Raw genomic sequence first — 49,256 nt, 5'->3', positions numbered from 1 at the left:
TTGCCGACATCGGAGCCCGTGCCCTGCAGCATGATCGCCTTGGCCATCAGTCCCTGCCCCACGTCGTCGTTCCGGTGATCGTCGACTTGGCCGCCAGCGGCCCGCCGCGCCAGATGTAGAGCGCCAGCAGCGGCTCCTTGCCGGTGCGCATGGCGTGGCTGACGTCGGAGGCATGGTGGATCACCTCACCCGCCTCGCGCCTGCGAAATTCGCCTCCGCCCATGCGCCATTCGGCGCCGCCGGTCAGCGGAATGTAGATCTCCTCGGCGACGTGATGATGGTCGGGGTAGACGATATCAGGCCCGAGGATCAGCAGGCCGGCCGCAACCTCGTCGTTGACGAAATGGCCGCGCGTGCCGAATACTTCCAGCCACCCGTAATTGTCGATGAACGTCTTGCCGAAATCCGCCTCGCCGTAGGTCTGCCCCCAGTGCAGCTCCCCGCGACGCTCGGCGACCAGCCGCACCAATGGCTGGGCGTTCGCTGCAGCGAGCTCGACGATTCGGTCGAGCTGGCGCAGGCAAGCGAGCGGATGCGGCTCGAGCGGACGCGCCGGCATGGCCCAGCCGATCCGAGCCACGGCATCGCGCACCAGCGCATTATCGAACGTCTCGAGATAGGCATGGAAACGTTTGAGCAGCTCATCGAAATTTGTCGTCACGCCTTGCTCCAGACACGCATTAGCGCACACCCGCTTCACAGATGGTCGGCTTGCGCGGCGGCATCATTGGTCTAGATTGAGCGGCGCGCAAAGCCAAAAACGACAGGCCAGCAGGCCGGAAACATCAGGGAGCACGCTATGGACGCCGCTGTCGATGCGAGCACCAGCCAGTTCGAGCTCAACGAGGACCAGCGCGCCATCCAGGAGATGGCCGAGGCCTTCGCCGCCGACCGGGTCGCGCCGAATGCGCTCGACTGGGACCGCAACAAGCATTTTCCGGCAGATGTGATCCGCGAGACGGGCCCGCTCGGCCTTGGCGGCATCTATATCAGCGACGATGTCGGCGGCTCGGCCCTCGGCCGGCTCGACGCCGTGCTGATCTTCGAGGCGCTCTCGCGCGCCGATCCGGCATTTTCGTCCTTCATCTCGATCCACAACATGGTGGCGTCGATGATCGACCGCTTCGGCAGCAACGAGCAGCGCCGGCGCTTCCTGCCGAAGCTGACCTCGATGGAATGGCTGGCCAGCTATTGCCTGACCGAGCCGGGCTCGGGGTCGGATGCCGCGGCGCTGAAGACGCGCGCGGTGAAGGGCGGCGGCGACTATGTGCTGAACGGCGTCAAGCAGTTCATCTCGGGCGCCGGCGACAGCGACATCTACATCGTCATGGCGCGCACCGGCGCCGACGGGCCGAAGGGCATTTCCACCTTCGTCGTGCCGAAGGATGCGCCCGGCCTCTCCTTCGGCGCCAACGAGCACAAGATGGGCTGGCACATGCAGTCGACCCGCCAGGTCATCTTCGAGGACTGCAAGGTGCCTGCGCAAAACCTGCTGTCAGTCGAAGGCGCCGGCTTCGGCATTGCCATGGCCGGGCTCGACGGCGGCCGGCTCAACATCGCCGCCTGTTCGCTGGGCGGCGCCCAATCGGCGCTCGACAAGGCGCTGGCCTACACCGCCGAGCGCAAGGCCTTCGGATCCAAGATCAACCAGTTCCAGGCGCTGCAATTCAAGCTCGCCGACATGGAGACCGAGCTGCAAGCAGCGCGCATCTTTCTCTACGCCGCCGCCTCGAAGCTCGACCGCAACGCGCCCGATGCCTCGAAATGGTCGGCGATGGCCAAGCGCTTCGTCACCGACATCGGCTTCAACGTCGCCAATGACGCCCTGCAACTGCATGGCGGTTATGGCTATTTGCACGATTATGGCATCGAGAAACTGGTCCGCGACCTGCGTGTCCACCAGATCCTCGAAGGCACCAACGAAATCATGCGCGTCATCATCGCGCGCGCCCTGATCGGCCGCTGAGCATTTTGCAGCCAAGTGGAATCACTTGGCGTCGCAGAAATGCGGCTAAACAAACAGATAGAGCGGGATATCTCTTCAATCCTGAACATCCCGCTCTGGCAAAACCGGGAGAAAAACGATGACCACCATCGCCTTTATCGGCCTCGGCAACATGGGCAATCCGATGGCCGCCAACCTCGTCAAGGCAGGACATACCGTGCACGGCTTCGATCTGATGCCGGAAAACCTCGTCATCGCCAGGGATCATGGCGTCGTCGTCATGGCCAATGCCATTGCCGCGGTGAAGGGCGCCGATGTGGTCATCACCATGCTGCCGGCCGGCAAGCACGTCCTGTCGGTCTACGAAGACATCGCGCCCAAGGCGAAAAAAGGCGCGCTGCTCATCGATTCCTCGACCATCGACGTCGAATCGGCGCGAAAGGCCCACGCGATCGCCGCAAGACATGAGCTTCTGTCGATCGACGCGCCGGTTTCCGGCGGCACCGGCGGCGCCACCGCCGGCACGCTGACCTTCATGGCCGGTGGCTCGAAGGACGCCTTCGCCAAAGCCGAGCCAGTCCTCAAGCCAATGGCCGGCCGTATCGTCCATTGCGGCGATGACGGCGCCGGACAGGCGGCAAAGATCTGCAACAACATGATGTTAGGCATTTCGATGATCGGCGTCGCCGAAGCCTTCGTTCTGGCGGAAAAGCTCGGTCTGTCGCATCAGGCGCTGTTCGACGTCGCCTCGACCTCCTCCGGCCAATGCTGGTCGCTGACCACCTACTGCCCGGTGCCTGGTCCGGTGCCGACATCGCCGGCCAACAATGGCTACAGGCCTGGGTTTGCCGCAGCATTGATGCTGAAGGACCTGAAATTGTCACAGGAAGCCGCGCAAAGCGTCGGCGCGGTGACGCCGCTGGGCGCCGAGGCCGCCCAGCTTTACGCGCTGTTCAACGCCCAGGGGCATGCCGGCGCCGATTTTTCCGGCATCATAAACTTTTTGCGCGGCACCCCGGAGTAAGCCTCGAACTCGACAGGGCTTTTTGATTTCCCGGCAAAAGAAACACCGCAAATTTAGATTTGCTTAAACTCTCGATAACCCCCCGGTAACGATGTGCCTGTAAAACGGAATGCGAGGCGGCATATCGCATCCGCCCGGCGCTCCGGATCAGGTCTCGCGTACCGGAGCCCGTACGTTTCGCAAGTGTTCCGTTAGCGAAGCGCCATGCGTATCTGGCAAAGCCGCGTTCCCGAGGGAGCGCGGTTTTTGCGTTTCGCATTCTTCAAGGACAGTGACACGATCGCCCCGGCGCGCCTCCAGATGATCGTCGGCCTGGTGGCGGCGATCCTGAGCTACGTCGACCCACAGGTGGAGCGCGAGGGTTCCGGTCGCTCGTCATGTTCGTTCCATGGCCTCGCGATCGAATCCCCCCGCCGCCGTGAGCACGATCTGAGATGACCTAGCTCCTGAAGCTCATTGGATCGAACATCATGAAACCTTCTCATTTTTAAGCCGTTATCGCCGGTATGTCCGAGGCTAAATTCAAGCCGAAATCGATCTCCAAATCGCGCGATGCCGAGAAGTCGCGCCAGGAGAAGCAATCGACTGTCGAAGTCGCGTCTGAGGTCGCCGGCGCGGCCCCGCCGCCGGACTTCATCGAACCCGATCCAGAGCTCACTCCTGAGGAGGCCGAGCAGGCACGCAAGAGATACTTGCTGAGGCGTTTCTGGATCAGCGCGCGCGGTTATTGGGGCCGCGGAGGCGATAGGCTCGCATGGCCGTTCACGATCGGGCTCTTGGTCCTGATCATCATCAATGTCGGCTTCCAGTATGGGATCAATGTCTGGAACCGCGCAATTTTCGACGCCCTTGAGCAACGCAATGCCCGCACCGTTTATATCCTGAGCGCCGTTTTCGTGCCGCTCGTGCTCGGAAGCGGCAGCCTTGTCGTTGCGCAAGTCTTCCTTCGCATGACGATTCAGCGCCGCTGGCGTTCCTGGCTCGCCACCGCGGTCATCGCGCGTTGGCTTGCAAGCGGCCGCTACTTTCAGTTGAACCTCGTCGGCGGCGATCACCAGAACCCCGAAGCCCGCATCACCGAGGATTTGCGGATTGCCACCGAATCTCCGGTCGATTTCATCGCCGGCGTCATCAACGCGTTTCTGTCGGCCTCGACCTTCATCGTGGTGCTCTGGACGATCGGTGGGGCCTTGACCCTGACGATCGCAGGTTCGACCGTGACCATTCCCGGCTTTCTCGTCATCACCGCGGTAACCTATGCCGCGATCACATCCACCTCGATGGCGGTCATTGGCCGCCACTTCGTCCGCCTCTCCGAGGAAAAAAATCAGGCGGAAGCCGAATTCCGCTACACGCTGACGCGGGTGCGGGAAAACGGCGAGAGTATAGCATTGCTCGGTGGCGAGGAGGAGGAGCGTAGGGGCATCGACAAGACGTTCGCCCATGTGCTCAAGCAATGGGCGCTTCTTACAGGCCAGCACATGCGCACAGCGCTGGTGTCGCAGGGGGCAAGTTTGTTTGCGCCTGTCGTGCCCGTTTTGCTTTGCGCTCCAAAGTTTCTCGAAGGCAGCATGACACTTGGACAGGTAATGCAGGCTGCCTCTGCCTTTGCCATCGTGCAGGGCGCGTTCGGATGGCTGGTCGACAACTACCCCCGTCTCGCCGATTGGAACGCCTGCGCACGGCGCATCGCCTCACTGATGATGTCACTCGACGGACTCGAGCGCGCGGAACAGAGCAACACACTGGGACGCATAAAGCGCGGCGAAACTGCAGGCGATGCGATGCTCAGCCTGAACAATCTGTCCGTGTCGCTCGACGACGGCACCGCCGTGGTCAAGGAAACTAGGGTCGTGATCGAACCAGGCGAGCGGGTGCTCGTTTCCGGCGAATCCGGCTCAGGCAAGAGTACGTTGGTGCGGGCCATCGCAGGTCTGTGGCCGTGGGGTGGCGGCAGCGTCAACATCCGCGCCGACAGACGGCTGTTCATGCTGCCGCAAAGGCCTTACGTACCTACCGGGACGCTTCGCCGCGCAGTCGCCTATCCAGGCGCCGCCGATCGCTGGACGCTGGGTAAGATCAAGGCTGCCCTCAACAAGGTCGGACTCGATTATCTGAACGACAAGATCGAGGACGACGCGCCATGGGACCAGACCTTGTCGGGTGGCGAAAAGCAGCGGCTCGCCTTCGCACGTCTTCTGCTGCACAGCCCCGATATCATCGTGCTGGATGAAGCAACGTCAGCACTCGATGAAAAGAGTCAGGACAAGATGATGGAGATGATCATTCACGAATTGCCGAAGGTCACCATCATAAGCGTAGCGCATCGCGCCGAGTTGGAAGCCTTCCATAGCCGCAAGATCACATTGGAGCGGCGCGAGGGCGGCGCAAAGCTTGTCAGCGACGTCGATCTTGTCCAGCGTAAGAGCAGACGGAACTTGCTTGTGCGATTTCTCGGGCGCCGGCGCGCCTACCGAAACGCAGCACGACATTGAGCAAAGCGGCGCTGCCCGAGACAAAAAGTGAAGTCCGCCGGGCGGGCCTGGGTCAAGGGCAGCAAGAAAGCAGCCCGCGCCGCGCGCACTGCGAACTAAGTCCGACGTCTGCTCGATGGCTTGGCGATGGCGGCTTGGCCGACAACTTCGGGCGCATCGCCGGCCCCGATGGCAGATGATCGTCGGCCTGGTGGCGGCGGTCCTGACCTACGTCGACGACCACCGCGTCAGCTGCACTATTTGCGTGCGAGCACGACGTGAGCCTCTTGGGGGAATGTCAGCTCCCCTCCAGTTGAATAGATTGCCAGCGAGGAACTTACATCCCCCATGATCGCTGCGATGACTACGTTCCGTTGTCCGGCATCCATTCCGCTGACCAGCCCAGCCTGCGGAGTCGCTGCCAGCTGTAGTCGCACATATTCCTTTGACGAGGGGAATCGGATGTTCTGTGTCGTCGTGTGGATGGTCACCTGACGAAATCCCGCCCCGGTCACCAATCGGTAAAGCTCGTCCGCGTCGGCGAGTGAATGCTCGGACCGTTTCGTCGCCGAAGCGCCTGGACCGAGATGCCGATCCAGGGCATCCGCCAGCGCCTTTGCCGCAGGAGTATGCTCAATAGCGCTGAAAACGCTTAAGGCCAGTCGGCCGTCAGCCACCAGAACCCGGAACATCCCACGCAGCGCACTCGATCGATCCGGAAAAAACTGCAGCCCGAGCTGGCAAAGAACCAGATCGAAGGTGGAGTCAGGGAACGGCATTTCGAGCGCGCTTCCCTCGTGCCAGTCAATACGCGGTCCAGCGCCGCTCGGGAGCGACCGAGCAACGGCAAGCATGCCCGTGTTGATGTCGAGGCCGACGACATGCCCACTTCCCATACGCTCGGCCGCCGAGCGTGCCACCACGCCGGTGCCGCAAGCTACGTCCAGAACCCGCTCACCAGATCGAGGCGCAGCACGATCCACCAGGTCGGCAGCCCACAGGGCTGTGATTGCCGGAACCAGGTAGCGCTCGTAGAGTTCCGCGGCGCTACCTTCCAGCTGCCATTGCTCCTGCCGGGCCATAGCGTCCCTCCCGCACAATGAGCCGCTCCGACAACGGGCCCGATCGGCGCTTCAAGCAGCCATCATAAAGCGCCTATCTGTCACAGAGCAACCGGGCGATAGAAACAAGGATACCGAGCAGATCGTTAGGACGGTCCGCACACATTGCGAGCGTCGCTTGCTGGAGCTGCGTTAGTCAGTCGGAGGCTAATGGCGTTTTTAACGGAACGCTAATATAAATGGACGTTCGAACGAGCAGCGCCTGCCAAATCCCTGAGGGAATGCCATGCGAAGGTTCATCTTCACGGCAATGTGTATCGCCGCCGCAACGGCCGCTAACGCCCATGATTGGTACGAAGACAAGATTGATCCACAGACGAAATTCAGGTGTTGCGGTGGTTCTGATTGCCGCGCCATACCTCGGTCTTCGGTGCGGTCCAGGATAGACGGTGGTTACACTTATTTGCCGCATAATTTCACCATCCCACGGGACCGTGTACAGGAATCCCCGGACGGCCAATACCATATCTGTGAGAATACCTACGTCGTAACCAATCAGCTGTATTGGCGTTGCTTTTTCGCGCCTCGTGTCGATGTCTCTCTACTTCTCGCACGTTAAGGTAAATACGGCGCGTCGCGGCCGGAATCCTCGTAGTGACCCTTGGTGAGCGGCTGCTCCGGCTGGTACTCCTAAGACAAGGTGTCAGCCTGGGCAGGACCGACACGGCGCGCATCAGATTGATGTTGCGGTCGATGACCCTTCGAATGTTTCTGCAAGCTGACCTTCTTGGGGTTGTATTTCAGGGCGTAGGAGACCTGATTGCCGACCTCACGGCCGATCCTCGCCTGGCGAGATCTTCGGCAGATTGCGGTATTCAAACGCCGGGCGTCTGGCTGCAGGACGCCCGGCGATCGTTTTACCCTACCGCTTGCGCAAATCCGCTTGGGCCAGATCAAGCGCCTTGGCGATGCGGCCGCAAGCCATGTCGATTGTCTCGCGCGTCCAGATCAGCGGCGGCGACAGGATCATCGTGTCGCCGGTGGCGCGCAGCATCATGCCTTGGGCAATTGCGTGATCGCGGACAAGCACGGCCGCACTCCCGGCCGGCAGGAAGCGCTCCTTGGTCGCCTTGTCCCTAACAATCTCGATCGCCCCCATCAGCCCGATCGAGCGCACCTCGCCGACCAGATCGTGACCGCCGATGTGCTCCTGCAGCGCCTTGGCGAAATAGGGTCCGGTGTCGTTCTTGACCCGATCGACCAAACCTTCCCGCTCCATGATCTCGAGGTTCTTCAGCGCCACGGCGCAGGCCACGGGGTGGCCGGCATAAGTATAGCCGTGATTGAACTCGCCGCCCTTCTCGACAAGCGTCGCGGCGATGCGGTCACCAACCAGCAGTGCCGACAGCGGCTGATAACCGGAGGTCAGCGCTTTGGCGGTGGTGATGGTATCGGGCTCGATGTCGAAGGTCTGAGCTGCGAACCACTCGCCGGTGCGGCCATAGCCGGTGATGACCTCGTCCAACATCAGGAGGACATCGTATTTGCGGCAGATGCGCTGCACTTCCGGCCAATAGCTCATCGGCGGTATCTTCACGCCGCCTGCCCCCATCACCGGCTCGCCGATGAAGGCGGCGACCTTGTCGGCACCGGCTTCGAGTATGGCGTCCTCGACGGCCTTGGCCGCGCGCAGGCCGAAATCATGGTCGCTTTCACCGGGCAGAGCCAGCTCGTAGGCATACGGCATCATCACATGGACGATGTTGGGAACCGCGCCGTTGAGCTGCTTGTGCATCGGCTCCATGCCGCCCAGCGAAGCGCCGGCGATGGTCGAGCCGTGATAGGCGGTCTTGCGCGAGATGATGCGGTTCTTCTCCGGCTTGCCTTCCAATGCCCAATAGTGGCGGACAAGGCGCAGCGCCGTGTCATTGGCCTCCGAACCGGACGAGCCGTAGATGACCTGGTTGACGTGCTTCGGCGCCAGTTCCGCCAGCTTCTTGGCCAGCAGCACTGGCGTCGGTGTCGAGCATTTGAAGAAGGAATTGTAGTAGGGCAATTCCTTCATCTGGGCGTAAGCCGCGTCGGCCAGTTCGTCGCGGCCGTAACCGATGTTGACGCACCACAGCCCGGCCATGCCGTCGAGGATTTCCGTGCCTTCGGAATCGTAGATGAACGGACCGTTGGCGTGAGTGATGATGCGTGAGCCGGCCTCGCGCATCTCCTTGTGATCGGTGAACGGATGAAGGTGATGCGCAGCATCGATCTGCTGAAGCTGCTTCAGCGAATAATTCTGATAAGTCATGTCTGATCTTTCCTCTTGAACCAATCCGGCGTTTTGCAGCCGGGGCGGATTCGTCAGAGGATGGCGGGCGGCGAATAGCCGATGCGGGCGCAAAGCCGCAAAAGCTCGGCGCGAAGCGTGCGCGGCGACGGCGTCACCGCCGCCCCGAATGCGCGACATGTCTTCATCCGAGCCATGCAGCACCTTATGCCGCCTGATGCGATCAGTTCAAGCCGTTCCGTTCAAGCGATGCTGGTCAGCGCACGTTGCAGGAAAACATACTTCATTGCGGCCTGTGCCGCTTGCGGCCGGCGATCACCGCGCCCGCCATGGCCGCCCTCGGTCTCCTCGAAGAACAGCGTCTTCGCATGGCCGGCAGCCTGCAGCCGCCCGGCCATCTTGCGCGCGTGGCCGGGGTGGACGCGGTCGTCGGCGGTCGACGTCGTCAGCAGCACCGGCGGATAGACCGCGTCGGTCTTCACATGCTGATAGGGTGAGTAAGCCGCCAGCCACGCGGCGTCTTCCGGCTTAGCCGGATCGCCATACTCGGCCATCCAGGATGCGCCAGGCGGCAGCTCGGTGTAGCGCAGCATGTCGAGCAGCGGCACGTCGATGATCACCGCACCGAAAAGCTCGGGATGCTGGGTCAGCGAAACGCCGGTCAGCAGGCCGCCATTCGAGCCGCCTTGGATGCCGAGCGTCGCCGGCGTGGCGATGCCGCGTTTCACGATGTCTTGCGCGACCGCGGCGAAGTCGTCGAAGGCCTTCTGGCGATTGGCCTTGAGCGCGGCCTGATGCCAGTTCGGGCCGAACTCGCCGCCGCCGCGGATATTGGCCTGAACATAGGCATTGCCCTTCTCCAGCCACAGCCTGCCGCGCACGCCGGCATAGCCGGGCAGCAGCGGCACTTCAAAGCCGCCATAGCCATAAAGCAATGTCGGCACCGGACCGTCCTGGTCGCGTTGCCTGACGACGAAGTAAGGGATCATGGTGCCGTCTTTCGAGCGGGCCTCGAACTGTTCCGACACAAGGGACGAAGCATCGAAACGCGCCGGCTGCGATTTCACTGTTGTCAGCGTCGCAGCATCGTCGTCCGACCAGATGATCGAGCTCGGCGTCAGGAAATCGGTGAAGGAGAAGGAGACGCTGGAGCCGAAATGTTCGGCATGGGCGATGCCGACATTGCCATTCTCCGGCAGCGCGACAGGCTTCATCGACCAGCGGCCGTCATCGCGCTCGCAGACGACGACCTTGCCGCGCACATTATCCATCAGGTTGATGAACAACCGGTCCTGCGTGCGGGCAATGCCCGCGATCGAAACCCGATGCGCGGGCTCGAGCACGGTATCGATGGGTCCCAACGCATCGGTTTCGATCCAGCGCGCGAAATCCAGCGAATAGAGGCCGTCAGGCTGGCACAGCGTGCCATCCGGCGCCGTCCACGGGCTGCGCACCCCGAAGACGAACTGATCCCGGAACAGCGCCGTGTCGGTGACGTCGTCCGGCAGCGGGAAGCGCCTGTTCTCGCCGAAAGGCAGACGCAGAAAACTGTGCGAGGCAAAGAAGTCGAGCGTCCGGGTCAGGAACAGATGCCGCTTGTCGCCGTCGAACTCGAGGGAACCGCCGGCGGCGAGATCCTGCTTCTGCGCCTCGAAGATCGGCGTCGCATCCTCCAGCCTGGTGCCGCGCTGCCAAAGCTTGACCACGCGTGGATAACCGGACTGGGTTTTTTCGTCCTCCTCGAAGGCAGCCGAGACGATGACGGTGTCCTTGTCCAGCCAGGTGAAGCCCGACTTCGAGGCGGGCGCGCGAAAGCCGCCCTCGACAAAGGACTTGGTGTCGATGTCGAATTCACGCATCTCACTGGCGTCGCCACCATCCGGCGACAGGCTGAGCAGGCAGCGGCTGAAGTCGGGGTAAAGCCGGCTGGCGCCGCTGAACACCCATTTCACGCCCTCTTTGGCGGACAGATTATCGAAGTCGATGATCGTCTCCCAATCCGGCTTCTCGGTCTTGTAGGAAGCGACCGTCGTGCGCCGCCAGAGGCCGAGCACATTGGTCTTGTCCTGCCAGAAATTGTAGACATGGCCGCTGAGTGCAGACCCGACCGCAATGTTGTCTTCGGCCGTCATCAGGTCGAGCGCGGTCTGGAACGCGTCCTGGTAGGACGGATCGCCCTGCAATTCACCTGTTGTAACCGCGTTCTGACGGTGGACCCAGTCGAGTGCTTCCTTGCCTGTCCTGTCCTCCAGCCAGAGAAAGGGATCCTCGGTCTCGCCAACTGGACCCTGCTGCTTCTGTGCGATCGACTTTGTCATGTGGTCTCCGAAAAATTCGTCAAGTTCGGTGCCACAAACATCGGCGTGGCGCTATCGAGATTCAATTCAAACACGTAAAATGAACGGCCTCCGTATAGCTAGGCCTTCTGCGTGGGGTGAAGGAAACTTCATGCAACGTCTCTACATTGCGAATGAGAAGTTTGATCCGGTCAACGGCACAGGGTGGAAGGAGTACATTCAGTGGTCGGGCCTTACCCAGTTGACCGAGGTTGTCACGCTCGACGGGATGCTCTGCGCATTCGCACTACCAGAGACGAAGGACAGCCACTGGCCCCACATTGTTAACGAAGACAACATGCTCAACTTCTTTGTGGACCTGGACTTCCTTCTTTCGGAGTTGGCCGATACGAGCAATCTCAACGTCCTTGGCGTGATCCGAAGGCCATCAACGGACGTGCGCCACCTTGATTGGAATGGATTCACGTTCCTCGGCTATGACTTGCTGGACCAGGACGTTTCAACAAGCGCACTAACCAATTGCGGCGGCTTTCCGGAAGCATTCGCGAACTCGGAACTCTCCAGCGTCGGACTGATCCCAGACTTTAATCGCGCTGTTGAAATTCAAGGAACGCTGCGAAGCAAATACTATCCACCTGAACACCACGCCGATTGTGACCTCTGGGCTATTTTCAGACAGCAAGGCAATTAAGGCTACTCCGATACGTAGCTCACACGATCCGCCGCCGCATGACGGTTGTAACCGCCAGCGCCAGGCAAATCGCGCCGAGCGTGATCGGCAGGCCGCCTGCACCGAGAATATCCATGGCGGCGCCCGCCAGCGGCGGTACAGCGATGCCGCCAACGCCCCACATCAGCGAGAAGGCGGCGTTGCCGGCGACCAGCTCCGAGCCGGTGAAGCGCTCGCCGAGCTCGATGATCGACATCGTATAGATGCCGTAGGAAACCGCGCCCCAGATAAAGACGCACGGCCAGATCAGCGGCGTCTCGATGAGAACCGGCAACAGCACGCATCCGAGCACGGTCAGCGACACGCAGATAAACCGCACCAGACGCGCCATCAGTCGTTCCGCCAGCAGGCCGAGCGGCACCTGCATGGCGATGTTGCCGGCGATCATCACCGACAGCAGCGCCGACATGCGGGCTTCGGCGATGCCGTAATAGGTCCCGTAGACCGGCAGCAGCGCCAGCACCGCCTGCTCAAAGCCGGCGGCGACGACGACCGCCGACAACAGCAGCCATGCCATCGGCATGAACCCCATCACCGAAACCCGGTGCCCGGCCTCATCGACCTTCGGCAGCCGTTGCAGCACCAGCGCCAGGCAGGCGCCGCAAAAAACGAATGCGGCGATGCCGACGAGAAACGGCGGCCATCCTTCGGTGCCGACGGCAAGCAGGCACAGCGGGCCGGCCGCGAAACCTGCCGAAATGACTGTGGAATAGATCCCCATCACGCGACCGCGGCGCGCCGGCGGCGCCAGTGCGATCACCCAGATCTCGCTCAGCACGTAGAGCGGATTGGTTACCACGCCGATCAGAAAGCGCAGCGGAAACCACAGATAGACATTCTGCGTCCAGCCGATCAGCGCCAGCATGATCGCGGAAAGTGCAGCGCAGGTGAGCGCCGTGCGCCCTGCCCCGAACCGGCGCGCCAGCGCTGGGATGAGCGGCGACGAGACGATGAAGCCGACCGGCGTCATCGCCGCAGACAGCCCGATCATCGCCGGCGAAATGCCTTGTCGCTGCAGGATGAAGCTCAGCAGCGGATAGGAGAGCCCTTGCGCGATGGCGAACACCGAGACAGTCGCGATTACCCCGGTGAGCGCCGCCCACTGCATTCTCGTTTCGTTGCCGCTGGTGCCGGTCGCGACCATTCTGCCATCCCTGCATTGGAGATCCGCTCGGCGAGTCACCCAGCTACCGGTCCGGCTCCGCGAAAGAAAGGGCCGGCCATCAAAAACCATTTGCGCCAACGGATCGCCGGCTCAACGGTTCCGGCGTCCGGACGACCGGTAGAGCGCGAACGCGATCAGCAGCGCATCGAGGCCAGCGATCACCGCCGGCAGGCCGAGCGGACCGATCCCCTGCATCAGCGCGCCGGCGCCGGGCGGGCCGACAATACCGCCAGCGCCCCACATCAGCGCGAAGGCTGCATTGCCGGCGACGAGTGCGGTTCCCTTGAACCGGCTGCCTAGCTCGACCAGCGCCATTGTATAGACGCCGTAGCCGACCGCGCCCATCACCACCAGCACGGGCCAGACCAGCGGCGTCGTGATCAGGAGCGGCAGCGAGAGCGCGCAAGCGGCCGTCGCCAGCGCGCAAAAGACGATCATCGCCCGGCCGCCGAAGCGCTCGGCCATCAGCCCAAGCGGAATCTGCAGCAGGATATTGCCGGCCGACAGCGCCGTCACCAGCGCCGCCAGCGTCGCTTCCGGCAAGCCGTAGCCGGTGCCGAAAACTGGCATCAGCGCATAGGTGCTCTGCTGGACCGCGGCCGCGACCAGGACCGCCAGCAGCAGCGCCGGCGCCAGCTTGGCGAAGCCTACGATGCCGCCCGAGACCTGGCCGTCATCCTCGAAACCGGTCAATTTGGACGAGACGGCGCGCAGGATCAGCGCACAGAGCGCAAAGCCTGATATCGCCGCGACGAAGGGAGGCCATCCCGATGTGCCGACCGTGATCAGGATCAGCGGCCCCGCCGCGTAGCCGGCGCCCAGCAGCGTATTGAACACCCCCATCACCCGGCCGCGGCGCGTCGGCGGCGCCAGCGACAGCGCCCACACCTCACCAAGCACATAGAGCGGATTGATGACCACGCCGACGAGAAAGCGGATGATGAACCACGCCACCCAATCCTGCAGATAGCCGATCGTCAGGAAGCAGAGCGCGCCGGCCAGCGAACAGCCGACGGCGAGGTTGCGCGCGCCGACCAGGCGGACGGCCGCCGGCACGAACGCAGCCGACAGGATGAGGCCAACCGGCATCATCGCCGCGGAAAGACCGATCAGCGCCGGAGACATGCCTTGCCGCTGCATCAACAGCGTAAACAGCGGATAGCTAAGCCCCTGCGCGGCGCCGAACATGGCCAAAGCGGCAGTGACGCCGGCAAGCGCTGCCCACTGCGTTGCCGCCTCGCCATCGCTCGAACCGGTCGCGACCATCCGCCATCCCTGTGAATCGCCCACCCTCGGGGGGTCGGCAAGCTACCCGGCTAGCGGTTCGGTTTGGGAAAAGGAAGGGCCGCCCGGGCAAATCTGCTGCGCCACGTCATCCGCTCCGTGCGTGTGCCCAACGATCGGTCAGCTGCCCTTCCGACATGTCGCTTCCCTCGTCCTAGTGGTCGCCGCCTCCGCAATGGCGGGACAGCCGGCGGTCCATTATGCCGCCGCACTGTCGCAGCGTACGAGGCTTGTCATGACCGCCGCCCTTCATCCCGCCGAACCGGCATTGGCAAACGATCGCGCCCGTCGCGGCGGCCGCGCGGGCAAACGTGCCGGCGCAGCGGCGGCGTTCGAGCAGCCGCCTTTCCGTCAGCTGAAAATCCCGCTGACGCCGACGAAGCTGGTCTCGGACGACGAGTTGGAATCGATCCACCTCGCCTCGTTGCGCGTGCTGCGGGAAATCGGCGTCGACGTGCTGCACGACGAAGCAAGGCGCATCATGAAGGCACATGGCGCGGATGTCCGCGAAGGCAGCGAGCGAGTGCGCTTCGACAGCGACATGATCCTCGAACTGGTTTCGCATTGTCCGTCGGAGTTCACCATCCACGCCCGCAATCCGGCGCACAATGTCCGCTTCGGCGGCGACAATCTGATCATCTCGATGATGGCGTCGGCGCCCAATTGTTCCGACGTCGACCGCGGCCGCCGGCCAGGCAACCAGCAGGACTATCGCAACTTCCTCAAGCTCGCGCAGATGCACAACATCCTGAACTGCACAGGCGGTTATCCGGTCGAGCCGATCGACATCCATCCGTCCGTCCGGCACCTCGAATGCATCCGCGATCTGAGCGTGCTCACCGACAAGGTGTTCCACATCTATTCGCTCGGCAAGGAGCGCAATGTCGACGGCATCGAGATCACCAGGATCGCGCGCGGCATCAGCCACGAGCAACTGCTCGAAGAGCCGTCGGTGTTCACCATCATCAACACCAATTCGCCGCTCAAGCTCGATGTGCCGATGATGGAAGGCATTATCCAGATGTCGAGCAAGGGCCAGGTCGTCATCGTGACGCCGTTCACCCTGTCGGGCGCCATGGCGCCGGTGACGATAGCCGGCGCGCTGGTGCAGCAGAATGCCGAAGCGCTGTCCGGCATTGCATTCGCCCAGATGGTGCGCAAAGGCGCGCCCGTCGGCTATGGCGGCTTCACCTCGAATGTCGACATGAAGTCCGGCGCGCCGGCCTTCGGCACGCCGGAATACATGAAGGCGCAATTGGTCGGCGGCCAGCTCGCCCGCCGCTACAACATCCCCTACCGCACCTCCAACACCTGCGCCGCCAACACGGTCGACGCGCAGGCCGCCTATGAAAGCGTGTTCTCGCTATGGGGCGCCATTCAGGGCGGCGGCAATCTGATGATGCATGCGGCCGGCTGGCTGGAAGGCGGCCTGCGCTGCTCCTACGAGAAGACCATTCTGGACATCGATCTGCTGCAGATGATGGCGGAATTCCTGACCCCGCTCGACCTCTCCGAGGAGGCTCTCGGCTTCGATGCCATCCAGTCCGTCGGTCCGGGCGGCCATTTCTTCGGCACCCAGCACACCCAGGACCGCTACAAGACCGCCTTCTATTCGCCTATCATCTCCGACTGGCGCAATTTCGAGACCTGGGCGGAAGCCGGATCGCCGACGGCTATCGAAAAAGCCAATCGGGTCTGGAAGGAGCGGCTGGCGACCTATGAAGAGCCCTACATGGACCCGGCTATCCGCGAGGAGCTCAACGCCTTCGTCGAGAAACGCCGGTCCGAAGGCGGCGCGCCGACCGATTTTTGATGATTGTGTCGTTGATGAACTGATCATTCGTATGGATTTGATGAACGGTCGACCCCCACTCCGTCGAGCTACGCTCGACACCTCTCCCCCGATCGACGGGGGAGAGGAAGGGCGCGAAGCGATTCCGGCTGGCACCCTTCCTCTCCCTCCGGAGGGGGGAGAGGTGGCGCCGCGAAGCGGCGACGGAGTGGGGGAAGCCGTTCATGAAACGCGCAGTCGCCGCAAAACAGGGACAACGAAGCGAGCGCGTAGCCTTCGGCAAGCGGGCAATCAGGCGGAAGCACTGCTTTGGCTTGAACTAAAGGCGCGCAAGCTTGGCGGCTACCGCTTTACGCGTCAGTTCTCCATCGGCCCCTTTTTTGCAGACTTTGCTTGCCGCGAAAAATGGCTTGTCGTTGAAGTCGATGGACACCAACATGCCGGCAGTTCATATGACCGCCGCCGTGACGATTTCATGCGCGCCCAAGGCTATTCGATCCTGCGTGTTTGGAACCATGACGTCCTGAAACATCGTACTCCCGTCTGTGAAACCATCCTTGCCGCGCTTGATGGCAGGCTGGCCGAAGACATCGCTGTATCCGACCTCCGCTTTGTTTTCACGCCCCGCTCACTCGATTCAATCTCTTCAAAAACGGAACTCTCTTCATGAAATCTCATGCAAAAGCGGTTGTCATCGGCGGCGGCGTCGTCGGCTGCTCCGTGCTCTACCATCTGGCCAAGGCCGGCTGGACCGACATCATGCTGATCGAGCGTTCGGAGCTCACCTCCGGCTCGTCCTGGCACGCGGCGGGCGGCTTCCATACGCTCAATGGCGATCCCAACGTCGCCAAGCTGCAAGCCTATACGGTGCAGCTCTACAGGGAGATCGAGGAGCTTTCCGGCCAGTCCTGCTCGCTGCACCTGACCGGCGGCGTGATGATGGCCGACACGCCCGAGCGCATGGACTTTTTGCGCCTTGCCCACGCCAAAGGCCGCTATCTCGGCATGGACACCGAGCTGATCACACCGTCGGAGGCCAAGGCGATGTTCCCGCTGATGGACGAGACGAATTTCGTCGGCGCCATGTGGGATCCGGTCGAAGGCCATCTCGATCCTTCCGGAACCACCCACGCCTATGCCAAGGCGGCCAGGAAGCTCGGCGCTGAGATCGTGCTGCGCAACCGGGTCGTCGAGCTGACGCAGGAAGTCGACGGCACCTGGAACGTCGTCACCGAGCAAGGCACGGTCAAGGCCGAGCATGTCGTCAATTGCGGCGGCCTGTGGGCGCGCGAGATCGGCCGCATGGTCGGTATCGAGCTGCCGCTGCTGGCCATGGAGCATATGTACCTTTTGACCGAGCCGATGCCGGAGGTCGAGGAATTCAACAAGTCGACCGGCCGCGAGATGATCGGCGTGATGGACTTCAAGGGCGAGATCTACACCCGCCAGGAACGCAACGGCATCCTGCTCGGCACCTATGAAAAGGCCTGCAAGCCGTGGTCTCCAGTCAACACGCCATGGGATTTCGGCCACGAGCTGCTGCAGCCCGACATCGACCGCATCGCGCCGTCGCTCGAAATCGGCTTCAAGCATTTCCCCGGCATCGAGAAGGCCGGCATCAAGCAGATCATCAATGGCCCCTTCACCTTCGCGCTGGACGGCAACCCGCTGGTCGGCCCGGTGCAGGGCCTGACCAACTTCTGGTGCGCCTGCGCCGTCATGGCCGGTTTCTCGCAGGGCGGCGGCGTCGGGCTGGCGCTGTCGAACTGGATGGTCAATGGCGACCCCGGCTTCGACGTCTGGGGCATGGACGTCGCTCGCTTCGGCGAATGGGCGAGCCTGCGCTACACCAATGCCAAGGTGCGCGAAAACTATTCGCGCCGCTTTTCCATACGCTTTCCCAACGAGGAATTGCCGGCTGCTCGCCCGGCTCAGACGACGCCGCTCTACGACACGATGCTGGCCAACAACGCCGTCATGGGCGATTCGTGGGGCCTCGAAACGCCACTCTGGTTCGCGCCGAAAGGCACGGAGCCGAAGGATATCGTTTCGTTCCACCGTTCCAACGATTTCGGGCCGATCGGCGAGGAAGTGCGTGCGACCCGCGAAAGGGTCGGCGTCACCGAGATCGCCAACTTCGCCAAATACGAAGTGTCCGGGCCGGGATCGGAAGATTTCCTCAACCGGCTGATGACCAACCGCATGCCGAAGATCGGCCGCATCGTGCTGACCCCGATGCTGAACGAGTTCGGCAGGCTGATCGGCGACTTCACCATCGCCAAGGCTGGTGACGAGCGCTTCATGATCTGGAGTTCGTCGGCGGCGCAGAAATATCATATGCGCTGGTTCGAGAAGCACCTGCCGAGGGATGGTAGCGTCCGCATCCACCGCTTCGACCAGACGCTTGTCGGCCTCTCGATCGCCGGGCCGAGATCGCGCGATCTGCTGCAGAAGCTTGTTGACGTGGATGTCTCGACCAAGGCTTTCCGCTTCATGGATTTCCGCGAGATGGCGGTCGGCGGCGCGCCCTGCATGGTCAATCGCATCACCTATTCCGGCGATCTCGGCTACGAGATCTGGATGGCGCCGGCCTACCAGCGCCTGGTCTACAAGGCGATCAAGGATGCCGGCGAAGAGTTTGGTCTTGTCGATTTCGGCATGCGCGCCTTGCTCTCGATGCGCCTGGAAAAGAATTTTCCGACCTGGTTCCGCGAGCTGCGCCCGATCTACGGGCCGTTCGAAGGGGCAATGGATCGCTTCATCAAGCTCGAGAAGAACGACTTCATCGGGCGCGAAGCGGCGGCCAAGGAACAGGCAGAAGGGCCGAAACTGCGCCGCGTCTCATTCATCGTCGATGCCGCGGACGCCGATGTCATGGGCGACGAGCCGATCTGGGCCAAGGTCGGCGGCAAGGATTTTGGCACGGTGGAAAAGCCGCATGGCTATGGCGCGCCACGCTTCGACACATCAGGCAAGGAAGTGCGCGGCTCCAGGGCCGCGGAAGGCGCCTCGGCCGTGCGCGGCATCGTCGATGGCGACTGGCGCGTGGTCGGCTGGATCACTTCCGGCGGCTATGCGCATTACGTGCAAAAGTCGATGGCGCAGGGCTATGTGCCGGCCGCCTTGGCCGAGAACGAGAGCGCCGGACTGTTCGAGATTGAAATCCTCGGACACCGGCGGCCGGCCCGCATCAATGTCGAGCCGCCTTTCGATCCGAGTGGCGAGAAGATGCGGGCATAGGCGGTCAGGGTTGCTGCCCAAGGCCGCCGCCCATCCCAAGGCTGCTACAACATTGTGCGGGGCACGGTCTCATGCTAGCGCAGCCGGTGCAACTGGCACGGGCGATGAGAACTCCTTGAAGTATTCGATGAAATGGGCCGAATGGCTTGCCGAGGGCAGGATCGGCCCTTTCCCCGCGGCGATCGTGTTGGTCGCGCTTTATTGCTGCACACAGGTCGTCGTGCTGTCGCTGGCGAGCCTGTGGGCGGGAACCGGGGTCGGTGTCGATGACTCCGAACAGCTGATGTATATGCGGTTTTTGTGGGCCGGCTATGGCGGCTCGCAGCCGCCGCTTTACTCCTGGCTCGGCTGGTTGACGTCGTCGGTTTTCGGAACCAACATCTTCGCGCTTAAACTACTGAAGTATTCCCTGATTTTCGTGGCCTTGACGTCGGTCTTCGTCGCGGTGCGCAAACTCGGCTATTCCCAACGCACCGCAGTTGCCTCCATTCTAGGTCTGTTACTGTTTCCTCAGCTGGTCTGGGAAATGCAGCACACCTTATCGCATACCGTTGCCGCCTTTTGTTTTTCGGGGCTGCTGCTGCTTGCGCTCGTCGAGCTTCTGCAGCGCAAGTCGCTGCTGACCTATGCCTTGTTCGGCCTGGCGATCGGTGCGGCTGTGCTGGCGAAATACAATCTTTTCATCCTGATTGCCGCGATGCTGGCGGCGACCTTATCGCTGCGCGAGACCCGCCAGGTCATCCTGCGTCCGCAAATCATGATCAGCATGGCCGTGGCGCTGCTGGTCTGCCTGCCGACATTGTATTGGACCGCCACGCATCCGAGCGAATTGCTGGCGCGCAGCTACAAGTTCGGCATCAATGAAGGCGACGGTGCTTTCCTCGTCGCGTTGAAAGGCATCATCGGCTTTGGCGATGCCGTAATGAATTTTGCCATCTTGCCGGTCGTGATTTTCGCAGTGGCGATGCTGGCGGGACGGGTCAGTCCATCGACGCTCCGCCTACGGCTTCCAGATTCGGAAAAACTATTGTGGCGCATTCTCGGCTTCGGGCTCTGCATCACCATTGTCCTGGTGATCGCCAGCGGCGCCACCACGTTCAAGGCGCGCTGGTTGTTGCCGGTCCTGCTTTTTTTGCCTGCCGCCTTCGCCGCCCGCATGGACTCCCTCGGCGACAAAGACAGGACGGCGCAAAACCTCACCATCACCGTTGCAGCCACACTGGCCATACTGATCTTGCCGGCGACATGGGCCTATCAGGTCTATGGCGGAAAGGGCCAGGGACGCGTCGTCCGTCTAGACTACCCGACGCTGTATCATGATCTGACCGCAGATGGCGCAGTCAAGACGGTCATGTCGGACTGGCACTGGGTGGGCAATCTCAGGCTCATCGACCCAGACCTTGTCGTCCTCGGAGAAGAGGTGCCGGGTTTCGCCGCGTTGCTGCAGGAACCCACCGTTCTGATCTGGCTCGACAGGCCCAGCCCGGAACCGGAAATCCTGGACCGCATCAACCAGGCGGGTTTCGTCCTGGACAGTGAACGCCGCAGCCTCAGGGTTCCCGAATTTTTGGGTTCGAGCGAAGGCAGGCTTGTGACCGTCGTCAAGTTGAAAAAGCGAAATGCCAATGCTCCTGCGGCCGATTGAGATCGGGAGGATAGGAAAGTGAGCGAGCCAGGCGTCGAGCGACGGTTCGGTCGCCACCGCAAGATCATGCCGTTCGAGCCGGACGAAGCGGGCTCTATCGACGCGTTGCGCCTGAAGTCGCGGCAGAAGGCCGCTGAACTCAACCAGCATGTGCTTGGCTACGGCGCACTGGCGGAAGCCGAGTGGCAATCTGCCGGTATTGCTGCTCCCGACCTGCCCACCATGCGCCAATACCGGCTCGACCGCATCCGCGCCGAGCTGAAGCGCCGCGACTATGCGGGAGCCCTGCTCTACGATCCGATCAACATCCGCTATGCGACCGACTCGACCAACATGCAGCTCTGGGTCGCGCACAATCCGACAAGGCATTGTTTCGTTGCCACCGAAGGCCCGGTGGTGCTGTTCGACTATTTCTCCTGCGAGCACCTTTCCGATCATTCCGGCGTCGTCGACGAGGTGCGGCCGGCTGTGTCGTGGATGTATCTCTATAGCGGCGAGCTGACCGAGCAAAAGACCCGCCGCTGGGCGGCCGGCATCGCCGATCTGGTGAGGGAACATGGCGGCGGTATCAGCCGCATCGCCGTCGATCACATCAATCCTGAGGGCGTCGAGGAACTCGCCCGCCTCGGCATCTCCATCGGCAATGGCGAAGCGCTAATGGAAAATGCACGTCTGATCAAATCGCCCGACGAAATCCTGGCCATGCGCCGGTCGATCGTCGCTTGCGAGGCGGCGATGGGCGAGATGGAGGCAGCGTTGCGACCGGGCATTTCCGAAAACGAATTATGGGCCGAACTCCACCGCGGCAACATTGCGCGAGGCGGCGAATGGGTCGAAACTCGGCTGTTGACGTCCGGCCCGCGCACCAATCCCTGGTTCCAGGAATGCTCGTCGCGGACGATCGAGGCCGGCGATCTCGTCGCTTTCGATACCGATCTGATCGGCCCCTACGGCTTCTGCGCCGACCTGTCGCGCACCTGGCTCTGCGGCGAAACCGAGCCGTCCACCGAGCAAGGCGACCTGTTTCGCACCGCCGCCGACCAGATCGCCCACAACATTGGCCTGATGCAGCCGGGCACTTCGTTCCGCGACCTAGTCGAGCGATCGGCGGTGCCGCCTGGTGATTGCTTCCCGACGCGCTACGGCGTGCTCTATCACGGCGTCGGCCTGGCCGACGAATACCCGACGCTGCCGCATGCGATCGACTGGACCGACGACACGCCCGACGGCGTGCTTGTGTCAGGCATGGTGCTTTGCGTCGAGAGCTACATCGGCCGGCTCGGCGGACGCGAAGGCGTCAAGATCGAGGACCAGATCCTGATCACCGAAACCGGCAACGAGCAGCTTTCAAGCTACCCGCTCGATGAGCGACTGCTCGGCGGCTGAAGGGCGGAAAGCTCAGTAGCCGCAGTCGATTTTGCGCCTGGCCTTGTCGAAAACGCGGTCGAACCGCGCTCGATTGGAGTTCCGATCCTTGGCCGGAAAGGCTTGCAGGAGCGTAGCCTTGTCGGCGCCCATGCCGGCCAACGTGTTGATCGCCAAGTCGCCATAGCTGGCATGCAGCGGGATGATCCCCGCCCGGATACGCTCCAGCAATGGCTCGATGGCGGGAGCGCCTCGCTCGCCGAGGCGGCAGAGGCCTTGCACTCCTGCCAGATAGGAATGCTGCCAGAAATTGCCCTTGTCGAGCGGCTGCAGCGCCGCGTCGTCGATCAGATAGAGCATCGTCGGGATGGCGTCGGCGCCGAACACGGAAAGCCTGGTCAAAGCCTGAAAAGCGGCGACGCGCCGGGGCGTATCCTTTGCCAGCCTTTCGAGGTCGGCACGATGCTCCGGGATCACTTGATCGGGCAGGGACTGGATAGCTATGGCCAGGCGCCCAGCTTGCGGTGCTTCGATGTTGCCGAATTTGCTTACCTTGATATCGATTTCGAAAAGCCGCGCGAAAAGCGCGTCGGCAAGCCGCGCCATGCTCTCGGGCGCCACGTCCTTCGCATATTTCGCTGCTGCGAAGACGCTGTCTGGAACGCCCAGCCGGCGGTCGTTCAGGGCTGCTATGGCGAGGTCGACATCGGGCTGCGACGCAGTCTGCCTACCGCGCAGCCTGTCAAAGAAATCATTGGCAAGCGAGTTGGTGACGGCGTCGATGGGGCCCGGCTGACTGAGCTTTGCGGCAAGGACCGCGGCCGCATCGTTCGAGTCGTCGACTGCTGGCAGCGTAAGCTCCATGCCGAGCGTGCCGGTTACGAATGCGCTCCAATCGGGCCGGTCGGCGAACTGGACGATGTGGGTAAGGTCGAGCGTTCTCGGGAAGCCGATGCGAATATCGAACTGATAGCCGGTCACATAGCTTGGCAAAAGCAGCGGCAGCAGCCGGTAGGAAGCAACGCCGGTCCATCGGTAGACCTCGGAGAAGGTTGCTCCGTCCTTGTTGTGCACAGAGATGCGGTAGACCGCGATTGTATCGGCGGTCGGATTGAGCCCTGCCTGGTAATCGTTCACCCCACGCTTGATCTGCCCGGCGCTGACCACCGTGTCAGCTTCGGCAAGTGGCGCCTCGGATTCGATCAGGCAATTGCCCTTGGCGATCTCAAGCCGCATGCGCTCCGAAGCCTTGGGTGCGTTCCGCGCCGTGGGACTCTTTTCGAGATCAAGGAGGCGGACATCGGCAAGCTCGACTGGCGGACATGACGCCCGGCGCTCCATGTGGAAGGTCCGGGCGATGGAGGAAAAGTCCGGCTCCGGCATCTCCGCGGGATAGCTCATTACCATGATACGCCGGGCGCTGCGTGTCAGCAGCGCACGCATGCAGAAATCGTCACAGCGGGTCTGGGTCTTTGTCCAGAAGGCTGTCCGATCGGAGCGAACCGCCAGCGTCTCGGCCCGGAACGGCCGCACGATCCGGTCGTTGTCGCCCGATACCAGCGCCATCGTGGTCCGGTCCATTGACCTGTTGATCAGGAAAGGCGGCACCGCAAGCAGTGCCACCGCGATCAGCGGGCTCGTCAACCAGTTTAATCGGCCCGGGACCCCGAAGCTGATTGCCCATGTCAACAGCAGGAACAGGAACACCGGCGGGATCAGCGCCATCAGCAGGGCGAGCGGGATGCCGACGATGCTGATCGCCGCGACGATGGCTATCTGCGGCAAGAGCAGACATGGCAGTGCCGCCAGCCCCAGGACCAGCAGCACGGTCCGAAATGTCCATCTCTGAATGGTTGCCACCGCCATGGTGCTGTCCCCGCGAAGTCACGCGCAGGTTGCGCGCACATGGTGACGGTCGCGTAAAGATCAGCCCAGGCCCGGATCTATTGCCAATCAGAGTTAGCGAACGGTTGTGCCGACGGCTCCGAGAGAGATCAGCAGGTCGACGAGGATGTTCTTGACCGGCTCCGGTGTCGTTCTGGCGGTGATGAAGGGCAGGCCTTTTCGCCTTCCCGTCCAGCCAACGACCTTCACCGCTTGCGCCGCTGGCTCGAAGCGTTGCGCCAGCGCCCAGCTCTTGCAGTCGATGGCCGCGACATCGGCACGGCCCTCGGCGATGGCGACGATCGAGGCACGGTGGCCGCCGCTTTCGCTGCGCGCCGTAAAGATGTCCAGGCTTTCGCCCATTGCTTCCAGGTCGCGCGTTAGCCCGATGAAGCCGGACATCGAATCGAGGCTGTTGAAGGTAAAGTGCTTGCCACGCAGAATATCGAGCGGGATGAGAGGGCTGCCTTCGGACGGTGAACCAACCGTTGGCGCTTCACCTGCCCGCATCACGAGCGCGCTCGAATAGAGTTCGCCCTGCCCGCCCTCGAAGGCATCGTAATTCGGCTGGCCGATCACCTGGACATGCGTCGACAGGCCGAGTTCCATCGGCCCCCAGCAGGTCTGCGCGAACAGCAGCGCCGGATGCAGCCAGAGGCCGTGAAAATCCAGTTCGTCCGGCGGCAGCGTCGCCGGATCGGGCGCGATAACCTTTCCGGCGGCGTCGCGGATGCCGCCTTCTACAGGCCGCAGATCGGCATTGACGCGAGCGATGGTCTGCGGCGCGCCGATGCCTTTTTGCCGGAAGGCATCACGCAGCCGTGCCCATTGGGCATCGACCTCGCTCCGCATTTCGGGCCAGTCATACATCGGCAAGGCGGCAACGAAATCGCTCATGCCGGGACTTTGATCGTTACGCTGAGAAACTGACGAGACCATTGACGCGCACCTGGCTATCGCCGCGGCGATGCCGCAAAATTCATTCTTTCGGCGGCTCGGCCGGCACCGGCGCGCTGCCAAGGCCATTGAGGCTGCGCGCCCTGACGCGCGGCTTGAACGCCCGGCCTGGTTCCGGCGCGCGCCGCAGCACGGGGTGAACGATCGGCTCCTTAGCCCTGAACGCATAAGCCTTGAGCAGCGCGAAATAGTTCGGATAGGCATAGCCATTGTTCATCCGCAGCCACTCGTCACGGCGGTCGGCAAACAGCTTCGGCAACCGGTACCAGGCCACCGTCGGGCTCTTGTGATGGACGAAATGCAGATTGTTGTTGAGGAACAGGAAGGACAGCGGCGAACGCTCGACGATCACCGTGCGGCCTTCCGGATGCTCCGACCACTGGTGCTCGGCGAAAGTGCGGATCGAAATCAGCGACTGGCCGAGCCACACCGGCACCAGGATGTAGAGCCACAACGGGATGCCGAAGCCGAACTGCACGATGGGCAGCACGATGACCAAGCCAATCGCGTGCAGCAGCCACGCCTTGCGGATCGCAGTGTCGCCGGCAAGCATCTGCTTGGCATCGTCGATGAAGAAGCCGATGCAGGAGAGCCACGGGCCAAGCACGAAGCGGCCGACCATCGTGTTGTTGATCTTCAGCAGGAATTTCATTGCCGGCGGCAACTCGTCATGGTGCCACAGCGCCTTGTAGTAGCTTTCGGGGTCGTCCAGCGGATCGGTCAGCCGTTCGTCGGCATGGTGGCGCAGGTGAATGGTCTTGAACCGGCGGAACGGCCAGACGAGGCCGATCGGCAGGAAGACGAAAACTTCGTTGAGCTGTGCATTGCGGGTCGGATGGCCGTGCAGGACTTCGTGAGCCAACGAGGATTGCAGTGCGGCGACCAACGCCAGAACGGCGAGCGCCAACAGCGGGTACGATGGCCAGATGAGCGAGCCGGCGACGAGCCAGGTGCCGTAACAGAAAAACGCCAGAGACACGGTCGGCCATTCGATGGCCGGTGCATTGCGTCGTCTGTTATTCGTGCTCGTCATGGATCGACCACTGCCCTTCCAGTCGCCGGAATCATTTTTGATTCCTGACAGGATTGTGTCAGGAGCGTTGAATCGCTGCAACGCGACAAAGCGCACAAGATGTTGCGATTGCGCATTTTCAGCCGCATATGTTATATTTTGTAAACAAGTTGGAGGATTCATTTACGCCTAAGGTGCCACTTCGGTGGCTTCGGCGGATTTTTTTCCTCCCAATGGCCGGAATGACGATATGGACAAACGCGACCTGTCGACGATCTTTCGGGAGCGCCTGAAAATGCTCTTGACACGGTCCGACTTGAACCAGTCCGCCTTCGCGACGGCGGTAGGCATCGACCGTTCGGCGCTTTCGCAGTTGCTGTCCGGCGCCTCGACACGCCTTCCTCGCGCCGAAACGCTGCTCAACATCGCCGCCGAATTCAAGGTATCGCTCGACTGGCTGCTCGGCCTCAGCCAGGACGAAGGCGTCACCGGTGAAATCCGCGAGAGCCTGGAGATCGAAGAAGCGCCCGATGGCTTTGACCGCACGCTGCTGGCAAGGTGGCATGCCGAGGCCGCAGGCACGAAAATCCGTTACGTGCCGGCCGGCATTCCCGACCTTCTGCGCACCGAGGCGCTGGTCGACTACGAAGCGGGCATCGCCAACAAGAGCCGCGAGGCCCAGGCCGGTGAGACGCAGTACCGCATCGACTACAACCGGCGGCCGGAAACCGACATGGAAGTCTGCATGCCGCGCCACACGCTGGAGATTTTTGCGCGAGGCTTAGGCGTGTGGGACCGTTTCCCGGAGGCCGACCGCCACCAGCAGCTTCTCCACATGGCGACGCTGCTCGACGATCTCTATCCCACTTTCCGCCTGTTTCTCTATGATGGGCGGATGCGCTATTCGATCCCCTACACCATCTTCGGACCTTATCGCGCCGCCATCTATGTCGGCGACATGTATCTGGTGCTGAATGCGACCCAGCCGGTCCGCACGCTGACCAGCCATTTCGACAATCTGATCCGCGCTGCCGACATCAACGCGCATGAAGCAGCCAGCTTCACGCAAAGGCTGGCAGAGATGCGATTTTGACGGCCTGTTTCTCGCGTCGACATTGACGCCATATAAAGAGTTCTTTATATCCTTATCTCGACAAAGAGTTCCCCGGAAGGCGTATTTCCAATGACCAACCCGATTGACGCGCTGCTTGCCGAAAAGGGCGTTCTGCTCGCCGATGGCGCCACCGGCACCAATCTGTTCGCCATGGGGCTCGAGGCCGGCGAGGCTCCAGAGTTGCTGAACGAGACCGCGGCGGACACCATCACCAGCCTGCACCAGAACTTTGTCGATGCCGGCGCCGACATCATCCTCACCAACTCCTTCGGCGGCACCCGTCACCGGCTGAAGCTGCACCATGCGCAGGACCGCGTGCATGCGCTGAACAAGCGCGCCGCCGAGATCGCCCGCGCCGTCGCCGATACAGCCGGCCGCAAGGTCATCGTGGCGGGCTCGGTCGGCCCGACCGGCGAGTTGCTGGTGCCGCTCGGCGCCATGACCTATGACGAGGCAGTCGAGGCCTTTGCCGAACAGATCGAGGGCCTGAAGGCCGGCGGCGCCGAAGTCGCCTGGATCGAGACCATGTCGGCGCCGGACGAAATCCGCGCCGCCGCCGAAGCCGCCATCCGCGTCGGCCTGCCCTATACCTATACCGGCTCCTTCGACACCGCCGGCCGCACCATGATGGGGCTGTTGCCGAAGGACATCCATGGCGTCGCCGATGGACTGTCGCAGGCGCCGCTCGGTGTCGGCGCCAATTGCGGTGTCGGCGCCTCCGACATCCTCGCTTCGCTGCTCGACATGACCGAGGCGAAGCCGGAGGCGACGGTGATCGTCAAGGGCAATTGCGGCATTCCGGAATTCCGTGGCGCCGAAATCCACTATTCCGGCACGCCCGAACTGATGGCCGACTATGTCAGGCTCGCCGTCGATGCCGGCGCCAAGATCGTCGGCGGTTGCTGCGGCACCTCGTTCGCTCACCTAGCCGCCATGCGCAAGGCGCTCGACGCACACACCAAGTCGGATCGCCCGACCGTCGAGAAAATCGTCGAGCGCATCGGTCCGATGCGCAACAAACAGGCCACGGTCAACACAGCCGAGACCAGCGAAGCCCGCCGCGAGCGCCGGCGCAGCCGCGCCTGACGCTTTCGGCTACCCGGCACTTTCGTCGAGGCGTCACGACCAATGTCGGAATTACAATGTTGAAAAAGGCCGGCAAGGTTTCCCCTGCCGGCCTGCCGCACCCGCCCGTGGGTCGGTTATCCCGTATCAGAATGATCCCATCTGAAGAAAACCGGCCATCATCGCCACTACCGATTGCCGCCCAGCGCCGAGGCAAGGCGCACAAGCGAGAGGAACTCGGAGCGGTACCCAAACGGGTCGGCTCCCCGGGCGGCAGTGGCAATCTCCACGATCTTGTCGTAGCCGAACTTCGCGGTCGCATCCTCGTCGCGCAGCTTCTGGCCGAACGCCGCGACGGCAACCGAGAACCGCTGGTCGGTGCTGGCCTGGTTGAAATCAGCCACTTCGTTGGCTGATGTCACCGGCGTGGTGATCAGCTTCGAGGCATCCTCGTTCGGCAGCTTGTAGCGGATCTTCACGAAGGCATATTCGTCGGCGTTGGCGACGCCGCCATTGTTCACCGACGCCTGGCCGTAGCGCAGCGGATCGATCTTCTCGCCGCCGTTGCCCTTCGGCGTGATCTCGTAAATCGCGGTGACCGAATGGCCGGACCCGATCTCGCCGGCATCGACGCGGTCGTTGTTGAAGTCCTCGCGGTTCAAGGCGCGCGTCTCATAGCCGATCAGCCGGTATTCCGAGACCTTGTTCGGGTTGAACTCGACTTGGATCTTCACCTCCTTGGCGATGGTGAACAGCGTCGAGGACGCATCCTCGACCAGCACCTTCTCGGCCTCCGCCAAAGTGTCGATATAGGCAGCGGTGCCATTGCCGTTCTGGGCAATGGTCTGCATCATTTGGTCGTTGAGATTGCCGCGGCCAAAACCGAACACCGACAGGAACACGCCGGTCTTGCGTTCCTGCTCGATCAGCCGCTTCAAATCGTCATCGTTGGTCTGGCCGACATTGAAGTCGCCGTCCGTGGCCAGCATCACTCGGTTGACCCCGTCCTTGACGAAGGATTTCTGCGCCAGCCGGTAAGCTTCCTTGATGCCCGCCTCGCCGGCCGTCGAGCCGCCGGGCGTCAATGTGTCGATGGCATTGAGGATCTTGTCCTTCTCCGAGACCTTGGTCGGCTCCAGGACAGTGCCGGCGTCACCCGCGTAAGTGACGATCGAGACTGTGTCGTCGGGCCTCAACTTGCTGACCAGAAGCCGGAAGGCCGACTGCAGGAGCGGCAGCTTGTCCTGCTCGTTCATCGAGCCCGACACGTCGATCAGGAACACCAGATTGGCCTTGGGCTGCTCGGCCGGCTTGGCGTCGAAACCCTTGATGGCGACATGCATCAGCCTGGTATGCTCGTTCCATGGCGTCGGCATGACGCTGACGGTCGAGTTGAACGGCGTCGAGGCAGTGTCCGGTCCTTTCCAGTCATAAGGGAAGTAGTTGATCATCTCCTCGACGCGGACCGTGTCGGCCTGCGGCACAACACTTTCCCTGAGCGAACGCCGCACGAAGGAATAGGAGGCCGTGTCGACATCGATCGAGAAGGTCGAGACCGGGTCTTCGCGCGCCGTACGCACCGGATTGGTCTTGAAATCCTCGACGCGGTCGCGGTTTTGCTCCGGCAGCAGCATCTGGTCGGCTGGTGCGGTCGAAGGCTGAGCCATCAACCTGGATTGGGCGACAGTACCGGGCACACGGCCAATCTGCGCGGCGCCATCGGCTGCAGGAGCCGTGGTACTTGAACCGCCAGCCAGCGCCTCGCGAGGCGAGGGCTCGGGCGCATTGCGAGCCAGCATATCCTGCTCCACCAGGCCACCCAGCGCATTCGATTGGGGCTTCGGCGGCGATGCCGGCGCAAGCGCCTCGGCCGCGGCGCGGCTTTCGGCGTCGACATCAGCTTTCTTCTGTTTGTCGGCCTCGGCCACGGTGAGCGGCCTCACCGTGGCCGGCGCTTTAGCCGCTGGTTTGTCGGCCAGCGTTTCGGTGATCTTCTCGTCCCCGCCGGAATGGAACGGCTGCTCCTGCAGCATATAGATGGTGGCGTATCCGGCGATCGGCAGGGCGACGAGCCCGGCAATGGCCGGCGTGGCGAAGAGTTTCTTTTGCATGATTTCGCTCCAGAGCTTTTGTGCTCGCTCTATGAGACGAAGCCCGTTCGCCGATCCTTGGGTGGCAGGTGAAGTTTTTTCGTCCAGGTCGTAGGCGCGCATGGCAGCCTCGAAGGCACGCGCCTTTGCGTCGGCACCCGGTGCCGGTGCTGCGATATCGCGCAGCCTCTTGAGTTCGTTGTCGTCGACCATGATCACACTTCCCCGGTTGAACGCACGAGCGTCTGCAACCGTTTCTTCGCTTCATGGATGTGCCAGGAAACCGTCGTCTCCGAGATCCCCATCGCCTCGGCAGCGGCTGCGTGGCTCAGCCCTTCACCATAGACGAGCAGCACCGCGTCGCGCTGCTTGCCCGGCAGCATCCGCACTGCCGCCCAAAGCGCCTCGGTCGGATCTTCAGGCTCGGCTTCTCCCGAGATCAGTGCGTAAGCGCCGTAGGCGTCGGTCTTGACCGTCTCGCGGGCGGTCTTGCGCATCACGTCGCGTGCCGCATTCAGCGTCATGGTGTAGAGCCAGGTGGTGAAGGCGCCGCTGCCATGATAATCGCGGATCGCCCGGCCAAGCCGGATGCAGACTTCCTGGGCGACATCCTCGGCGTCGGCCTTTTTCCCGCACCAGCGATAGGCGGCGCGATAGACGAAGTCATAGTGCCTTTCGAGCAATTTGCCGAAAGCCCCCCTGTCTCCGTCCTTCGCCCGCCCGATCAACTCGGCGTCGGAGGCTTCGCTTTCATCCAGCATCATCGCCATCATTGCCTGTTGGACGAAGGCTAATGGCGATTCCTTGGGATGATGGAAGAAATTTTTTGGGAGGCGGTCACTTGAAGACCATCTGCGCCCTACCCGAGCGTCTCCGCGAACAGCGTCGTCAGCCGCTTCCAGTGGCGCTCAGCGCCGGTTGCATCGAAGGCGCTGTGGTCCGGCGCGCACCAGCCATGCGCCATGCCGGCATAGTTTTCGATGACGTGGTCGACCTCGGCCGTGCGCAGCGCTTCGGCCAGCCGCGCCGACTGTTCGGGTGGGAAGCTGCGGTCCACACCAGCCGTGCCGACATAGACCCGCGCCTTGATCGACGCAGCCTTCCGATGCGGGCTGTCGGCAGCATCGCTCGCCAGATTGCCGCCATGGAAACTGGCGGCGGCAACGATGCGGTCGGGATAGGCCGCGGCTGCATTCAGCGCCCGCGCTCCGCCCATGCAATAGCCGACGGCGCCGACTGGTCCGGCCACGCCTTCGGCATCGAGCGCATCGAGGAAAGCGCCGCTGTCGCGGATGGTCATGTCCTGGGTCGTGCCGCTGAGAAGACCCGTGATGACGGCCTTGCGCTTCCCGTCGCTGAATGCGGTCTTGGCCTCGAAAGGGCCGTAGGGCGCGTTGCGGTAGAAAAGGTCCGGGACCAATACCGCGTAATTGTCGCCTGCAAGCCGTTCCGCCATTTGGTCGAGCGCCGGCCGCGGGCCAAAAGCGTCCATATAGAGGATGATAGCCGCCTTGGCCGGGGCTGCCGAGCGGAACAGACCGGCTTTTGCCAAGCCGTCGCTGGTTTTGATCTGAATGTCCCGCTTCGCCATCACCACTCCTTTGACTTGTCGTGCGATAGATATCCGCGCAGTCCGTCAGGGCAAGTCGTAATGAGGCAACCGCATTCAAGATTCCGTGCGGCATTCGGCGATGCTAAAGACGCGCAAACGCCGCCATGTGAAAAGCTTGAGCCTCTGGGGGATAGCGATAGGCCGTGCCATAGGGACAGGCGTTGCGATCGAGACAACCGCCGGTTCGGCAAGGCGCGCCGTTTTGCCCACGCACATGCGCCAGACACGTTTCATGCGCGAAACCATCCGCAGAATACGCGTCGACCGGACAGGATTTCAGGCAAGGTTTTTCCAGACATGCATCGCAAAGGTGAATCACGTCGCGAGGTTCTTGGAGCGCAATCTCGTCCTCGAACAGCAGCGCGCCGCGATAGGCGTGCCAGAGCCCGTATTGCGGATGCATGAGGATGCCGAGCGGCGACGGCTTCAGTCCCTCCGCCCGCTTCGCCCATTGCTGGAACGGCAGATACGGCCTGTCGGACGGTGACACGGCACGCGCGCCGAATTTCTTCGCCACCGCGCCGATCACTTCACGCGACCACGTATCGAGCGGATTGGCGATGGTTTGCGGTTGGCTTCCTTTCCAGCGCAGGAAATGCGGCCACGGCGCAGCGCCCGCCTGCCCCACCAACAGCACGGATCTGGCGGCAGCGCCAGAGAGACCGGAAGGTGCTTGCTCGCCGTCCGTAAAATTGAAGCCGCCACGAAGCATGAGACCGTGAGCGGAAAGCGCAGCCGCGACGGTTTCGACCATGCTGCGCTCAAGGAACTCTGTCACCCTTCGATCCTTGAAAACGGGATTACTCCCCTTTTCTCAAGCGTCTCACGCAAATTATCGGCGTAGCGATGCGCAAACGCCTCTACTTCACCTTTGGGCCGGGCAAAATAGCGGTCATAAAGTGTTGAGTAGTCCTCACCTTGGGCGAACGGCGCTTCCACTTTTCCAAGCCAATCAACCCAGTGACCGATCTCATGCAGAAGCGTGCGATAGAGCTGCGTGGCTCGCACGGAATCGAGTGAGGTGGAAACGAGATGCTTCTTCCCAACCCGGCTGACTTTGTGACCATCCAAACGAAGTCTGTCCAACTCTGCCGCATCCTCAGGGTCCAGCGATGTGGACCATTCGATGGTGTCGCCAACGTTACAGGCTTCCAAAAATAAGGCCGGACCACTTTTTTCGATGGAGGATCCGCGAAAACCAAGATCGGCATAATAAAACATTCGCCCCCACGCCGGTCTGAGTACGCGCGCTTTTCGCGTCGGTTGGCGCAAGACAAATGTTTCCAGCCCGGCCCAGTCAGCGAGAGGAACATGAGAGAGAAGGAAGACCACATCTTCGACCGAGCATGCGTGAACACACCCACCGCTCGTCTTTTCGACAATGAGTGTTACGTCCCTGCCATTCACCGTCCTGCGCAGCATCTGGCCAGGATTGAGCTGCGCCGCACACCATCCAGCGGATATCCACGGTCGGGGAACGATCATGCGGTTGTTTTGCCCATGGCCCTGCTTCGGCGTGCCAATATTCCGGTTTCGCCTGACTGGATTGAAAGGCATCCGCACCCGTCCCCCGATAAATCGCTCATCCATCAAAGGTGAACGCCTTCAGCTAGGCGAGCGGAATAGCACGGGATCGCGGTGGCCACCAACATGCTGGCTGCCGGTCGCTGAGCGGATTGATCACGGTCGTCCCCCGCCAACGCAGGAAATGCGGCCATGGCGCGGCGCCCGCCTGCCCCACCAGCAAGACGGATCTGGCGGCAGCGCCAGAGGGGCTAGGTGGAGGCGCTTCACATACTGCGAAATTGAACCCACCGCGAAGCATGAGACCGTGAGCGGCCAAGGCCTTGCCAACGCCTTCATAACGAGGTCGCGACCCGTGAGATTGCAACCCAAAGGACGTCACATCGGACATAGTCGCCTTATGAAGCTCGTAAGCTGCGTGACTCTCGTTTCGGATCGTGAGGGCGGGAACACCCCGAGACCATATGGCTCCAAGCCTTCCCCCGATCATCGACGATCGTCAACCAGCACCTAAACCCGTTTTCGTCATCCGAGCAGACAGGGGCATCAATGATATTCCGAGACAGGTCAAACTCCACCTCGATCGAACAAGTTTGAAGTTTCAAGCCGCGAGCCGCGGCTTGGGCCTCAATCATGGAACGATACCGTCCTATCATCGAAGCGAAGGTTGGCAATGTTGCGGAAGACTCTTTTGACAGGTCTATTCGAATTTTGGATGTCGAATTTTCTTGTGCCAATGAATGGAGTTTGCCTACGCCCCAGTAGCCATCAACGTCGTTGTTACGGCTCACGAACGATCTGGCGATATCGATCGCAACACCCTTGAAAACCTTCCTTCGAGCCATATCGGTCTCCGGGCAAGCGATGTCCGAAGGCATCGGACGGGCAGACGCAAATCACCCCTTCTTGTCCGAATCGGAGAAGGCGCTCCGCCAGACTTCCTTGTGGATGATGTTGGCGACTTTAGCCCCGCCTGACTCGGGCTCCTTTCAGGTGAAGGCGTCGGCCATCGACGCCTTCTTCCTGCCGATGAAGTCCTTCAGCCCGTCGTCGATACCCTGATCGAGATGCGGCGCCTCGTAGCTTTCCAACCAGCGGCGGGCGAGTTCGTTGGCGCGCTGCGGCGCGGTCTTTTCGCCTTCGGCCAACCACTGCTCGTAGGAATTGTTGTCGGCGATGTTGGAACGGTAGAAGGCGGTCTGGAAATTGGCCTGGGTGTGGTCACAGCCGAGATAATGGCTGCCTGGACCGACCTGGCGGATGGCGTCCATCGCCTGGCCGTTCTCCGACAGGTCGACGCCTTCGGAGAACTTCTGCGTCATGCCGAGCTGGTCGATGTCCATCATGAACTTTTCGTAGCAGGAGGCGAGCCCGCCCTCGAGCCAGCCAGCCGAATGCAGCACGAAATTGGTGCCGGCGAGGATCGTCGAGTTCAGCGTGTTGGCGCTCTCATAGGCCGCCTGCGCGTCCGGGACTTTCGAGGCGCAGAGCGAGCCGCCGGTGCGGAACGGCAGGCCAAGCCGACGCGCGAGCTGCGCCGCGCCATAGGAAACCAGCGACGGCTCCGGCGTGCCGAAGGTCGGCGCGCCCGACTGCATCGAGATCGACGACGCGAAGGTGCCGAACAGCACCGGTGCGCCCGGCCGGATCAGCTGCGTGAACGACGCGCCGGCCAGCACTTCGGCCAGAACCTGGGTCAGCGTGCCGGCGACCGTCACCGGGCTCATCGCGCCGGCGAGGATGAACGGCGTGACAATGCAGGCCTGGTTGTGGCGCGAATAGACCTTCAGCGCCCCCAGCATGGTCTCGTCGAACACCATCGGCGAATTGGCGTTGATCAGGCTGGTCAGCACCGTGTTGTTCTCGACGAAATCGTCGCCGAACACGATTTTTGCCATCGCCACCGTGTCCTCGGCGCGCTCCGGCGCGGTGACCGAGCCCATGAACGGCTTGTCCGAATATTTGATATGACTGTAGATCATGTCGAGATGGCGCTTGTTGACCGGCACGTCGACCGGCTCGCATACCGTGCCGCCCGAATGGTGGATCGACGGCGCCATATAGGCGAGCTTCACGAAATTGCGGAAATCCTCGATCGTTGCATAGCGCCTGACGCCGTCGAGGTCGCGCACGAAGGGTGGTCCGTAGACCGGCGCGAAGACGGTGGCGTTGCCACCGATCTGCACTGAGCGCTCGGCATAGCGGGCGTGCTGGGTATAGGTGGACGGCGCTGTCTTCAACAGCGAGCGGCAGAGGCCTTTCGGGAAATGCACGCGCTCGCCCTTGACGTCGGCGCCGGCCTCTTTCCACAGCTGCAGCGCCTCGGCGTCGTCGCGAAAGATGATGCCGATCTCTTCGAGCACCGTGTCGGTGTTTTTCTCGATCAGCGCCAGCCCTTCCTCGTCCAGCACCTCATAGACGTTGATCTTGCGCTTGATGTAGGTGAGCTGGGTGCCGGGGCCGCCACCCGAGCGCGCTGCCCGCCGGGCAGCGGCACCACCGCTGGCGGCACGTCCGCGCCGCGCGTTTGACGCTTCCTGGTCGACCGGCGCGTTCTCACTCATGATCGTTCTTCCCTGACTTTTGTTCTGGCATAATTATTACGGCCGCATATTGCGCCTTCTGGCCGGATCGTAGCCATGCACCCTATTCGAAACGGCCCGCCAGCGCCAACGCCTGTCGCAAAATCGACAAGAATTCCAATAGATTTGCGGTCGCTTTCCTTTTGCGGGAAGTCGCAAATCAGCTATGGACGCAAGGCTGTAGCGGGTTAGGTATTGACGTGATATTTGAGGCCCCGCAACTGTATCCGTGCGGCAAGGAGCTGGATTAAAAATGGCCGACGACGAGATCATCCTTTCCGAGCTTTCCGACGACGAGCTCGTGCAGCAGATGCACGACGACCTTTATGACGGGCTGAAGGAAGAGATCGAGGAAGGCACCAATATCCTTCTCGAGCGCGGCTGGGCGCCTTACAAGGTGCTGACCGAGGCACTGGTCGAAGGCATGCGCATCGTCGGCGAGGATTTTCGCGACGGCATCCTGTTCGTGCCGGAAGTGCTGTTGTCCGCCAACGCGATGAAGGCCGGCATGTTCATCCTGCGTCCGCTGCTCGCCGCCACCGGCGCGCCTAAGCAGGGCAAGATGGTGATCGGCACCGTCAAGGGCGACATCCACGACATCGGCAAGAACCTTGTCGGCATGATGATGGAGGGCGCCGGCTTCGACGTCATCGACCTCGGCATCAACAATGCGGTGGAAAAATATCTCGACGCCATCGAGCAGCACCAGCCCGACATCATCGGCATGTCAGCGCTGCTGACGACGACCATGCCCTACATGAAGGTCGTCATCGACACGATGAAGGAAAAGGGCATCCGCGACGACTATGTCGTGCTGGTCGGCGGCGCGCCGCTCAACGAGGAGTTCGGCAAGGCCGTCGGCGCCGACGCCTATTGCCGCGACGCCGCCGTGGCGGTCGAGACCGCCAAGGACTTCATGAAGCGCAAGCACAACGTCCGCGCTTCGGCCTGAGCTGACGAGGAGAAGACAGGAGCATAAGTACGGAAGCCCGTACTTATGCTATGATACAGGCCGATGCGGCGCGTAACGCTGGCATGTCAAGACATCAGCAAGCGACAGCCATCCGCGTAGCGAACATACCCGATGAAATCTTTGAACGCGACTTTGAGCGCGGCAAGCCTTGCTCGGAGCGTTCGAGCGGGTTGAAGCGCTTATTCCGACTCTTTCGCCTCTTCCTTTTTCAGGACCGGCGTGTCGGCAGTTGTCGTATTTGCGATGCTTGCGACCTTGGTTTGCTGATCCACGCTTGCAGCTTTGGTTTGCTGATCTACGGAAGCCGTCGTTTTAGTGTGGCCAACACATTCCGCTGCGGCGCCGGACACCGAAAGGCCCAGAGCGGCGACAACTAAGAGAGCGGTCTTCATCCTATGGCTCCTAGTTTCGTTGTTGAGGGTACTAGAAAAGGGTAACGGCATATCCCCTGCGCGAAAAGTCAACTTTTCGTGCCCGCCCCGAAGAAAACAATTGCAACAGGCGGACACGACGTCCGCGCTTCGGCCTGATCTCGGCGAATTCGGCATGCACAATAAATCGAGCCGCGCCTTGCAGCGCGACTCTGTTGTTCCCAAATGTTACAAGGACTTAACGCGCATTGCTTGAACTATGTTGATCGCGATGCGCTTTGGTAAAATTGCGGATCAGGGGTTGTTGACGGTGTCCTCAACCGCGTTGGCTGTCGACTTGACATCCTTGCCGACGCCGCGGACGGTGTTGGCGCAAGCTGAAAGTGCCACGGCGCAAGCGAGGATGGCGATGGGTGTAAGGCGCAACAGTTTCATGGACGGTGTCTCCCTCGTTCGATAGATTCGAAACCAATAGCAACGAAACCGGTTCTATGAGCGCCGTGCGAAAACCACAAGCCGATCAAGGCGACAGGCTGCTCGTCATCGCCTGCGGGATGATTGCGCGCGAAATTCTGGCCGTCAAGGAGCAGCTGGGGCTCGACCATCTCGACCTGACCTGCCTGCCGGCGGAGTTCCATTTCTACCCGGACCGCATCGCACCGGCCATGGACAAGGCAATCGGGAAGGCCAAGGCGGACGGCTACAGAAACATCTTCGTCGGCTACGCCGATTGCGGCACCGGCGGCCTGCTTGACCGCGTCTGCGAAAAGCATGGCGTCGAGCGCATAGTCGGGCCGCATTGCTTTGCCTTCTACCAGGGCATGGATGCCTACGCGAAGGTCGCCGACGATGACATGATGTCGTTCTACATGACCGACTTCCTGTGCCGCCAGTTCGACGCCTTCTTCATGAAGCCGCTCGGCCTCGACAGGCATCCGGAGCTGATCAAGGACTATTTCGGCAATTACGAGAAGCTGGTCTATATCGCCCAGACCGACGATCCGGAACTCGACAAGGTCGCCGAGCAGGCCGCGAAAATGCTCGGCCTCACCTATGAGCGCCGCTCGACCGGCTATGGCGACCTGACGACGGAACTGGCCAGCGCTGCGGCACACGCCTGACCGTTCGATCAGGCGGCCCCTTCTTCCGCTGCGAGCGTGGCGAGCACATCGGCAAAGCTCGTCCTGCAGACGAATCCCAGCCTGTTCCTCGCCTGCGAGGCGTCGTAGACACGGTCGATCGAGGAAAACATCGTCCAGCCTTTCCGCGCAAAGAGCGCCGGAAACTCCGGAAAATAACGCGTGACGACGGATCGTGCGTCGGCGATCAATGCCGCGCAATCATCGGGCCGAAACGGCGTTGGCGCCGAGACGATGAAGATGTCGAAGCCCAGCTGTGGCGCCTTCTCCAGCGCCGCGATATGAGCCTCGGCGGCATCTTCCACGGTCAGCCGGCGAAACAACAGCTCATTGGCCTTGGTGTTGGCCTCCGACTGCTCGATCGCATGCGCCATATCGTCTGCCTCGGGAAAAAACCGTGCGGTGCGCAGCACGATCACCGGCAGTCCGGACTGAATGTGATAGAGGCGGCAAAGATGTTCGGCCGAAAACTTGGTGACGCCGTAGATGTTGCGCGGCTCGGGCGACATGTCTTCCGTCAGCCAGGCGGCCTTGCGCGCACCGCCGGTCAAGCCGGCGCGTATGGCTTTCGAGATCATCAGCGAGGTCGTCGACGTGAAGACGAAGCGCTGAACGCGTGATGCCACCGCCGCGTCGAGCAGGTTGAGCGTGCCGCGCACATTCGTCTCGATGAAATCCTCATTACGTTGGTGTTCGATGTCAGGCTTGTGCAGCGCGCCGCTGTGGATGATCGCCTCGATGCGGTTTTCACTGACCGTCCGCATGACCAGATCACGGTCGGCGACCGAGCCGATCACCTGCGTTTGCACCGACGGGACGGGATCGAGGCCGACGAGGTCATGGCCAAGGGCCCGCAGGCGCGGCGCGAGCGCGCTACCCAGCCAGCCTGACGATCCCGTAAGCAAGATCCGCATCGGCGAAACCACGATTTTTAACCTGACCGCTGTTAAGCACGGATGACAGGCCGCTGCGAACGGGTAAGTTGTATGCCAAACGAGAAAACAGGCTGTTCCAGCTATCGACTAGGAAACGCACCCATGATCGCTCGCCTCTTGATTGCCGCAGCAGGCGTTGTCTGTTTCGCCCTGCCCGCGCTCGCCGATGGCGAGGTGCAGAAGCTGATCACGCCCGCCGACAAGGTGCGGCTCGACAAATATGATGAGACGCGTAAGGCCGCCCTTGATGAAGCCAAGGCCGGCGACGCCGCCGAGGTCAAGCAGCTCGACGCCTTGCTGGCAAAGCCGCTGGTCTCGTTTTCCGACAAGGACCTGACCGGCAACTGGCAATGCCGCACCATTAAGGCTGGCGGAATGAGCCCGCTCGTCATCTATGGCTGGTTCAAGTGCAAGGTGAGCGACGATGGTTCGGGCTGGATGCTGGAAAAAATCACCGGCTCGCAGCGCACCAAGGGCCGTTTCTTCGACGACGGCGAAAAGCGCTCGATCTATCTCGGCTCCTTCTCCGTCAACAACGATCCCGCGAAACCCTATGGCAGCGGCCCACAAAGCGATCAGGTCGGCTACGCCTTTCGCAACAGCGTCAACGAATGGCGCATCGAGTTCCCGGCGCCCTATCACGAATCGAAGCTCGACATCCTTGAATTCAAGCGCTGAGCCTGCGGCCCTGGTTCCGATCACCAACGATTAACCCGACCGGCCTAGCATCCCGCCCGCTGAGAGCAGGTCTTTTCGGGGCGGCACAAACATGGAACCGTTGAAATCAAATCCGCGGCCGATCGTCGTCGTCACCGAAGGCGGACCGCATATCTGGGCCATCGTCAACGCCATCACTGACCGGCTGGGTCCGGTCAGCGTCATCCTCGAAAGCCCTGAATCCAAAAAGCAATTGCTGCTCAGGCGTGCCCGTCGCCAAGGCTGGCTACAGGCCATCGGGCAGCTCGGCACGATGGTGCTGACACGGCTCGGTAAGCGGTTTTTCGCCGGGCACGCAACACGCATCATCGCCGAACAGAAACTGCAGACGGAATCAAAGCCCGGACAAGCGATCATCCACGTTCCCTCAGCCAATGCGCCGGAGTGCCTGCAGGCGATCAGGGAAATCCAGCCCGGCGTCGTGCTGCTCGCTGGCTGCCGCCTGCTGTCGAGGCAGACACTTGCCAGAATTCCTTGCCCGGTCCTCAATTACCATGCCGGCATCGCTCCGAAGTATCGCGGCATGAATGGCGGCTACTGGGCGTTGGCCTCCGGCGATGCGGAGAACTTCGGCACCACCGTGCATTTGGTCGACGCCGGCGTCGACACCGGCGGCGTGCTGCGGCAGGTGCGCGGCAAGCCTGAGGCAGGCGATACGATTTCAAGCTATGCGCTGCGGCAGGCGGCATTCTCACGCGACATCTGCGTCGAGGCGGTCAGGGATGCGCTGGCCGACAAGCTTGCCACCTCAGATCCCGGCCTGCCTTCCAAACAATGGTATCATCCGACGATCTGGTTCTACCTCTGGACCGGCGTAAAAACCGGCGTCTGGTAAGGAGTGCCGATTTACCGGACAGCGCCTCGGCGATAAGCTTGCAGGCATGAGCGAAATCGACCACCGCACCATTATCGCCGGTCTGTCGGTCGAGGATCGTCGCGACCTCACCACCAAGCTGGATAGGCCCGGCATTGTCCGGCTGGCTGTCCATGGCGGACTGGTTGTCGTGCTGGGCGCGCTGATCACCGCCCGCATCCCATTCTGGCCCATTATTATGCTGCCGCAGGGGATCCTGATCGTCTTCTTCTTCACGCTGTTGCACGAGACCATCCACGAAACCGCTTTCAGGACAGCGTGGCTCAATCGCGCCATCGCCACCGTGACCGGCTTCCTAATCCTGCTACCGCCGGTCTGGTTCCGCTATTTCCATTTCGCGCACCACCGACACACGCACGATCCGGACAATGATCCCGAACTGATGAGCCCGAAACCGGAGACCATCGCCCAGTATTTGCGCTATCTCTCCGGCGTCCCCTATTGGAGCGGCATGGCGCGCGTGATTGTCGTCAACGCCGCCGGCCGCAACCGCGACGGCTTCGTGCCGGAAAAGGGCCACGACAAGGTGATTTCGGAAGCACGTTGGTTCCTGATCGCCTATGCGGTGCTGCTGGTGGCCTCGCTGGTCGCGCAGTCGGCGCTGCTGCTATGGGTCTGGATTGTGCCGGTGCTCGTTGGCCAACCCTTATTGCGGGCCTATCTGCTGGCCGAGCACGCACTATGCCCGCATGTCGCCAACATGCTCGAAAACACCCGCACCACCTTTACTACAAGGCTTGTGCGCTTCGTCGCGTGGAACATGCCTTACCATTCCGAGCATCACTCCTATCCGGCCGTTCCCTTTCACCGCCTGCCGCGTTTCCACCAGATCGTCGCCAAGCATCTGCGCACGACCGAGCGAGGCTACGTTCGCTTCCACAGGAAGCTCGTCGGCAGCTTCGATCGTCGCGGCGGCTGATCCAAACCAAGCCAAGCATCGAAAATTTCCACCTTTCCTTTTGCGCCCTGCGATTGCGTCGCTTTTGAATGCGCGCGCGTCGTCCCATAACAAGCAGCCCAACAGCGCTTCCGGCAATGCTCGGAACACGAGGAGTAAGAAATTCATGGCCGATCTGATCGTCGTCTACTGGCGCGACATCCCCGCGCAGGTCATCGTCAAGAAGGGCCGGCAGAACGCCAAGCGCGAACTGCCGCTGCGCTTCACCGAGGCGATCGACATGTGCGCGATGCGCACCGGCGCCGGCGGCACCGACGACTACCTGGCCGAATGGCGCAAGGCCGACCCCGTGCCGGTCAGCGACGATCTTGAAGGCGAGGCTGAAAAAGCCTTTCAGGATCTCGACGCGAAATACGACCGCGAGCGGCTGGTCGCTCTGGTCAAGGCGGGCGGAAAAGATGTCTGAAACGACCCCGGCGGTTACCCAGGCCACTTTGGTCAAGAAGGCAGCGCCGAAATCCGACTACAAGCCGGCCGACGTGTCGCCGCAGCGGCGCGTGCAGCGCTCGTTCGCGGTCAGGCTGTGGTCCGTGCGGCATTCGCGATTGCTCGAATGGTTCTACGCCAGGTTCGCCGACATGTTCTTGACTCTCCACCCGCTGTGGAAGGGCATCGGTTACGGCCGCGTCGAAGCCCCGATCAAATTCGTCGAAAAACGCGTCAAGGGTTTTATGTTCGATTGCCGCATGTGCGGCCAGTGCATCCTTTCCTCCACTGGCATGTCGTGCCCGATGAATTGCCCCAAGCAATTGCGCAACGGCCCTTGCGGCGGCGTGCGTGCCAACGGCAATTGCGAGGTCGAGCCTGATATGCCCTGCGTCTGGGTCAAGGCCTGGGAAGGCTCACGCAACATGAAGCATGGCGACAAGATCCTCGACGTGCAGAAGCCGGTCGACCAGTCGCTGCGCGAAACCTCGGCATGGCTGCGGGTGACCGCGCAGGCCGCAGCCGCGCGCGAAGCCACCCGCAACGCTCCGAATACCGGGGCACCGACATGATCGGCCGCCAGCGCGACGAGAACCCGGCCGGCATTCATCTGCCGCTTGAGCCCCTGCCCGGCCACACGTCGCGAGGACGCCTGGAGCGCGTCCTGAGGCGCGGCGAGTTCGCGGTGACGACCGAGCTCAACCCGCCCGACAGCGCCGATCCGGAAGATGTCTACAACCGCGCCAAAATCTTCGACGGCTGGGTTGACGCCATCAACGCCGTCGACGCGTCGGGCGCCAACTGCCACATGTCCTCGGTCGGCATCTGTGCGCTGCTGACCCGCATGGGCTATGCCCCGATCATGCAGATCGCCTGCCGCGACAGGAACCGCATCGCCATCCAGGGCGACGTGCTGGGCGGGGCGGCGATGGGCGTCGCCAACATGCTGTGCCTGACAGGCGACGGGGTCCAGGCCGGCGACCAGCCCGGCGCCAAGCCGGTGTTCGATCTCGACTGCATGTCATTGCTGGAAACCTGCCGCATCATGCGCGACAACGGCAAATTCCTGTCCGGCCGCAAGCTGACGACGCCGCCGCAGCTTTTCCTCGGTGCGGCGATCAACCCTTTCGCGCCGCCGATCGATTTCCGCCCCTACCGGCTGGGCAAGAAGATCGCGGCGGGCGCGCAATTCGTGCAAAGCCAATACTGTTTCGACGTGCCGATGTTCCGCACCTACATGCAGCAGATCCGGGACCTCGGTTTTACGGAAAAATGCTTCATCCTGTGCGGGGTCGGACCGCTGGCCTCGGCCAAGACCGCCAAATGGATCCGCTCCAACGTGCCGGGCATTCATATCCCCGATCAGATCGTCAAGCGACTGGAAGGCGCCCAGGATCAGAAGAAGGAAGGCAAGCAGCTCTGCATCGACATCATCAACGAGGTGAAGGAAATCCCCGGCGTTTCCGGCGTCCATGTGATGGCCTATCGCCAGGAGGAATATGTCGCCGAGATTGTCGATGAATCGGGCGTGCTGAAGGGCCGCCAGCCCTGGAAACGCGAAATCCGCCGCGACGACCAGCTCGTCGCCGACCGTCTAGACCACATATTGCACGACGAGATCACCGAAACGCAGGTCGACATGGTCAAGACCGCGCATTGATGGCGCGGACGGTCACCATTCGCTTGATCGAGATCAGAAACGATATAAAGAAGTCTTTATATCACGACGGAGAGATTTCATGACCCGGACGATCGTCGCCTCGGCGACACGAGAAATCATCATCGGCTTCGACCAGCCCTTCTGCGTGATCGGCGAACGCATCAATCCGACCGGGCGCAAGAAGCTCGCCGCCGAGATGATCGCGGGCAATTTCGACACTGTCATCAGGGACGCGCTGGAACAGGCCGCCTGCGGCGCGACCATGCTCGACGTCAATGCAGGCGTGACCTCTGTCAATCCGAACGAGACCGAACCCGGCCTGCTGGTGCAGACGCTGGAGATCGTGCAGGGACTGGTCGACCTGCCGCTGTCGATCGACAGTTCGGTGACCGCCGCGATCGAGGCGGCGCTCAGGGTCGCCAAGGGCCGGCCGCTGGTCAACTCCGTCACCGGCGAGGAAGAAAAGCTCGAAGCCATCTTGCCGCTGGTCAAGAAATACAACGTTCCGGTGGTCGCCATCTCCAACGACGAGACCGGCATTTCGATGGATCCGGACGTGCGCTTCGCCGTCGCCAAGAAGATCGTCGAGCGCTGCGCCGATTTCGGCATTCCGGCGCACGATGTTGTCGTCGACCCGCTGGTCATGCCGATCGGCGCGTTGGGCGATGCCGGCCGCCAGGTCTTTGCCCTCCTGCGCCGGCTGCGCGAGGAGCTCAAGGTCAACACCACCTGCGGCCTCTCCAACATCTCGTTCGGCCTGCCGCACCGCCACGGCATCAACGCCGCCTTCATCCCGATGGTGATCGGCGCCGGCATGACCTCGGCGATCATGAATCCGGTGCGACCGCAGGAGATGGAAGCGGTACGCGGCGCCAACGTGCTGAACGGCACCGACGAGAACTGCACCAACTGGATCAGGACCTACAAGGACTACAAGCCGGCCGAAGGCGGCCAGGCGGTCGCAGCGCCGACGCAAGTCAACGCGCCGGGCGAAAGCAATGGCAACGGCGGCCGCCGGCGCGGTGGCCGTGAAGCCCGTATGGCCCGAGGATAAGCGCGCAATCGTGAACTCTCCTGCCAACATCACCGACCCGCTCGTGCTGTTCATGCCGTCCGGCAAGCGCGGGCGGTTTCCGGTCGGCACGCCGGTGCTCGATGCCGCGCGCCAACTCGGCGTCTATGTCGAGAGCGTGTGCGGCGGACGCGCCACTTGCGGGCGCTGTCAGGTCGAGGTGCAGGAAGGCAACTTCGCCAAGCACAAGATCGTCTCTTCCAATGACCACATCTCGCCCAAGAGCGCCAAGGAAGAGCGCTACGAACGCGTGCGCGGCCTTCCCGAACGGCGACGCCTGTCCTGCTCGGCGCAGATCCTCGGCGATCTCGTCGTCGACGTGCCACAGGACACGGTCATCAACGCGCAGACCATCCGCAAAGACGCCGACACCAGGGTCATCGCCCGCGATTCGGCAATCCATATGTGCTATGTCGAGATCGAAGAGCCCGACATGCACAATCCATCAGGCGATCTCGATCGCCTGAAGATCGCGCTGATGAAGGACTGGGGGCTCAAGAGCCTCGATTTCGACTTCCATCTGTTGCCGCAGGTGCAAGGCATCTTGCGCAAGGGCAACTGGACCGCGACCGCCGCGATCCACAAGGATGCCGACAGCGAGACCGCGCGGGTCATCTCTTTGTGGCCCGGTCTCAAGAACGAGGCCTACGGGCTTGCCTGCGATATCGGCTCGACCACCATCGCCATGCATCTGGTGTCGCTGCTGTCGGGCCGCGTCGCTGCCTCGTCGGGCACGTCGAACCCGCAGATTCGCTTCGGCGAGGATCTGATGAGCCGCGTCTCCTATGTGATGATGAACCCGGACGGCCGCGAAGGCATGACGGTTGCGGTGCGCGAGGCGATCTCGGGTCTCGTCGACAAGGTCTGCGCGGAAGGCAACGTCCAGCGCAACGACATCCTGGATTCCGTGTTCGTCGGCAATCCGATCATGCATCACCTGTTCCTCGGCATCGACCCGACCGAACTCGGCGGCGCGCCCTTCGCGCTGGCCGTCTCGGGCGCCGTGCACATCAAGGCGTCGGATATCGGCCTGAAGCTCAATCAGGGCGCCAGGCTCTATATGCTGCCTTGCATCGCCGGCCATGTCGGCGCCGACGCGGCTGCGGTGACGCTGTCGGAGGGTCCGCACCGGCAGGATGAGATGATGCTGATCGTCGACGTCGGCACAAATGCCGAGATCGTGCTCGGCAATCGTCAGCGGGTCGTGGCGGCCTCCTCGCCCACCGGCCCGGCCTTTGAGGGGGCGGAAATCTCCGGCGGCCAACGCGCGGCGCCCGGCGCCATCGAGCGCGTCCGCATCGATCCCGACACGCTGGAGCCGAAATACCGCGTCATCGGCTCGGAACTGTGGTCCGACGAGCCCGGCTTCCTCGACAGCGTGCAGGCGACCGGCGTCACCGGCATATGCGGCTCCGGCATCATCGAGGTGGTCGCCGAGATGTATCTGGGCGGCATCATCTCAGAGGACGGTGTCGTCGACGGCAGCCTCTCCGCCCGCTCGCCGCGCGTCACTGCCAGTGGCCGCACCTTCTCCTATGTGCTGAAGGAAGGCGAGCCGAGGATCACCATCACCCAGACCGACGTGCGCGCCATCCAGCTCGCCAAGGCCGCGCTTTATGCCGGCACCAAGCTGTTGATGGAAAAGCAGCACACCGATCATGTCGACCGCATCCATTTCGCCGGCGCCTTCGGCTCCTTCATCGATCCGAAATACGCCATGGTGCTGGGACTGATCCCCGATTGCGATCTCGACAAGGTCTCGGCCGTCGGCAACGCCGCCGGCGCCGGTGCGCGCATGGCGCTGCTCAATCGCGGCTATCGCCGCGAGATCGAGGAAACAGTGAGCCAGATCGAGAAGATCGAGACCGCGCTGGAGCCGAAATTCCAGGAACATTTCGTCTACGCCATGGCGCTGCCGAACAAGGTCGACCCGTTCCCGAAACTGTCGGCGGCGGTGAAGCTGCCGCCGCGCAAGACGGTCAGCGAGGACGGCATTGCCGGCGATGCCGCCCCGCGGCGGCGTTCGCGCGAAGGCCACGCGGCGCGGCGCGGCCGGGGGTAACGTCCCGCCGGCGAAAGCTGCATTTCGCCCTCATTCTCGTTTGCATGCAAATGTTTCCGGATCAGCCCAAACTGAAACAAGGCGCTGTTTTCGTGTAATCCACCAGATACATGTGCGGCGCATTTAACCGGCATCGAACGGCAGGCAGGAAATAACTTTCGGCCGCCGCAGCACTCCAAAGGAGATGAAGATGTCGATGTTCGAAAGCCTCGGCCGCTATGGTATGGCCATCAGGAATGCACACAAAAGAAACAGGTCCGTCCGGGCGCTGAACAGCCTGCCGCCCGAAATTCAGAGGGACATCGGCTGGCCCGTGTCGCCGCGCGAAGACCCGCAGGTCACCTTCTCGGCTCTGCTCCTGGGTTCGGCGCGCTGATGACCTTCGCCGACAAATGCAAGCTGCTGGCCAAGCGCCGGAGCCGTCATGCGGCTCCGGCGGCAAGCGACCGTCGACTGCGCGCCGCACGGCTGCCCCGGCGCTGAGCATTGCAGCGAGCCAGACTGGACGCTGGCCTTGATTGCCAGCCAGATCACACCGCCGTGTTAAGACTGCGCAAATCTTGACATTTTGGGCGAAGGCACGATCTTCGATAGCGAGGGGTTCTCTTAGTCGGCTCAGCCGAAGTCCGTGTGTCCGCATGCCAAGTCTCAAAAGCCACGTCGTGTCCTTCGTGCTCAGGCATAGCCGCAAGCAGGCCTTTTCCAGCCCGGAAAACCTGCAGCGCTGGATCGCGTATGCGCGCAAGACGGAGAATCATCAGCCGCCCGCACCGCTGCGATCGCGTTTCGAGATCACGACGCGCAGCGTGGACGGCTTTCCCGTCTACGAGATCGCGCCGAAGGCCGGTGTGCGAAAGCGGATTCTCTACCTGCATGGCGGCGCCTATGTCTTTCAAATCACGTCCTATCATTGGGGGCTGATCGCCGATATGGCCGACCGGCTGGGCTTCGGCATTACCGTGCCGATCTATCCCATTGCTCCCGAACACGATTTCCACGCCATGTTCGGCATGGTCGGCGAGGTCTACCGTCAGCTGCTCGACGAAACGGAAGCGCAGGATATCGTCTTCATGGGCGATTCCGCCGGCGGCAACATGGCCGTGGTGCTGACCATGATGGCCGCGGAAGACGCCCAGCCCTTACCGTCGCGCCATGTGCTGATTTCGCCCGGCCTCGACTTGTCGCTCGCCAACCCCGAAGTGTTCGAGGCGGAACGCTACGATCCATGGCTGGGAATTCCGGGCGGGCTGGAGGCAGTCCGGCTCTACAGTGCCGGCATAAATCCCAGTGACTGGCGCATCAGCCCGCTTTACGGTGACCTCTCGGTGTTGCCGAAAACGCTGCTTCTGACCGGTTCACGCGATATGCTAACCCCCGACAATCTGATCTTCGCGCAAAAGGCCCGTGCCGCCGGTGTCGAGATAGAGGTCGTGCACGAGCAAGGCATGTTCCATGTCTGGCCACTGATCGACATGCCAGAAGCGCGGCGCGCGCGGGACAGCATCGTGACGTTCCTGACCAGCGACACCGAAAGCTATCACGCCAAAGCCGGCGAATTGGCACTGCAAAGGACAGGTCGTAGCGACCCCGCTCACGACCTGGCTGCGCCGTTGAGGTCGTAGCTAGAGCATTTTGCAGCCAAACGTCTTCGTTTGGCGTCCGACAAAATGCGTTAAAACAAAGACTTGGAGCGCGGTTTTGGTTCCACCAAAACGCAAAGCGCTCTAAGTCAGAACTTGCCGGTTTCCCTGAACACTTCGAAGGTCGCACGGATGTGGTCGGCAACCGCCTTCACCGGCGCGCTGGCGTCCGGCGCCACGACCATGGCGAGATTGTAGGTGCCGATATCCGGCATGCCGTCCTTCGGGCAAAGCTCAACCATCTCGCTGCCGAGGAACGCTTTCGGCAGCGGAGCCACCGCGAGGT

At 62.1% G+C, this 49,256-nt stretch carries 42 protein-coding genes and 2 pseudogenes; 24 read left to right on the top strand and 20 right to left on the bottom strand.

Going from position 1 to position 49,256, the window contains the following annotated elements:
• Nucleotides 1–46: 46 nt before the first annotated feature.
• Nucleotides 47–661, bottom strand: a complete 615-nt coding sequence (locus EOB36_RS05380) for a dimethylsulfonioproprionate lyase family protein (protein WP_127204675.1) — start codon at nt 659–661, stop codon at nt 47–49.
• A 138-nt stretch (nt 662–799) separates the two neighbouring features.
• Here EOB36_RS05380 and EOB36_RS05375 point away from each other — a divergent pair, with 138 nt between their 5' ends.
• From EOB36_RS05375 to EOB36_RS05360, 4 genes and pseudogenes are all read left to right on the top strand, one after another.
• Nucleotides 800–1,966, top strand: a complete 1,167-nt coding sequence (locus EOB36_RS05375; RefSeq protein ID WP_128284459.1) for an isobutyryl-CoA dehydrogenase — start codon at nt 800–802, stop codon at nt 1,964–1,966.
• 118 nt (nt 1,967–2,084) lie between these two features.
• Complete coding sequence (gene mmsB, locus EOB36_RS05370; protein WP_095486679.1) at nt 2,085–2,969, top strand: 3-hydroxyisobutyrate dehydrogenase; 885 nt, start codon at nt 2,085–2,087, stop codon at nt 2,967–2,969.
• A 204-nt stretch (nt 2,970–3,173) separates the two neighbouring features.
• Nucleotides 3,174–3,407 carry a hypothetical protein gene (locus tag EOB36_RS05365; protein ID WP_095486680.1) on the top strand — a complete coding sequence of 78 codons (234 nt, stop codon included), beginning with the start codon at nt 3,174–3,176 and terminating at the stop codon, nt 3,405–3,407.
• 68 nt (nt 3,408–3,475) lie between these two features.
• Nucleotides 3,476–5,484 (top strand): annotated as a pseudogene (locus EOB36_RS05360) (ABC transporter ATP-binding protein/permease); the annotation flags it as partial.
• Between the two features lie 216 nt (nt 5,485–5,700).
• Here the strand turns inward: EOB36_RS05360 and EOB36_RS05355 are convergent.
• The 4 genes from EOB36_RS05355 to EOB36_RS05340 all read right to left on the bottom strand — a co-directional run bounded on the left by EOB36_RS05355 (nt 5,701) and on the right by EOB36_RS05340 (nt 11,103).
• Nucleotides 5,701–6,525, bottom strand: a complete 825-nt coding sequence (locus tag EOB36_RS05355) for a methyltransferase domain-containing protein (RefSeq protein WP_128284457.1) — start codon at nt 6,523–6,525, stop codon at nt 5,701–5,703.
• Nucleotides 6,526–7,426: 901 nt separating this feature from the next.
• Nucleotides 7,427–8,806 carry an aspartate aminotransferase family protein gene (locus tag EOB36_RS05350; RefSeq protein ID WP_128284456.1) on the bottom strand — a complete coding sequence of 460 codons (1,380 nt, stop codon included), beginning with the start codon at nt 8,804–8,806 and terminating at the stop codon, nt 7,427–7,429.
• A 53-nt stretch (nt 8,807–8,859) separates the two neighbouring features.
• Nucleotides 8,860–8,973, bottom strand: a complete 114-nt coding sequence (locus tag EOB36_RS05345) for a capsid protein (RefSeq protein WP_245467628.1) — start codon at nt 8,971–8,973, stop codon at nt 8,860–8,862.
• A gap of 54 nt (nt 8,974–9,027) precedes the next feature.
• On the bottom strand, nt 9,028–11,103 hold the full coding sequence (locus tag EOB36_RS05340; protein ID WP_128284454.1) for a prolyl oligopeptidase family protein: 2,076 nt from the start codon (nt 11,101–11,103) through the stop codon (nt 9,028–9,030).
• A gap of 130 nt (nt 11,104–11,233) precedes the next feature.
• Between EOB36_RS05340 and EOB36_RS05335 the strand changes: the two genes are divergently transcribed.
• A complete protein-coding gene (locus tag EOB36_RS05335) occupies nt 11,234–11,773 on the top strand; it encodes a hypothetical protein (protein ID WP_128284453.1) in 540 nt (179 codons plus the stop codon).
• A 19-nt stretch (nt 11,774–11,792) separates the two neighbouring features.
• On the opposite strand, the gene EOB36_RS05330 is transcribed toward EOB36_RS05335, so the two are convergent.
• Nucleotides 11,793–12,956, bottom strand: a complete 1,164-nt coding sequence (locus EOB36_RS05330; protein ID WP_128284452.1) for an MFS transporter — start codon at nt 12,954–12,956, stop codon at nt 11,793–11,795.
• Nucleotides 12,957–13,067: 111 nt separating this feature from the next.
• Entirely contained in the window at nt 13,068–14,243 is a 1,176-nt protein-coding gene (locus tag EOB36_RS05325; RefSeq protein WP_126106119.1) for an MFS transporter, read from the bottom strand.
• A gap of 253 nt (nt 14,244–14,496) precedes the next feature.
• On the opposite strand from EOB36_RS05325, the gene EOB36_RS05320 reads away from it, so the two are divergent.
• The 5 genes from EOB36_RS05320 (at nt 14,497) to EOB36_RS05300 (ending at nt 22,324) form a co-directional block, all read left to right on the top strand.
• Nucleotides 14,497–16,074, top strand: a complete 1,578-nt coding sequence (locus tag EOB36_RS05320; RefSeq protein WP_128242649.1) for a trimethylamine methyltransferase family protein — start codon at nt 14,497–14,499, stop codon at nt 16,072–16,074.
• A gap of 187 nt (nt 16,075–16,261) precedes the next feature.
• Nucleotides 16,262–16,723 carry a DUF559 domain-containing protein gene (locus EOB36_RS05315; protein WP_245467626.1) on the top strand — a complete coding sequence of 154 codons (462 nt, stop codon included), beginning with the start codon at nt 16,262–16,264 and terminating at the stop codon, nt 16,721–16,723.
• The gene (locus tag EOB36_RS05310) at nt 16,720–19,293 is read left to right on the top strand and encodes an FAD-dependent oxidoreductase (protein ID WP_128284450.1); all 2,574 of its coding nucleotides are present in this window, start codon (nt 16,720–16,722) and stop codon (nt 19,291–19,293) included. The genes EOB36_RS05315 and EOB36_RS05310 overlap by 4 nt, the downstream gene beginning before the upstream one ends.
• 10 nt (nt 19,294–19,303) lie before the next feature.
• Nucleotides 19,304–20,938, top strand: coding sequence for a glycosyltransferase family 39 protein (locus tag EOB36_RS05305; protein WP_245467624.1), 1,635 nt, complete (start codon nt 19,304–19,306; stop codon nt 20,936–20,938).
• Between the two features lie 66 nt (nt 20,939–21,004).
• Nucleotides 21,005–22,324, top strand: coding sequence for a Xaa-Pro peptidase family protein (locus tag EOB36_RS05300; protein WP_128284461.1), 1,320 nt, complete (start codon nt 21,005–21,007; stop codon nt 22,322–22,324).
• A gap of 12 nt (nt 22,325–22,336) precedes the next feature.
• On the opposite strand, the gene EOB36_RS05295 is transcribed toward EOB36_RS05300, so the two are convergent.
• From EOB36_RS05295 to EOB36_RS05285, 3 genes are all read right to left on the bottom strand, one after another.
• Nucleotides 22,337–24,169: a hypothetical protein gene (locus tag EOB36_RS05295; RefSeq protein WP_128284449.1), complete on the bottom strand. Its 1,833-nt coding sequence runs from the start codon at nt 24,167–24,169 to the stop codon at nt 22,337–22,339.
• A 93-nt stretch (nt 24,170–24,262) separates the two neighbouring features.
• Entirely contained in the window at nt 24,263–25,084 is an 822-nt protein-coding gene (locus tag EOB36_RS05290) for a PhnD/SsuA/transferrin family substrate-binding protein (protein WP_128284448.1), read from the bottom strand.
• A gap of 82 nt (nt 25,085–25,166) precedes the next feature.
• On the bottom strand, nt 25,167–26,177 hold the full coding sequence (locus EOB36_RS05285) for a fatty acid desaturase (protein ID WP_164547179.1): 1,011 nt from the start codon (nt 26,175–26,177) through the stop codon (nt 25,167–25,169).
• Between the two features lie 229 nt (nt 26,178–26,406).
• On the opposite strand from EOB36_RS05285, the gene EOB36_RS05280 reads away from it, so the two are divergent.
• Nucleotides 26,407–27,249 carry a helix-turn-helix transcriptional regulator gene (locus tag EOB36_RS05280; protein WP_029351899.1) on the top strand — a complete coding sequence of 281 codons (843 nt, stop codon included), beginning with the start codon at nt 26,407–26,409 and terminating at the stop codon, nt 27,247–27,249.
• A 90-nt stretch (nt 27,250–27,339) separates the two neighbouring features.
• Nucleotides 27,340–28,356, top strand: coding sequence for a betaine--homocysteine S-methyltransferase (bmt, locus tag EOB36_RS05275; protein WP_126106114.1), 1,017 nt, complete (start codon nt 27,340–27,342; stop codon nt 28,354–28,356).
• A 167-nt stretch (nt 28,357–28,523) separates the two neighbouring features.
• Here bmt and EOB36_RS05270 read toward each other — a convergent pair whose 3' ends face one another.
• The 6 genes from EOB36_RS05270 to EOB36_RS05240 form a co-directional block, all read right to left on the bottom strand.
• A complete protein-coding gene (locus EOB36_RS05270; RefSeq protein ID WP_128284447.1) occupies nt 28,524–30,638 on the bottom strand; it encodes a VWA domain-containing protein in 2,115 nt (704 codons plus the stop codon).
• Nucleotides 30,639–30,640: 2 nt separating this feature from the next.
• Entirely contained in the window at nt 30,641–31,195 is a 555-nt protein-coding gene (locus tag EOB36_RS05265; RefSeq protein ID WP_127206407.1) for an RNA polymerase sigma factor, read from the bottom strand.
• 89 nt (nt 31,196–31,284) lie between these two features.
• The gene (locus tag EOB36_RS05260; protein WP_128284446.1) at nt 31,285–32,016 is read right to left on the bottom strand and encodes a dienelactone hydrolase family protein; all 732 of its coding nucleotides are present in this window, start codon (nt 32,014–32,016) and stop codon (nt 31,285–31,287) included.
• Nucleotides 32,017–32,119: 103 nt separating this feature from the next.
• Entirely contained in the window at nt 32,120–32,791 is a 672-nt protein-coding gene (locus EOB36_RS05255) for a hypothetical protein (RefSeq protein WP_095486697.1), read from the bottom strand.
• A 20-nt stretch (nt 32,792–32,811) separates the two neighbouring features.
• On the bottom strand, nt 32,812–33,627 hold the full coding sequence (locus EOB36_RS05250; RefSeq protein WP_128284445.1) for a hypothetical protein: 816 nt from the start codon (nt 33,625–33,627) through the stop codon (nt 32,812–32,814).
• A gap of 923 nt (nt 33,628–34,550) precedes the next feature.
• Nucleotides 34,551–36,125, bottom strand: a complete 1,575-nt coding sequence (locus EOB36_RS05240) for a trimethylamine methyltransferase family protein (RefSeq protein WP_128284444.1) — start codon at nt 36,123–36,125, stop codon at nt 34,551–34,553.
• 271 nt (nt 36,126–36,396) lie between these two features.
• Here EOB36_RS05240 and EOB36_RS05235 point away from each other — a divergent pair, with 271 nt between their 5' ends.
• Nucleotides 36,397–37,095, top strand: a complete 699-nt coding sequence (locus EOB36_RS05235; RefSeq protein WP_095486700.1) for a B12-binding domain-containing protein — start codon at nt 36,397–36,399, stop codon at nt 37,093–37,095.
• 200 nt (nt 37,096–37,295) lie between these two features.
• On the opposite strand, the gene EOB36_RS05230 is transcribed toward EOB36_RS05235, so the two are convergent.
• Together EOB36_RS05230 and EOB36_RS05225 are read right to left on the bottom strand one after the other, a co-directional pair.
• On the bottom strand, nt 37,296–37,508 hold the full coding sequence (locus EOB36_RS05230; RefSeq protein WP_095486756.1) for a hypothetical protein: 213 nt from the start codon (nt 37,506–37,508) through the stop codon (nt 37,296–37,298).
• Between the two features lie 273 nt (nt 37,509–37,781).
• Nucleotides 37,782–37,922, bottom strand: a complete 141-nt coding sequence (locus EOB36_RS05225) for an entericidin A/B family lipoprotein (protein WP_128284443.1) — start codon at nt 37,920–37,922, stop codon at nt 37,782–37,784.
• A 56-nt stretch (nt 37,923–37,978) separates the two neighbouring features.
• Here EOB36_RS05225 and EOB36_RS05220 point away from each other — a divergent pair, with 56 nt between their 5' ends.
• On the top strand, nt 37,979–38,608 hold the full coding sequence (locus EOB36_RS05220) for a DUF1638 domain-containing protein (RefSeq protein WP_128284442.1): 630 nt from the start codon (nt 37,979–37,981) through the stop codon (nt 38,606–38,608).
• Nucleotides 38,609–38,616: 8 nt separating this feature from the next.
• Here EOB36_RS05220 and EOB36_RS05215 read toward each other — a convergent pair whose 3' ends face one another.
• Nucleotides 38,617–39,540, bottom strand: a complete 924-nt coding sequence (locus EOB36_RS05215; protein WP_128284441.1) for an NAD(P)-dependent oxidoreductase — start codon at nt 39,538–39,540, stop codon at nt 38,617–38,619.
• Between the two features lie 123 nt (nt 39,541–39,663).
• On the opposite strand from EOB36_RS05215, the gene EOB36_RS05210 reads away from it, so the two are divergent.
• The 10 genes from EOB36_RS05210 (at nt 39,664) to EOB36_RS05165 (ending at nt 48,952) form a co-directional block, all read left to right on the top strand.
• On the top strand, nt 39,664–40,239 hold the full coding sequence (locus tag EOB36_RS05210; protein WP_128284440.1) for a DUF4893 domain-containing protein: 576 nt from the start codon (nt 39,664–39,666) through the stop codon (nt 40,237–40,239).
• A 91-nt stretch (nt 40,240–40,330) separates the two neighbouring features.
• Nucleotides 40,331–41,113, top strand: a complete 783-nt coding sequence (locus tag EOB36_RS05205) for a formyl transferase (RefSeq protein ID WP_128284439.1) — start codon at nt 40,331–40,333, stop codon at nt 41,111–41,113.
• Between the two features lie 46 nt (nt 41,114–41,159).
• Nucleotides 41,160–42,071 (top strand): fatty acid desaturase, encoded by a 912-nt coding sequence (locus EOB36_RS05200; RefSeq protein WP_245467621.1) that lies wholly within the window; start codon nt 41,160–41,162, stop codon nt 42,069–42,071.
• 145 nt (nt 42,072–42,216) lie between these two features.
• Nucleotides 42,217–42,516, top strand: a complete 300-nt coding sequence (locus EOB36_RS05195; RefSeq protein ID WP_126106105.1) for a virulence factor — start codon at nt 42,217–42,219, stop codon at nt 42,514–42,516.
• On the top strand, nt 42,509–43,108 hold the full coding sequence (locus tag EOB36_RS05190; protein WP_128284438.1) for a methylenetetrahydrofolate reductase C-terminal domain-containing protein: 600 nt from the start codon (nt 42,509–42,511) through the stop codon (nt 43,106–43,108). The genes EOB36_RS05195 and EOB36_RS05190 overlap by 8 nt, the downstream gene beginning before the upstream one ends.
• A complete protein-coding gene (locus EOB36_RS05185; protein ID WP_095486708.1) occupies nt 43,105–44,196 on the top strand; it encodes a methylenetetrahydrofolate reductase in 1,092 nt (363 codons plus the stop codon). The genes EOB36_RS05190 and EOB36_RS05185 overlap by 4 nt, the downstream gene beginning before the upstream one ends.
• Before the next feature lie 79 nt (nt 44,197–44,275).
• Nucleotides 44,276–45,250: a methyltetrahydrofolate cobalamin methyltransferase gene (locus EOB36_RS05180; RefSeq protein WP_095486709.1), complete on the top strand. Its 975-nt coding sequence runs from the start codon at nt 44,276–44,278 to the stop codon at nt 45,248–45,250.
• On the top strand, nt 45,195–47,330 hold the full coding sequence (locus EOB36_RS05175) for an ASKHA domain-containing protein (RefSeq protein WP_128284437.1): 2,136 nt from the start codon (nt 45,195–45,197) through the stop codon (nt 47,328–47,330). The genes EOB36_RS05180 and EOB36_RS05175 overlap by 56 nt, the downstream gene beginning before the upstream one ends.
• Before the next feature lie 190 nt (nt 47,331–47,520).
• A complete protein-coding gene (locus tag EOB36_RS05170) occupies nt 47,521–47,706 on the top strand; it encodes a hypothetical protein (protein ID WP_095486758.1) in 186 nt (61 codons plus the stop codon).
• Between the two features lie 262 nt (nt 47,707–47,968).
• A complete protein-coding gene (locus EOB36_RS05165; protein WP_095486711.1) occupies nt 47,969–48,952 on the top strand; it encodes an alpha/beta hydrolase in 984 nt (327 codons plus the stop codon).
• A 107-nt stretch (nt 48,953–49,059) separates the two neighbouring features.
• Here EOB36_RS05165 and EOB36_RS34890 read toward each other — a convergent pair.
• Nucleotides 49,060–49,256, bottom strand: a pseudogene (locus tag EOB36_RS34890) (LysR family transcriptional regulator); the annotation flags it as partial.

The sequence above is a fragment of the Mesorhizobium sp. M6A.T.Cr.TU.017.01.1.1 genome (assembly GCF_004023115.1).
GTDB lineage: Bacteria > Pseudomonadota > Alphaproteobacteria > Rhizobiales > Rhizobiaceae > Mesorhizobium > Mesorhizobium mediterraneum.
Note: the sequence above shows the minus strand (reverse complement) of the source record. Positions and strands in the feature narration are given on the sequence as shown.

Coding starts and splice junctions, on each gene's coding strand:
- EOB36_RS05220 (WP_128284442.1), top strand. CDS start 37,979: ATGAGCGCCGTGCGAAAACCACAAGCCGATCAAGGCGACAGGCTGCTC.
- EOB36_RS05280 (WP_029351899.1), top strand. CDS start 26,407: ATGGACAAACGCGACCTGTCGACGATCTTTCGGGAGCGCCTGAAAATG.
- bmt (WP_126106114.1), top strand. CDS start 27,340: ATGACCAACCCGATTGACGCGCTGCTTGCCGAAAAGGGCGTTCTGCTC.
- EOB36_RS05215 (WP_128284441.1), bottom strand. CDS start 39,540: ATGCGGATCTTGCTTACGGGATCGTCAGGCTGGCTGGGTAGCGCGCTC.
- EOB36_RS05240 (WP_128284444.1), bottom strand. CDS start 36,125: ATGAGTGAGAACGCGCCGGTCGACCAGGAAGCGTCAAACGCGCGGCGC.
- EOB36_RS05175 (WP_128284437.1), top strand. CDS start 45,195: ATGGCAACGGCGGCCGCCGGCGCGGTGGCCGTGAAGCCCGTATGGCCC.
- EOB36_RS05265 (WP_127206407.1), bottom strand. CDS start 31,195: ATGGCGATGATGCTGGATGAAAGCGAAGCCTCCGACGCCGAGTTGATC.
- EOB36_RS05365 (WP_095486680.1), top strand. CDS start 3,174: ATGCGTATCTGGCAAAGCCGCGTTCCCGAGGGAGCGCGGTTTTTGCGT.
- EOB36_RS05290 (WP_128284448.1), bottom strand. CDS start 25,084: ATGAGCGATTTCGTTGCCGCCTTGCCGATGTATGACTGGCCCGAAATG.
- EOB36_RS05350 (WP_128284456.1), bottom strand. CDS start 8,806: ATGACTTATCAGAATTATTCGCTGAAGCAGCTTCAGCAGATCGATGCT.
- EOB36_RS05210 (WP_128284440.1), top strand. CDS start 39,664: ATGATCGCTCGCCTCTTGATTGCCGCAGCAGGCGTTGTCTGTTTCGCC.
- EOB36_RS05180 (WP_095486709.1), top strand. CDS start 44,276: ATGACCCGGACGATCGTCGCCTCGGCGACACGAGAAATCATCATCGGC.
- EOB36_RS05230 (WP_095486756.1), bottom strand. CDS start 37,508: ATGAAGACCGCTCTCTTAGTTGTCGCCGCTCTGGGCCTTTCGGTGTCC.
- EOB36_RS05205 (WP_128284439.1), top strand. CDS start 40,331: ATGGAACCGTTGAAATCAAATCCGCGGCCGATCGTCGTCGTCACCGAA.
- EOB36_RS05250 (WP_128284445.1), bottom strand. CDS start 33,627: ATGGATGAGCGATTTATCGGGGGACGGGTGCGGATGCCTTTCAATCCA.
- EOB36_RS05340 (WP_128284454.1), bottom strand. CDS start 11,103: ATGACAAAGTCGATCGCACAGAAGCAGCAGGGTCCAGTTGGCGAGACC.
- EOB36_RS05185 (WP_095486708.1), top strand. CDS start 43,105: ATGATCGGCCGCCAGCGCGACGAGAACCCGGCCGGCATTCATCTGCCG.
- EOB36_RS05355 (WP_128284457.1), bottom strand. CDS start 6,525: ATGGCCCGGCAGGAGCAATGGCAGCTGGAAGGTAGCGCCGCGGAACTC.
- EOB36_RS05235 (WP_095486700.1), top strand. CDS start 36,397: ATGGCCGACGACGAGATCATCCTTTCCGAGCTTTCCGACGACGAGCTC.
- EOB36_RS05170 (WP_095486758.1), top strand. CDS start 47,521: ATGTCGATGTTCGAAAGCCTCGGCCGCTATGGTATGGCCATCAGGAAT.
- EOB36_RS05270 (WP_128284447.1), bottom strand. CDS start 30,638: ATGGTCGACGACAACGAACTCAAGAGGCTGCGCGATATCGCAGCACCG.
- EOB36_RS05320 (WP_128242649.1), top strand. CDS start 14,497: ATGACCGCCGCCCTTCATCCCGCCGAACCGGCATTGGCAAACGATCGC.
- EOB36_RS05300 (WP_128284461.1), top strand. CDS start 21,005: ATGCCGTTCGAGCCGGACGAAGCGGGCTCTATCGACGCGTTGCGCCTG.
- EOB36_RS05295 (WP_128284449.1), bottom strand. CDS start 24,169: ATGGCGGTGGCAACCATTCAGAGATGGACATTTCGGACCGTGCTGCTG.
- EOB36_RS05335 (WP_128284453.1), top strand. CDS start 11,234: ATGCAACGTCTCTACATTGCGAATGAGAAGTTTGATCCGGTCAACGGC.
- EOB36_RS05255 (WP_095486697.1), bottom strand. CDS start 32,791: ATGGTCGAAACCGTCGCGGCTGCGCTTTCCGCTCACGGTCTCATGCTT.
- EOB36_RS05190 (WP_128284438.1), top strand. CDS start 42,509: ATGTCTGAAACGACCCCGGCGGTTACCCAGGCCACTTTGGTCAAGAAG.
- EOB36_RS05310 (WP_128284450.1), top strand. CDS start 16,720: ATGAAATCTCATGCAAAAGCGGTTGTCATCGGCGGCGGCGTCGTCGGC.
- EOB36_RS05260 (WP_128284446.1), bottom strand. CDS start 32,016: ATGGCGAAGCGGGACATTCAGATCAAAACCAGCGACGGCTTGGCAAAA.
- EOB36_RS05285 (WP_164547179.1), bottom strand. CDS start 26,177: ATGACGAGCACGAATAACAGACGACGCAATGCACCGGCCATCGAATGG.
- EOB36_RS05345 (WP_245467628.1), bottom strand. CDS start 8,973: ATGAAGACATGTCGCGCATTCGGGGCGGCGGTGACGCCGTCGCCGCGC.
- EOB36_RS05195 (WP_126106105.1), top strand. CDS start 42,217: ATGGCCGATCTGATCGTCGTCTACTGGCGCGACATCCCCGCGCAGGTC.
- EOB36_RS05225 (WP_128284443.1), bottom strand. CDS start 37,922: ATGAAACTGTTGCGCCTTACACCCATCGCCATCCTCGCTTGCGCCGTG.
- EOB36_RS05200 (WP_245467621.1), top strand. CDS start 41,160: ATGAGCGAAATCGACCACCGCACCATTATCGCCGGTCTGTCGGTCGAG.
- EOB36_RS05325 (WP_126106119.1), bottom strand. CDS start 14,243: ATGGTCGCGACCGGTTCGAGCGATGGCGAGGCGGCAACGCAGTGGGCA.
- EOB36_RS05375 (WP_128284459.1), top strand. CDS start 800: ATGGACGCCGCTGTCGATGCGAGCACCAGCCAGTTCGAGCTCAACGAG.
- mmsB (WP_095486679.1), top strand. CDS start 2,085: ATGACCACCATCGCCTTTATCGGCCTCGGCAACATGGGCAATCCGATG.
- EOB36_RS05330 (WP_128284452.1), bottom strand. CDS start 12,956: ATGGTCGCGACCGGCACCAGCGGCAACGAAACGAGAATGCAGTGGGCG.
- EOB36_RS05165 (WP_095486711.1), top strand. CDS start 47,969: ATGCCAAGTCTCAAAAGCCACGTCGTGTCCTTCGTGCTCAGGCATAGC.